General features: G+C 70.1%; 47 protein-coding genes and 6 pseudogenes (1 of these 53 only partly in view). 32 read left to right on the top strand and 21 right to left on the bottom strand.

What is annotated here, in order from left to right:
- Positions 1-838 carry the 3' portion of a DUF4037 domain-containing protein gene (locus tag OG607_RS09470; RefSeq protein WP_405721159.1) on the top strand. The gene continues 275 nt to the left of window position 1, outside the view, so only the last 838 of its 1,113 coding nucleotides appear in the window; its start codon lies off the left edge, out of view; the stop codon is at positions 836-838.
- A gap of 26 nt (positions 839-864) precedes the next feature.
- Here OG607_RS09470 and OG607_RS09465 read toward each other — a convergent pair whose 3' ends face one another.
- The 3 genes from OG607_RS09465 to OG607_RS09455 are packed head-to-tail and all read right to left on the bottom strand — an operon-like array spanning position 865 to position 3,027.
- Complete coding sequence (locus OG607_RS09465) at positions 865-1,719, bottom strand: ABC transporter permease (RefSeq protein WP_405721156.1); 855 nt, start codon at positions 1,717-1,719, stop codon at positions 865-867.
- Entirely contained in the window at positions 1,679-2,578 is a 900-nt protein-coding gene (locus tag OG607_RS09460) for an ABC transporter ATP-binding protein (protein WP_405721153.1), read from the bottom strand. Before OG607_RS09460 ends, OG607_RS09465 begins: the two co-directional genes overlap by 41 nt.
- On the bottom strand, positions 2,575-3,027 hold the full coding sequence (locus tag OG607_RS09455; RefSeq protein ID WP_405736655.1) for a MarR family winged helix-turn-helix transcriptional regulator: 453 nt from the start codon (positions 3,025-3,027) through the stop codon (positions 2,575-2,577). Before OG607_RS09455 ends, OG607_RS09460 begins: the two co-directional genes overlap by 4 nt.
- Before the next feature lie 164 nt (positions 3,028-3,191).
- Between OG607_RS09455 and OG607_RS09450 the strand changes: the two genes are divergently transcribed.
- The 5 genes from OG607_RS09450 to OG607_RS09430 all read left to right on the top strand — a co-directional run bounded on the left by OG607_RS09450 (position 3,192) and on the right by OG607_RS09430 (position 8,409).
- Positions 3,192-3,623, top strand: coding sequence for a ribonuclease (locus tag OG607_RS09450; RefSeq protein ID WP_405721151.1), 432 nt, complete (start codon positions 3,192-3,194; stop codon positions 3,621-3,623).
- Positions 3,624-3,827: 204 nt separating this feature from the next.
- Entirely contained in the window at positions 3,828-4,472 is a 645-nt protein-coding gene (locus OG607_RS09445; RefSeq protein ID WP_405721148.1) for a bifunctional 4-hydroxy-2-oxoglutarate aldolase/2-dehydro-3-deoxy-phosphogluconate aldolase, read from the top strand.
- Between the two features lie 34 nt (positions 4,473-4,506).
- Complete coding sequence (locus tag OG607_RS09440) at positions 4,507-5,718, top strand: cytochrome P450 (RefSeq protein ID WP_405721146.1); 1,212 nt, start codon at positions 4,507-4,509, stop codon at positions 5,716-5,718.
- Positions 5,719-5,783: 65 nt separating this feature from the next.
- A complete protein-coding gene (aroA, locus tag OG607_RS09435; RefSeq protein WP_405721144.1) occupies positions 5,784-7,022 on the top strand; it encodes a 3-phosphoshikimate 1-carboxyvinyltransferase in 1,239 nt (412 codons plus the stop codon).
- A gap of 187 nt (positions 7,023-7,209) precedes the next feature.
- Positions 7,210-8,409, top strand: coding sequence for a chitinase (locus OG607_RS09430; RefSeq protein WP_405736653.1), 1,200 nt, complete (start codon positions 7,210-7,212; stop codon positions 8,407-8,409).
- A 4-nt stretch (positions 8,410-8,413) separates the two neighbouring features.
- On the opposite strand, the gene OG607_RS09425 is transcribed toward OG607_RS09430, so the two are convergent.
- Entirely contained in the window at positions 8,414-9,151 is a 738-nt protein-coding gene (locus tag OG607_RS09425; protein WP_405721142.1) for a hypothetical protein, read from the bottom strand.
- Positions 9,152-9,252: 101 nt separating this feature from the next.
- Positions 9,253-9,777, bottom strand: coding sequence for a hypothetical protein (locus tag OG607_RS09420; protein ID WP_405721139.1), 525 nt, complete (start codon positions 9,775-9,777; stop codon positions 9,253-9,255).
- A gap of 413 nt (positions 9,778-10,190) precedes the next feature.
- Here OG607_RS09420 and OG607_RS09415 point away from each other — a divergent pair.
- Positions 10,191-10,619: pseudogene (locus tag OG607_RS09415) on the top strand (oxygenase MpaB family protein); the annotation flags it as partial.
- 17 nt (positions 10,620-10,636) lie between these two features.
- Here the strand turns inward: OG607_RS09415 and OG607_RS09410 are convergent.
- The 7 genes from OG607_RS09410 to OG607_RS09380 all read right to left on the bottom strand — a co-directional run bounded on the left by OG607_RS09410 (position 10,637) and on the right by OG607_RS09380 (position 17,815).
- Positions 10,637-11,515, bottom strand: coding sequence for a TIM barrel protein (locus OG607_RS09410; protein WP_405721138.1), 879 nt, complete (start codon positions 11,513-11,515; stop codon positions 10,637-10,639).
- Positions 11,512-12,561 (bottom strand): Gfo/Idh/MocA family oxidoreductase, encoded by a 1,050-nt coding sequence (locus OG607_RS09405; RefSeq protein ID WP_405721135.1) that lies wholly within the window; start codon positions 12,559-12,561, stop codon positions 11,512-11,514. The genes OG607_RS09410 and OG607_RS09405 overlap by 4 nt, the downstream gene beginning before the upstream one ends.
- Before the next feature lie 88 nt (positions 12,562-12,649).
- Positions 12,650-13,672, bottom strand: a complete 1,023-nt coding sequence (locus OG607_RS09400) for a Gfo/Idh/MocA family protein (protein WP_405721132.1) — start codon at positions 13,670-13,672, stop codon at positions 12,650-12,652.
- Between the two features lie 53 nt (positions 13,673-13,725).
- Positions 13,726-14,637 carry a sugar phosphate isomerase/epimerase family protein gene (locus OG607_RS09395; protein WP_405721129.1) on the bottom strand — a complete coding sequence of 304 codons (912 nt, stop codon included), beginning with the start codon at positions 14,635-14,637 and terminating at the stop codon, positions 13,726-13,728.
- 186 nt (positions 14,638-14,823) lie between these two features.
- Positions 14,824-15,720, bottom strand: a complete 897-nt coding sequence (locus tag OG607_RS09390) for an ATP-binding cassette domain-containing protein (RefSeq protein ID WP_405721127.1) — start codon at positions 15,718-15,720, stop codon at positions 14,824-14,826.
- A gap of 5 nt (positions 15,721-15,725) precedes the next feature.
- Complete coding sequence (locus OG607_RS09385; protein WP_405736650.1) at positions 15,726-16,802, bottom strand: ABC transporter permease; 1,077 nt, start codon at positions 16,800-16,802, stop codon at positions 15,726-15,728.
- Positions 16,802-17,815: a sugar ABC transporter substrate-binding protein gene (locus OG607_RS09380; protein WP_405721125.1), complete on the bottom strand. Its 1,014-nt coding sequence runs from the start codon at positions 17,813-17,815 to the stop codon at positions 16,802-16,804. The genes OG607_RS09385 and OG607_RS09380 overlap by 1 nt, the downstream gene beginning before the upstream one ends.
- A 264-nt stretch (positions 17,816-18,079) precedes the next feature.
- On the opposite strand from OG607_RS09380, the gene iolC reads away from it, so the two are divergent.
- From iolC to OG607_RS09345, 7 genes are all read left to right on the top strand, one after another.
- The gene (gene iolC / locus OG607_RS09375; RefSeq protein ID WP_405721123.1) at positions 18,080-19,024 is read left to right on the top strand and encodes a 5-dehydro-2-deoxygluconokinase; all 945 of its coding nucleotides are present in this window, start codon (positions 18,080-18,082) and stop codon (positions 19,022-19,024) included.
- A 51-nt stretch (positions 19,025-19,075) separates the two neighbouring features.
- Complete coding sequence (locus OG607_RS09370) at positions 19,076-19,954, top strand: deoxyribose-phosphate aldolase (RefSeq protein WP_405721120.1); 879 nt, start codon at positions 19,076-19,078, stop codon at positions 19,952-19,954.
- Positions 19,955-19,995: 41 nt separating this feature from the next.
- The gene (iolB, locus tag OG607_RS09365) at positions 19,996-20,892 is read left to right on the top strand and encodes a 5-deoxy-glucuronate isomerase (RefSeq protein ID WP_405721118.1); all 897 of its coding nucleotides are present in this window, start codon (positions 19,996-19,998) and stop codon (positions 20,890-20,892) included.
- Positions 20,889-22,763: a 3D-(3,5/4)-trihydroxycyclohexane-1,2-dione acylhydrolase (decyclizing) gene (gene iolD / locus OG607_RS09360; RefSeq protein WP_405721115.1), complete on the top strand. Its 1,875-nt coding sequence runs from the start codon at positions 20,889-20,891 to the stop codon at positions 22,761-22,763. Before iolB ends, iolD begins: the two co-directional genes overlap by 4 nt.
- Before the next feature lie 84 nt (positions 22,764-22,847).
- The gene (locus OG607_RS09355) at positions 22,848-23,648 is read left to right on the top strand and encodes a GntR family transcriptional regulator (protein ID WP_405721113.1); all 801 of its coding nucleotides are present in this window, start codon (positions 22,848-22,850) and stop codon (positions 23,646-23,648) included.
- Between the two features lie 118 nt (positions 23,649-23,766).
- Positions 23,767-24,891, top strand: coding sequence for an ROK family glucokinase (locus OG607_RS09350; RefSeq protein ID WP_405721110.1), 1,125 nt, complete (start codon positions 23,767-23,769; stop codon positions 24,889-24,891).
- Positions 24,888-25,409, top strand: coding sequence for a hypothetical protein (locus OG607_RS09345; RefSeq protein ID WP_405721108.1), 522 nt, complete (start codon positions 24,888-24,890; stop codon positions 25,407-25,409). The genes OG607_RS09350 and OG607_RS09345 overlap by 4 nt, the downstream gene beginning before the upstream one ends.
- Before the next feature lie 45 nt (positions 25,410-25,454).
- Here OG607_RS09345 and OG607_RS09340 read toward each other — a convergent pair whose 3' ends face one another.
- Positions 25,455-26,927, bottom strand: a complete 1,473-nt coding sequence (locus tag OG607_RS09340) for a purine-cytosine permease family protein (RefSeq protein ID WP_405721105.1) — start codon at positions 26,925-26,927, stop codon at positions 25,455-25,457.
- A gap of 92 nt (positions 26,928-27,019) precedes the next feature.
- Positions 27,020-27,973 (bottom strand): agmatinase, encoded by a 954-nt coding sequence (gene speB / locus OG607_RS09335; RefSeq protein WP_405721103.1) that lies wholly within the window; start codon positions 27,971-27,973, stop codon positions 27,020-27,022.
- A gap of 87 nt (positions 27,974-28,060) precedes the next feature.
- Between speB and OG607_RS09330 the strand changes: the two genes are divergently transcribed.
- The 10 genes and pseudogenes from OG607_RS09330 (at position 28,061) to OG607_RS09285 (ending at position 41,303) form a co-directional block, all read left to right on the top strand.
- A complete protein-coding gene (locus OG607_RS09330) occupies positions 28,061-29,518 on the top strand; it encodes a PucR family transcriptional regulator (RefSeq protein ID WP_405721101.1) in 1,458 nt (485 codons plus the stop codon).
- A gap of 347 nt (positions 29,519-29,865) precedes the next feature.
- Entirely contained in the window at positions 29,866-30,732 is an 867-nt protein-coding gene (locus OG607_RS09325; protein ID WP_405721099.1) for a hypothetical protein, read from the top strand.
- A gap of 87 nt (positions 30,733-30,819) precedes the next feature.
- Positions 30,820-30,936, top strand: a pseudogene (locus tag OG607_RS09320) (3-oxoadipate enol-lactone hydrolase); the annotation flags it as partial.
- A 455-nt stretch (positions 30,937-31,391) separates the two neighbouring features.
- Complete coding sequence (locus tag OG607_RS09315) at positions 31,392-31,538, top strand: hypothetical protein (protein ID WP_405721096.1); 147 nt, start codon at positions 31,392-31,394, stop codon at positions 31,536-31,538.
- Between the two features lie 954 nt (positions 31,539-32,492).
- Positions 32,493-33,701 carry a glycosyltransferase gene (locus tag OG607_RS09310; RefSeq protein WP_405736647.1) on the top strand — a complete coding sequence of 403 codons (1,209 nt, stop codon included), beginning with the start codon at positions 32,493-32,495 and terminating at the stop codon, positions 33,699-33,701.
- A complete protein-coding gene (locus tag OG607_RS09305; protein WP_405721094.1) occupies positions 33,698-35,320 on the top strand; it encodes an ArnT family glycosyltransferase in 1,623 nt (540 codons plus the stop codon). The genes OG607_RS09310 and OG607_RS09305 overlap by 4 nt, the downstream gene beginning before the upstream one ends.
- Positions 35,317-36,510 carry a glycosyltransferase gene (locus OG607_RS09300; RefSeq protein WP_405721091.1) on the top strand — a complete coding sequence of 398 codons (1,194 nt, stop codon included), beginning with the start codon at positions 35,317-35,319 and terminating at the stop codon, positions 36,508-36,510. Before OG607_RS09305 ends, OG607_RS09300 begins: the two co-directional genes overlap by 4 nt.
- Positions 36,511-36,542: 32 nt before the next feature.
- Positions 36,543-38,969 (top strand): galactose oxidase-like domain-containing protein, encoded by a 2,427-nt coding sequence (locus OG607_RS09295; RefSeq protein ID WP_405721089.1) that lies wholly within the window; start codon positions 36,543-36,545, stop codon positions 38,967-38,969.
- Positions 38,970-39,061: 92 nt separating this feature from the next.
- The gene (locus tag OG607_RS09290; RefSeq protein ID WP_405721087.1) at positions 39,062-39,832 is read left to right on the top strand and encodes an NDP-sugar synthase; all 771 of its coding nucleotides are present in this window, start codon (positions 39,062-39,064) and stop codon (positions 39,830-39,832) included.
- Positions 39,833-39,959: 127 nt separating this feature from the next.
- Positions 39,960-41,303 (top strand): phosphomannomutase/phosphoglucomutase, encoded by a 1,344-nt coding sequence (locus OG607_RS09285; RefSeq protein ID WP_405721085.1) that lies wholly within the window; start codon positions 39,960-39,962, stop codon positions 41,301-41,303.
- A gap of 681 nt (positions 41,304-41,984) precedes the next feature.
- Here the strand turns inward: OG607_RS09285 and OG607_RS09280 are convergent.
- Positions 41,985-43,703 carry a cellulase family glycosylhydrolase gene (locus tag OG607_RS09280; protein WP_405721083.1) on the bottom strand — a complete coding sequence of 573 codons (1,719 nt, stop codon included), beginning with the start codon at positions 43,701-43,703 and terminating at the stop codon, positions 41,985-41,987.
- 479 nt (positions 43,704-44,182) lie between these two features.
- Between OG607_RS09280 and OG607_RS09275 the strand changes: the two are divergent.
- The 3 genes and pseudogenes from OG607_RS09275 to OG607_RS09265 all read left to right on the top strand — a co-directional run bounded on the left by OG607_RS09275 (position 44,183) and on the right by OG607_RS09265 (position 50,453).
- Positions 44,183-44,945: pseudogene (locus tag OG607_RS09275) on the top strand (transporter).
- Between the two features lie 222 nt (positions 44,946-45,167).
- On the top strand, positions 45,168-46,460 hold the full coding sequence (locus OG607_RS09270) for a hypothetical protein (protein WP_405721080.1): 1,293 nt from the start codon (positions 45,168-45,170) through the stop codon (positions 46,458-46,460).
- Positions 46,461-46,598: 138 nt separating this feature from the next.
- Entirely contained in the window at positions 46,599-50,453 is a 3,855-nt protein-coding gene (locus tag OG607_RS09265; RefSeq protein WP_405721078.1) for a hypothetical protein, read from the top strand.
- 76 nt (positions 50,454-50,529) lie between these two features.
- Here the strand turns inward: OG607_RS09265 and OG607_RS09260 are convergent.
- A pseudogene (locus OG607_RS09260) lies at positions 50,530-50,742 on the bottom strand (hypothetical protein); the annotation flags it as partial.
- Here OG607_RS09260 and OG607_RS09255 point away from each other — a divergent pair.
- Positions 50,707-51,465 carry an ATP-dependent DNA ligase gene (locus tag OG607_RS09255; protein ID WP_405736644.1) on the top strand — a complete coding sequence of 253 codons (759 nt, stop codon included), beginning with the start codon at positions 50,707-50,709 and terminating at the stop codon, positions 51,463-51,465. The pseudogene OG607_RS09260 and the gene OG607_RS09255 sit on opposite strands and share 36 nt — an antisense overlap.
- 29 nt (positions 51,466-51,494) lie before the next feature.
- On the opposite strand, the pseudogene OG607_RS09250 reads toward OG607_RS09255, so the two are convergent.
- From OG607_RS09250 to OG607_RS09240, 3 genes and pseudogenes are all read right to left on the bottom strand, one after another.
- Positions 51,495-51,590: pseudogene (locus OG607_RS09250) on the bottom strand (ATP-binding protein); the annotation flags it as partial.
- A gap of 54 nt (positions 51,591-51,644) precedes the next feature.
- On the bottom strand, positions 51,645-52,253 hold the full coding sequence (locus OG607_RS09245) for a hypothetical protein (protein WP_405721076.1): 609 nt from the start codon (positions 52,251-52,253) through the stop codon (positions 51,645-51,647).
- Positions 52,250-52,819, bottom strand: a complete 570-nt coding sequence (locus tag OG607_RS09240; RefSeq protein ID WP_405736641.1) for an RNA polymerase sigma factor — start codon at positions 52,817-52,819, stop codon at positions 52,250-52,252. The genes OG607_RS09245 and OG607_RS09240 overlap by 4 nt, the downstream gene beginning before the upstream one ends.
- A gap of 412 nt (positions 52,820-53,231) precedes the next feature.
- Here OG607_RS09240 and OG607_RS09235 point away from each other — a divergent pair, with 412 nt between their 5' ends.
- From OG607_RS09235 to OG607_RS09220, 4 genes and pseudogenes are all read left to right on the top strand, one after another.
- Positions 53,232-53,801 (top strand): TetR/AcrR family transcriptional regulator, encoded by a 570-nt coding sequence (locus OG607_RS09235; RefSeq protein ID WP_405721074.1) that lies wholly within the window; start codon positions 53,232-53,234, stop codon positions 53,799-53,801.
- A 535-nt stretch (positions 53,802-54,336) separates the two neighbouring features.
- Entirely contained in the window at positions 54,337-55,215 is an 879-nt protein-coding gene (locus OG607_RS09230; RefSeq protein ID WP_405721071.1) for an alpha/beta fold hydrolase, read from the top strand.
- 141 nt (positions 55,216-55,356) lie between these two features.
- A complete protein-coding gene (locus OG607_RS09225; RefSeq protein WP_405721069.1) occupies positions 55,357-55,644 on the top strand; it encodes a CocE/NonD family hydrolase in 288 nt (95 codons plus the stop codon).
- A pseudogene (locus OG607_RS09220) lies at positions 55,641-56,843 on the top strand (CocE/NonD family hydrolase); the annotation flags it as partial. The gene OG607_RS09225 and the pseudogene OG607_RS09220, both read left to right, overlap by 4 nt.
- Before the next feature lie 93 nt (positions 56,844-56,936).
- Here the strand turns inward: OG607_RS09220 and OG607_RS09215 are convergent.
- Both OG607_RS09215 and OG607_RS09210 read right to left on the bottom strand, forming a co-directional pair.
- Positions 56,937-57,191: an NAD(P)-binding protein gene (locus tag OG607_RS09215; RefSeq protein WP_405721068.1), complete on the bottom strand. Its 255-nt coding sequence runs from the start codon at positions 57,189-57,191 to the stop codon at positions 56,937-56,939.
- Positions 57,188-57,580 carry a nuclear transport factor 2 family protein gene (locus OG607_RS09210; RefSeq protein ID WP_405721066.1) on the bottom strand — a complete coding sequence of 131 codons (393 nt, stop codon included), beginning with the start codon at positions 57,578-57,580 and terminating at the stop codon, positions 57,188-57,190. Before OG607_RS09210 ends, OG607_RS09215 begins: the two co-directional genes overlap by 4 nt.
- Positions 57,581-57,671: the final 91 nt, after the last annotated feature.

Genomic DNA, 57,671 nt, shown 5'->3' with positions numbered 1-57,671 from the left:
CTTCCACGGCTACCCCACCAACTTCGCCCCGGCCGGCGACGCCGACATCCGCGTCATGCGGGCCACCGACGGCCCCGTCCACCACCGCGTCGAAGTCACCCACCTCTCTGCCTGGTTCGCCGACGTACTCGGCTTCGACCCCTCCTCCGGCATCACCCGGGCGGACTGGCTCGCCACCCCCACCCAGCTCCTCGCCGAAGTCACCGGCGGCGCCGTCTTCCACGACGGCCTCGGCGAACTCGCCCCCTTACGCAAAGCCCTGCGCTGGTACCCGCACGACCTCTGGCTCCATGTCCTGGCCTGCCAGTGGCAGCGCTTATCCCAGGAGGAAGCCTTCGTCGGCCGCTGCGGGGAGGTCGGTGACGAGCTCGGATCCGCCGTGGTCGCCGCCCGCCTCGTACGCGACCTCATGCGCCTGTGTCTCCTGATGGACCGCCGCTATCCGCCCTACAGCAAGTGGCTCGGCAGCGCGTTCGCCCGCACCCCCTGGGGCCCGCGCCTCACTCCCGCCCTCACCGCCGCGCTGGCCGCCACCGACTGGCGCACCCGCGAGGAGCATCTTGCGCACGCGTACGAGACGGTCGCGGGCCTGCACAACCAGCTGGGCCTGACGGACCGCGTCGACCCCGCCACCCGCCCCTACCACTCCAGGCCCTTCCGGGTGCTGCGCGCCGACCGCTTCACCAAGGCCCTCACGGCCCGCATCACCGACTCGGTCCTGCGCGAGCTGCCGCCCGCCGGCTCCGTGGACCAGTTCCTCGACAGCGCGGACGTCCTGGGCCGCCCGGAACCGACCCGCGCGGTGAGCCGCGCCGTGCGAAAGTCCAGGCCGCAGTGACCTGACCAACGCCTGCGCGTGCGGGGTCAGCGGGCCAGGCGACCCAGCAGGGCCGAGGCCGCGGCGATGCCCAGGGCGGCGGCGACGGCAAGGACGGCGTAGTCGGTGCCGAGGTGGGACGGGCTGCGCAGGAGAAGTCCGCGCAGGGCGTCCACTTCGTAACTGAGGGGGTTGACCTTGCTGATCGCCTGGAGCCAGCCGGGCATCACGGCGACGGGGTAGAGCGCGTTGGAGCCGAAGAAGAGCGGCATGGTGATGGCCTGGCCGATGCCCATGAGGCGGTCGCGGGTGAGCACGATCCCGGCGATCGACATGGACAGGCAGGAGAAGAAGGCCGAGCCGAGGACGACGACGGCGACGACGCCGAGGAGTCTGAGCGGGTTCCAGGTCAGTGCGACGCCGAGCAGGGCGGCGATCACTATCACCACGACGGCCTGGATCACCGACTTGACCCCGGCGGCGAAGGCTTTGCCGGTGACCAGGGCTGCTCGCGGGGTCGGGGTGACCAGCAGCTTGGTGAGCACGCCGGAGTCGCGTTCCCAGATGATCATGATGCCGTAGAAGATGGCGATGAACATCGCGGACTGGGCGATGATGCCCGGCGCCAGGTAGTCGAGATAGGGGAGGCCGCCGGTCGGGATGGCCCGGATCCGGGTGAAGGTCTCGCCGAAGATCAGCAGCCACAGGGCGGGCTGTACGGCGCGGGTGTAGAGCTCGGTGCGGTCGTGGCGGAGCTTCTGCAGTTCCACCGCGCACATCGCGAGCACCCGGGCCGGGACGACCCGCCAGCCGGTACGCGGCCGGGGCGGCGTCAGCAGCAGCCGGAGCTTCAGCGTGGGCTCATCCGACACGGGATGCGGTGCGGCGGGTACGGCGGACATCGTCACCTCCGTCCTCGGTGGTGGTGCCGTGGCCTTCGAGGCCGCTGCCGGAGTAGTGGCGGAACACGTCCTCAAGGGTCACTGTCCTCCGGTCGCCGTCGCCGTTGCTGCCGTCGCTCGGGCGGCTCAGCCCGGCTTTCAGCTCCTGCGGTGTGCCGAGTGCCCGGATCCGGCCGTGGTGCATCAGGGCGACCCGGTCGCAGTACTGGTCGGCCTCGTCCATGTAGTGGGTGGTCACCAGGACGGTCATCCCGGTGGCCGCCCGTACCTGGGCGATGCATTCCCAGACGCTGGTGCGGGCGATCGGGTCCAGGCCGATCGTGGGCTCGTCCAGAATCAGCAGCCGGGGTGCGCTGACCAGGGCCTGCGCAAGCTCCAGGCGACGCACCATGCCACCGGAGTACGTCCCGGCGAGCCGGTCGGCGGCCTCGGTGAGGTCGACGGCGGCCAGGGCCTCGGCGACGCGTGCGGCCCGCTCACGGCGGGAGACGTCGAAGACGCGGGCGAAGAGGGCGACGTTCTCCCGGCCGGTCAGGCCGCTGTCCGCGGACAGTTGCTGGGGTACGTAGCCGAGCAGGCGGCGTACGGCCATCGGTTCCCGTGCGCAGTCGCGGCCGAAGACGTGGACCATGCCGGCCGGGACCGGCAGCAGCGTGGTGACGGCCCGGATCGCCGTGGTCTTCCCGGCGCCGTTGGGCCCCAGGAGCCCGAAGACCTCGCCAGGATGCACCTCGAGGTCCAGCCCGTCCACCGCGCGGGTGGCGCCGAAGGAGTACTCCAGCCCGTCACACCTGACGGCCTCCTCCGCTGCTCCACCTGTCGTCGGCGGTCCCGTGGATATCCGCGGCTCCGCGGTCATGTCGCCTCCCCTTCCTCCTGCAGGCCCTCGGCCAGGCGGCGCAGCGCCGGCAGCGCGGCGGTGATCGCGGCCCGCTCGTCCTCGCTCAGCCGGGCGACCTGCTCCCGGACCAGTGCGCTGCGCCGTACGTCCCAGGCCTCCAGCCGCGCGGAGCCCTCGGGCGTGGGGTGGAGCAGCGCGGCCCGGCGGTCCCGGGGGTCGCGTTCCCGGCGCAGCAGCCCGGCCTCGACCAGTTGATTGACCAGCGTCGAGACCGAATTCCCGGCCAGATACAGCTCTTTGGCTGCAGCCGAGACCCGTGTCCCCGGGTTGGCCGCGACCAGCCGCAGGAGCTCCACCTGCGCGCCGCTCAGCCGAGGCTCCGTCAGCCCCCGGCGCAGCCTGCGCCGCAGCAGTCGCTGGATGCCCACCAGCAACTCCGCGAGGTCCTCAGCGAGACTCCGGCTCATCACCCCCTGATTTTAGCTCTTAGTCAGAGGTATTTGTCGAGACAGCGATCCCCGGCTTCCGACCCGACGGCTGGCCGGAAAGCGCCCGTCTCGGGTTAACGGCAGGAAAACTTCCGCTCGTTGACATTGACATGCCATGGTCTACGCGCGTCATTGTTGATGCCATGAGAATCTCCCCACGGATTGCTCGCATCGGCGCCCTGAGCGCCCTCGCCTCTGCCCTCCTCATCGGCGGCCCGGCCGTCGCGGCGACCCCCACCGCCGCTCCGGTCGCGGTTTCGGCCTCCAGCACGGTGTCGGCCGCCGTCTCCTACGGCGACATCTGCTACTCCGACCTGCCGTCGCAGGCGTACACCACGCTCAACCTGATCGCCTCCGGCGGCCCCTTCCCGTACAGCCAGGACGGGACGGTCTTCCGGAACGCGGAGGGTCTGCTGCCGGCCCATGCCTCCGGCTACTACCACGAGTACACGGTCAAGACGCCGGGCTCGTCGACCCGCGGTGCGCGCCGCATCATCACCGGCCAGGCCACGGACGAGGACTACTACACCTCCGACCACTACGCGTCCTTCGACCTGATCGACTACGACTGCTGACCTGCTCGGCCTGCTTGACCTGCTGACACACACCCACCTTCTGCACTGCCGGCGCGGGCCGGCGGCCGGGCTCCCCACCGGCCGCCGGCCCGCGTTGGTCTGTTCGGCCGCCGCTTTGTCAGTGGCAGCCGATAGCGTTGGCCGTGCAATGACCGATCGGTCGGGCAATGGTGCCGAGCAACCTGGGAAGGACGGCGATCGGCCGTGTACCGCTGGGAGATCACCCGGGCCGCACTGGCCCAGCGGGTCTTCGCCATCGTCCGCAAGGAGAGCTACGACCAGGCCGCCGCAGCCGCCGACACGCTGCTGTCGGCAGGGCTCACCACCATCGAGATATCGCTCACCACCCCCTTCGCCCTCGAAGCCGTCACCACCCTCGTACGTGAGGTGGGCGATGACGCGATCATCGGCGCCGGCACCGTCCTGGACGGGGCCTCGGCACGGATGGCCGTCGACGCGGGGGCCCGCTTCCTGGCCTCCCCGGGCCTGGACGAGGAGGTCATCCGCACCGGCCACCGCTACGGTGTGCCGGTCTTCCCCGGCGTGTCCACACCCACCGAGGTCGTCCGCGCCCTGGAGCTGGGCGCCGACGCGCTCAGGCTCTTCCCCGCCTCGGGCTGCGCACCCGGCTGGATCAGGGACGTACGGGCAGACCTCCCGCAGGCAGCGCTGCTGCCGGCCGGCGGGATCTCCGTGGACACCGCCCCCGAGTGGATAGCCGCCGGCGCCGCCGCCTGCGGCATGGGCTCCGTGCTCACCGAGGGGGACCGCGACATCGTCGTCAAGCGGGTCACCGATCTCCTCGTCCGTCTGGAGGAGGCGGCTTCCGGCGATCGTCCGGAAGTCTGACGCGGCCGTCCCGCGCACCGGCTACGGTGCCGGAATGGAAGCCGAGACGGAATCCGAAACGGTCGATCTGACGGTCTACGGCGAGGAGTTCACCGCCGACCCCTACCCGGTGTATGCCAAGTTACGGGACCAGGGCCCCGTGCACCGGGTGCACACCGCCGACATCGGTGACGTGTGGCTGGTCGTCGGCCATGACGAGGTGCGGGCCGCGCTCACCGACCCCCGGCTGGTGAAGAACCCCCGGAACGCGGGCTGGACGTCGCTGGAGGAGCAGCTGATCGGCCCCCATCTGCTCAGCTCCGACCCGCCCCACCACACGAGGCTGCGCAAGCTCGTCACCCGCGAGTTCACCATGCGCCGGGTCGAGGCGCTGGCCCCGCGCGTCCAGCGGATCACCGACGAACTGGCCGACGCCATGATGGCCGCCCCGGACGGCCGGGCCGATCTCGTCGAGGCCTTCGCCTACCCGCTGCCGATCACCGTGATCTGCGAGCTGCTGGGCGTCCCCGACCTGGACCGGGCGGCCTTCCGTCACTGGTCCAACGAGGTCGTCGCACCCAGCAGTCCGGAGGTCGAGCGCACCGCCATCGAGGAACTCGCGGCCTATCTCGACGACCTGATCGAGGACAAGCGCTGCTCGCCCGGCGACGACCTGATGAGCGCGCTCATCCGCACCACCGCGGAGGACGGCGACCGGCTGTCGCAGCCCGAGCTGAAGGGCATGGCCTTCCTCCTTCTAGTGGCCGGCCACGAGACCACGGTCAACCTGGTCTCCAACGGTGTGCGCGCGCTGCTCGCGCACCCCGACCAGCTCGCCGACCTGCGCGCCGACCCCGGCCTCCTCGACGGGGCCGTCGAGGAAATGCTCCGCTACGACGGCCCCGTCGAGACCTCCACCTACCGCTTCACCACCGCGCCCGTCGACATCGCCGGCACCCTCATCCCCGCCCACGAGGGTGTCCTCGTCGCCACCGCCGCCGCCGACCGCGACCCCCGCCACTTCGAGGACCCCGACCGCTTCGACATCCGCCGCGACACCCGCGGTCACCTCGCCTTCGGCCACGGGCTGCACTACTGCCTCGGCGCGCCCCTGGCACGCCTGGAGGGCCGGATCGCCATCCGTACGCTCCTGGAACGCACCGTCACGCTCGAACTCGACACGGACCCGGCGCGGTTGAGCTGGCTGCCGGGACTGCTGATGCGCGGCACGCGGAGCCTCCCGGTGCGGTTCACGCCTGCGGCGTAGGTGCGGGCTCCGGGGGCGTGATTGGATTCCCCGGTACCCACACCCGCTCTGCCGGAGGCCAGCACATGACCGTCGTCGCCGTCCCGGGATCGAAGTCGATCACCAACCGGGCGCTCTTCCTCGCGGCCGCAGCCGAGGGGACGACCACGCTGCGGCGACCGCTGCTCTCCGACGACACCGAGGCCTTCGCCGAAGGACTGCTCGCGCTGGGCTACGACATCGAGCGCGGCCCGGAGGAGTGGCGGATCACCGGCCGCCCCGCGGGGCCCGGCGCGGCGGAGGCGGACGTCTACTGCCGGGACGGGGCGACGGTCGCCCGGTTCATGCCGGCCCTGGCGGCGGCAGGTCACGGCAGGTTCCGCTTCGACGCGTCGCCGCAGATGCGCCGCCGGCCGGTGGCCCCGCTGACCGAGGCGCTGCGCACGCTGGGCGTGGACATCGCGCACGAGGAGGCGGAGGGCCACCTGCCGCTCACCGTGGTCGCGGACGGGATCAAGGGCGGTGAGCTGGACCTCGACGCGAGCCTGTCCTCGCAGTTCCTCACGGCGTTGCTGCTCACCGGCCCGCTCACGGCGGAGGGCCTGCGGATCCGGGTGACCAGGCTGGTCTCGGCGCCGTATGTCGAGATCACCCTGGCGATGATGCGCCGGTTCGGGGTGGAGGCCGTAAGGGACGGCGACATCCTGGCGGTTCCGCCCGGCGGCTACCGGGCGACGGCGTACGGGATCGAGCCCGACGCGTCGACCGCGAGCTACTTCTTCGCCGCGGCGGCTCTGACGGGCCGCGAGATCACCGTCCCGGGCCTGGGGACGGACGCGCTCCAGGGCGACCTGCGCTTCGTGGACGTACTGGAGCGGATGGGCGCGCGGGTCGAGATCGGGGCCGGTGCGACGACGGTGCGCGGGACCGGGCGGCTGTCCGGGGTGACGGCCAATATGCGCGACATCTCCGACACGATGCCGACGCTGGCCGCCATCGCACCCTTCGCGGACGGCCCGGTGCGCATCGAGGACGTCTACAACACGCGGGTGAAGGAGTGCGACCGGCTGGAGGCGTGCGCGGAGAACCTCCGGAGGCAGGGCATCCGGGTCGAGACCGGTCATGACTGGATCGAGATCCACCCCGGAGTGCCGGCGCCGACGGAGATCGCCTGCCACGGTGACCACCGGATCGCGATGAGCTTCGCCGTGGCCGGGCTGCGGATCGCGGGCGGCGTCACCTTCGACGAGCCGGGCTGCGTCAAGAAGACCTTCCCCGGGTTCCACGAGGCTTTCGGGGAACTGCGGGCGGGCTGGGGGCTGTAGGGCCTGTAGGGCCTGTAGGGCGTCTGGGGCTCGCGATTGGTCCAGTCCAATCTCTTGACGGGGTCGCATCAAGCCGCCACCCTGTGTGGGGAATTGGTCTGTACCATCTCCGCCCCACTCGGAGGGCCCCGTGCAGCACAGAACCAAGCGCAGCCTCAACCTCAGTCTCGGTCTCGGCCTCAAGGCGCTGGCCGCCGCCGGATCGGCGGCGGCGCTCGCCGTCGCCGCCGTCACGGCCGTAGCCGCTACGAGCCACGCCGCCACCACCGCCACGCTCGGCAGCAACTGGTATGCCGCCGCGCCCTACCTGATGCCGCTGGACAACAACCCGCCCGACCCGGGGGCCGTCATGGATGCCACCGGGCTCAAGGCCTTCCAGCTGGCCTTCATCCTCGCGCCGAACGGCGGCGGGTGTTCCCCCACCTGGGACGGCACGTCCGCGGTGTCCTCGGACACCGCGGTGGCGGGTGTCATCTCCGCCATCCGTGCCAAGGGCGGCGACGTCTCCGTGTCGATCGGCGGCTACGGTGGCACCAAGCTCGGCCAGACCTGCGGCACCCCGGAGGCGACGGCGGCCGCGTATCAGCAGGTCATCAGCAAGTACAGCCTCAAGGCGATGGACTTCGACCTCGAGGAGCCGGAGTACGAGAACGCCACCGCCATCCACAACGAGATCGGCGCGGCGAAGATCCTGCAGCAGAACAACCCGGGGATCTACATCTCGGTGACCACCGCCGGGACGGCCGACGGCACCGGCTGGTTCGGCAAGCAGATGCTGAACGAGGCCAAGTCGCAGGGCTTCACGCCCAACAACTTCTCCATCATGCCGTTCGACGGGGGCTTCGGCAGCGCTTCGGCGCAGACCTCCGCCCTCACCAACTTCAACTCCGTCCTGCAGTCCACCTTCGGCTGGAGCTCCGCCACCGCCTACGCCCACGAGGGCTTCTCGGGCATGAACGGCCGCAGCGACACCGGCGAGTACTTCTACCAGGCCGACTTCCAGACCGTCCTGGACTACGCGACCTCCCACGGCATGGCCCGCTTCACCTTCTGGTCCGTCAACCGCGACCGCCAGTGCAGCCCGCCCGACAACAACGGCACGACGTCGGGCACCTGCAGCAGCGTCAGCCAGTCCGCGTACGACTTCACCAAGTACTCGGTGAAGTTCGCCGGTGCGACCCCGCCCACCACCACCCCGACCGCGACGCCGACGCCGACCAGCAGTGGCACCTGCACGGTCGCGCAGTGGAGCAGCACCGCCATCTACGTCAACGGCAACGAGGTCGCCCACAACGGCCACAAGTGGAAGGCCAAGTGGTGGACGCAGGGCGAGGAGCCCGGCACCACCGGTGAATGGGGGGTATGGCTGGACGAGGGCGCCTGCTGAGAGATCACCGCTTCACGGCCACCGGCGCCACCCGGCGCCGGTGGTCGCCCCGCATCACCAGGCCCGGCGATTCGTCGCCGTACGCCCCGCACCCCGTCGCCGACCAGATCGACCACTGCTGCGGCACCGCGTAGTACGGCACCAGCACCTGTGCCGTGTGCCGCCGCGAGGTCTTGACCGGCACCAGCGCGGGCAGCACATCGGGGGACTGGCCTGCCAGGATCGCCCGGCGGCAGTCCTCGCAGGCCGGCCGCCGGCTCGCCGCCGCCTCGCGCGGTCCGGTCCGGCGGGGCGAGCGCCTTGAGGCGCCGCCGGGCGGGGCCGACGCGCCGTGCAGCGGGTTGTAGAAGCACCTGGTCACGCCCTTCGGCGCCCGTCGGCCCCGGCTGCGCGCGTCCGCCGCCGCGAACCGCTCCACCGCGCGCTCGGCCAGCACCGCGGCCGCCGCCAGATCCGGCAGATCCGCCGCCTCGTCCAGGAGCTTGCCGGCCGCGTCGTACGCCTCCAGCGCCCATCCGTAGTCCCGCTGCGCGGAGTCCCCGGTGAGACGGAGTTCCGCCCCCGCCAGCACTTCCCCCGCGTCGGCCACCCGTGCCGCCGCGAAGCCGTACAGCCGCTCGCGCAGCACCGCCCACTCCCCGAGCACCAGTTCCTGCTGCTCCTTGGTCAATCCCCGCTTCGCAGGCCGGTGTTCGTCACCGCCGCCCCGCAGCAGATCCAGGAACCACCAGCGCCCGAACACCCGTTGCCCCTCCTCGGCCTCGCCCGCTCCCGCCCCGATTATCGCGGGACGGCCCCGCCGGTGCGGGCGGCGGGGCTGCGTGGTGGGGGGAAGCGGAGGCGTCAGCTGAGGCCGAGGTCCGACAGGGCGGTGGTCCAGTCGGTGACGATCGCGTCCTGGGCGTCGGAGAGGCTGACGTCGCCGGCGCAGACGGCCTTCTTGAGCTTGTTCTCGACGGTGTCCTTGTTGCCGGCGGTCTTGGTGCCGTACTCGGGTTCGGGCCAGAGGTTGAGGGCGCTCTTGGGGGATCCCCCGAGTTCCAGCGGGATGAAGTGGTCCTCCTCGTAGTCGGAGGTGCTGGTGTCGGTGTAGCCGTACTCGACGATCTGCTTCTTCTTCAGGGCGGTGGTGTACGAGCTGGAGGGCCGTACGGTCGCGGTCCAGCCGGAGACGCAGATCGTGCTGTCGATCGTGGACTGGGTGACGTCCGGGTTGAGCGCGCCGGGCTGGCAGCTGGGGTCGGGCAGCGGGAGGTAGCTCTGGCTGCAGGAGGCGGCGTGAGCGGTGCCGACGCCGAAGGTGAGGCCGATGGTGGCGAGGGCCATGGTGGGGATGGCCGTGAGGATGGTGCGGCGTATTCGGGACATGGTGGGGGACTCCCGGTGTGGTGCCCGGCAGGATTCCGGGCCGGTGTGGGCATGACAGCACCGGGGAGTTCTATGCGGGTAGAGCCTTTGCCGGGAACGGGCTCGGATTGGCCAAGGATTTGTTCGGGGCATGCCATGGTGATGTCAAGTCATGGCCAATGCTTGGTTGTTACTGTGGTGATGCGCAGCCGTCGTGCGAACACCCGACCGGGACATCAACTCCGCCGTCAACGTGAAAAAGACCGCCGGACTGGCGGTTACAGCCTGTGGAGCGCAGGTAAGACCAGGACCCGTCCCGGCACAGCGCGACGAAACAGGAAGCCACGGACTCCCGCCCGAACCCCGCGCCGCATAGCGGCACAGAACCCGGACGAGAAGGCCAGAATCCCCGGGCTTCAACCCGAGGAGCAAGTCAATGGAAGCACATGTGCGCGGAGGTGCTGGAGGACAACAAGGCCACCCGGGACGTGCTCGACATAGCCGGGATCGCGAGGCCGCCGTTTCTGCCGTGGCTGCCGCACGCGATATGGCGCCCGGTCGGCGCGCTGATCGGGCGCGGTTTCGTCTGGTTCACCATCGGGCTCTACGACCGGGAGGTCCGCGACCTGCTCGGCTTCACCTGGTCGCAGCGGGACGCCCGGCGGCACCGTGGGGCCTGCCGGGCGATCAACGCCGTGTTCAAGTTCGTCCCGCACGACCGCCGTTACCACCCGCGGGCACGGGCCGGCTGGCGCCGGGCCCGCGGTGAGGCGGCGGACGCCGAGCCGGTCGAGACCCCCCGGCGCAACCTGCCGCCGCTGTCCGAGCGCGGCAAACCGGAGCACTACGCGCCGGAGGGGTGACAGGCTCCGGACAGACCCTAGAGGGCCGACAGCCAGGCGAGCGACGCGCGTACGTCCGCGACCGGGCCGCCGTCGGCGTCGGGTTCGGCGCTGAGGACGGCGTCCTGCTCCATGACGTACCAGCCGCCGTAGCCGGCGGACTCCAGGGCGCCGACGAGCGCGGGGAGGTCGACGCCGCCCTGGCCGAGGGGGCGGTACATGCCGTCGGCGACGGCGCCGGTGTAGGTGGCGCGACCGGCGCGGACCTCGGCGGCGGCGTCCGGGTCGACGTCCTTGAGGTGGACGTGGACGACGCGGTCGGCGGCGCGGCGGGCCAGGGCGACCGGGTCGGTACCGCCGATGAGCAGGTGGCCGGTGTCGAGGCACAGGCCGATGCCGCTGCCTTCGAGGACCCGGTCGACCTCGCCGGGGCCCTCGATCATGGTGCCGACGTGCGGGTGCAGGGAGCCGGTGATGCCGACGGAGGCGGCCAGATCGGCGAGGCGGTCGAGGTTGGCCAGCAGGGTCTTCCAGCCGCTCTCGTCCAGCTCGGGCCGGGTGTTGTAGCCGTCCAGGCCGGTGGCGGCGGCCAGCACGAGGGTGCCGGCGCCGGCTGCCGTGAAGCCCTCCAGGGCGGTACGCACCCCGGGCAGCGGGTCGTGCGAGGGGTCGTGCAGGATCACCGGCACGAAACCGCCGACCGCCGTCATGCCGTGCGCGGCTAGGGTGGCGGCCTTGTCGGCGGGCGCGTCCGGCAGGAAGCCGTCGGGGCCGAACTCGGTCGCGGTCAGGCCGAGTTCGGCCATCTCGCGCAGCACCCGCGAGGGCGCCATCTGGTGGCCCCAGCCGGGGACCTCGCACACGCCCCACGAGATGGGGGCAGCGGCCACGCGGTCGGGCCCGAGGTTGAGGGTCATGCCGCGATCTCCGTTCCGCCGGCGAGCTTGCCGGCCTGTTCCGCGATGTCGGCGACCGCGACCGGCCGCCGTTCGTGCCGGGAGACCTCACAGGCCTCGGCGACGAGAAGGGCCGCGAGGGCGTCGCGCCCGTCGCAGGGATTGGCGAGCTCGCCGCGCACGACGCTCACGAAAGCGGCGAGTTCCGCCCGGTAGGCCGGCCCGAACCGCTCCAGGAAGCCGGTCCACGGCTTGGGCACGCCGGGCGCGGAGCCGGGCTCCAGCGACGTCACCGGGGTGCGGCAGTCCACGCCGACCGCGACGGTGTCCAGTGTCCCGCACAGCTCCAGGCGTACGTCGTGGCCGGCCCCGTTGTAGCGGGTCGAGGTGGCGGTGGCCAGCGCCCCGCCGTCCAGGGTGAGCAGTACGGCGGCGGTGTCCACGTCGCCCGCCTCGCCGAAGAAGGACGCGCCGCCGTTGGCGCCGATGGCGTAGACCTCGGTGATCTCGTGGCCGGTGACCCAGCGGATGATGTCGAAGTCGTGGACCAGGCAGTCCCGGTACAGCCCGCCGGACAGCGGGATGAACTCCGCCGGGGGAGGGGCCATGTCCGAGGTCAGCGCGCGGGCGGTGTGCAGCCTGCCGATCCGCCCGGCCCGTACGGCTTCGCGGGCGGCGCGGTAGCCCGCGTCGAAGCGGCGCTGGAAGCCCATCTGGAGGACGGTTCCGGCGTCTTCCACCTCGCGCAGGGCGGCCATCGTGCCGGGGAGGTCCAGCGCGACCGGCTTCTCGCAGAACGTGGGCAGGCCTGCGCGTGCGGCGCGGCGGATCAGGTCGGCGTGGGCGGCGGTGGCCGAGGTGATGACGACGGCGTCCACCGCGCCCGGAGCGAAGACCTCGTCCACGGATCCGAGGGCCCGTGCGCCCGCCCCGAGCCGGTCGGCCGCCGCCCTGGCCCGCGCCGGATCGGCGTCGGCTATCAGCAACTCGCCGACGTCGGCATGGTCGTGGAGCGCGGCGGCGTGAAAGGTGCCGATGCGGCCGACTCCGAGCTGTGCGATGCGCATGAGGGTGAACACCCTTCCGTGGATGCCGTGGGGGAAAGCGCGCGGGCGGGGAGCTGAGGGGAGGCAGCCCCCCGCCCGCGCCGTCGGATCAGGCTCGGTACAGCGCGGGGCGCTCGATCAGCTCGACCTCGACCCGGCGGCCCTCGGCCTGCGCCCGTACGCCCGCCTCGCAGACGGCGGCGGCCGCGTAGCCGTCCCAGACGCTCGGACCGGTGACCTCGCCGCGCCGGGTGGCGTCGACCCAGGCCTGCACCTCGCGGTCGTAGGCGTCCTCGAAGCGCTCGACGTAGTCCGGGGCGATGGTGCCGCCCCAGCGGCCGGCATGGTTGACCAGGATGTCGTGGACGTCGCCCATCCGGGCGGTGCCGTTCTCGCACACGGCCTCGGCCTGCACCTGGTAGCCGAACCGGCAGCGGACGTTGATCTCGACGTCGACCAGCACGCCGCCCTCGGTCTCGAAGATGACCAGCTGCGGGTCGTCCAGGCCCTCGGGCGCGTTCCCGGAAGGCCGGGGGCGCAGCACGGTGACAGCGGTGATCTCCTGGTCCAGCAGCCAGCGGGTGATGTCCATCTCGTGCACGACGGAGTCGTTGATGAGCATCTGGTTGGTGTAGCCGGGCGGCACCTCGGCGTTGCGGTGGCGGTTGTGCACCATCAGCGTGCGGCCCAGCTCGCCGCTGTCCAGCAGGGCCTTGAGCTTCATGTACTCCCGGTCGTAGCGGCGCATGAAGCCGACCTGCACCCGGCGGTGGCCCAGCTTCTGCTCCGCCTCCAGCACCCGCAGCGCCGAGGCGGCGTCCGGCGTGAGCGGCTTCTCGCACAGCACCGGCAGGTCCGCCTCGAACGCGGCCAGCAGCGCGGCCTCGTGCGCCGGGCCGGGCGAGGCGATGAGTACGGCGTTCACGCCCGGGTCGGCCATCGCCTGGGCCGGGTCGGTGTACGCGGCACAGCCCTCGATGCCGTCGGCGATCCCCTTGACGCGCTCGGCGTCGATGTCGACCACGGCGGCGACCCGCGCACCGCTTGTCACGTCCGTGAGGCGGCGAACGTGGTCGGCGCCCATGCGGCCGGTTCCGATGACGGCTACGCCGAGCGTTCCGTGGCTGGTCATGTGATTCCTCGTATCAGGTAGCTGAGGTCTGTCGGTCGGGCGCCGCAGGCGCCCTATGCCCCGCAGGAGCGGAGGAACTTGCGGGTGCGCTGCGCGATGGGCAGCGGCTGGTCCGGCGGGCAGGGGTACATGTCCTGCTCGACGATGGCGAAGAGGTCCACGCCCAGGTTCTGCGCGGCGGCCAGCACCGGCTCCAGCGCGGGCACGCCGCTCGGCGGCTCGCACATCACGCCGCGCTTGACGGCCGGTCCGAAGGGGATGCCGTTGGCGCGTACGTCGGCCAGGATCGCCGGGTCGACCTGCTTGAGGTGCAGATAGCCGATCCGCTCGCCGTAGGTCTCGATCAGCTGGACGCTGTCGCCGCCGCAGTAGGCGTAGTGGCCGGTGTCCAGGCAGAGGTTGACCAGGTCGGAGTCGGTCGCGTCGAGGAACTGCTCGACGTGCTCCTCGCTGTCGATGTGGGTGTCGGCGTGCGGGTGCACGACGATGTCCAGCCCGTATGTGTCCTTGACCTGGCGGCCGAGCTGCTCCATGCCGGTGGCCAGGTTGTGCCACTGCGCGGCGGACAGCTCGACGTCGTCGATGATCTCGGCGGTCTTGTCGTCCCGCCAGAAGGACGGGATGACGACCAGGTGCTTCGCGCCCATGGCCTGGGTGAGCGCGGCGACCTCGCTCACCTGCGCCCAGGTGGCGTCCCAGACCTGCTCGCCCTTGTGCAGGGCGGTGAAGACGGTGCCCGCGGAGACGGTCAGGCCGCGGCGGGAGGTCTCGTCCGTGAGCCGGGCGGGGTCGGTGGGCAGGTAGCCGTACGGGCCGAGCTCGATCCAGGAGTAACCGGAGCCGGCGACCTCGTCCAGGAAGCGCTGCCAGGGCACCTGCTGCGGGTCGTCGGGGAACCACACCCCCCATGAGTCGGGGGCTGAGCCGATCCGGATCCGGTCCAGAGCGGGGGAGGGGGCGGTCATGAGGAGGGCTCCTCTCGTCGGTCGTCGCTGACCGGGGCAATGGCGGATCACGGTGGGGCGAGGTGGGGCGCGGAAACGGGACGCCCGCCCGCGAAGCTCCGTCTGTTGAAGCTTCGCCGTCCGGCGGGCGGCCGTCAATACTTCGTCCTGACATTCGGACGTCATGTCAGCATGCTGTCGCTGCTGTCAGGACGCCTTGCTGTCGGCCTTGCCGCCGGCGGCGGACTTCCCGACGTCCTCCAGCTCCGGCAGCTCCTCCACATCCACCCCGCGCACCTGCGCCAGCTCGTGCTTGAGCGCGGCCAGCTCGGCGCCGCCCGCCATGTGGTTGGTCAGCTCCTCCAGGCTCACCTCGCTGCGGTCGGCGCTCAGTTCGAGGGTGCCGAGCCGCAGTACGGTGAAGTGGTCGCCGACCATGTAGGCGTGGTGCGGGTTGTGGGTGATGAAGATGACGCCGAGGCCCCGGTCGCGGGCGGCCGCGATGTACTTCAGCACGACGCCGGACTGCTTGACGCCGAGGGCGGCGGTGGGCTCGTCCAGGATCAGTACGCGGGCGCCGAAGTAGACGGCGCGGGCGATGGCCACCGACTGGCGCTGGCCGCCGGACAGGGTGCCGATGGGCTGCTCCAGGTCGTCCAGGACGATGCCCATGGCGCGCAGTTCCTCGTCGGCGGTCTTCTTCATCCCGGCGATGTCGAGGCGGCGCACCGGCCAGGGGCCCTTGGTCACCTCGGAGCCGAGGAAGAAGTTCCGCCAGACCGGCATCAGCGGCACGGTGGCCAGGTCCTGGTAGACGGTGGCGATGCCCTTGTCGAGGGCCTCGCGCGGGGTGCTGAGGTGTACGGACTCGCCGTCGATGAAGTACTCGCCCTCGGAGTGGTGGTGCAGCCCCGAGACGATCTTGATGAGGGTGGACTTGCCGGCGCCGTTGTCGCCCAGGACGCAGGTCACCCGGCCGGGCAGCACGTCCAGGTCCACCCCGTGCAGGGCGCGGACGTTGCCGTACGACTTGCCGACGGCCTTGAGGGAGACGATGGGCGCGTCGCTCTGCTTCGTATCGGTGTTCGTATCCGTGTCGGTCATGGCGTTCACCTCCTGGTCGCCTGCTGGCGGACCCACAGATTGATCAGGACGGCGCCGAGCAGCATCACGCCGAGGAAGGCCTTGAACCAGTCGGGGTTCCAGCCGGCGTAGACGATGCCCTGCTGCACCATGCCGAACATGAAGGCGCCGAAGACGGGGCCGATCGCGGAGCCGGCACCGCCGGTCAGCAGACAGCCGCCGATCACGGCCGCGGAGATGTAGATCAGCTCCTGGCCGACGCCCTCGCCCGACTGCACGGTGTTGAAGGAGAACAGCTGGTGCATGCCGATGAACCAGGCCCCGAAGCCGACCAGCATGAACAGGGAGATCTTGGTGAAGGTCACCGGGACACCGACGGCCCGAGCCGACTCCTTGTTGCCGCCGACGGCGAAGACCCAGTTGCCGTACTTGGTGCGGAGCAGGACCCAGGTGGCGATGGCCGCGAAGACCAGCCACCACACAATGGTGATCTTCACCTGGACGCCGCCGACATCGAAGGACGAGGCGAAGATCTTCTTGGCCTGGTCGAAGCCGTCCATGTCGCTGATGTCGTCGGTCGCCACGTTGCTGGTGACCAGCTTGGTGACCGCCAGGTTGACGCCCTGGAGGATCAGGAAGCTGCCCAGGGTGATCAGGAAGCTGGGCAGCCCGGTCTTGACCACCAGCCAGCCGTTCAGGAAGCCGATCGCCAGCGACACCAGGAGCGCGACGATCACGCCCACCCAGACGTTCATGCTCAGCTGGTAGCTGAGCATGGCCGCGGTGAGCGCCGAGGTGATCACCGCGACGCCGGCCGACAGGTCGAACTCGCCGCCGATCATCAGCAGCGCCACCGGCAGGGCCATGATCCCGATCGTCGACGACTGGTACAGGATGTTGGCCATGGAACTGGCGTCGCGGACCGGCGGGGCCGTGATGAGGAAGAAGACGTACACGGCCGCGGCGCCGAGGAAGACACCGAACTCGGGCCGGGCGACCAGCCGCAGCACCTGCCCGCGCTGCGTGGTCCGCCCGTCGGTCTCCTTCCGGCCGGGGGCCGGCGGTGTGGTCACCGCCGGCTCAGCCTGTTGGGACATGCCGATCACCGAGTGCCCTTCGCGGCGAAGGCGGCGACGGCGTCGACGTTGCTCTTGTCGACGAAGGCCGGGCCGGTCAGCACCGGCTGCTCGCCACCGCCCATGTAGTTGCCGTTGTTCTTGTAGAGCCACAGCGAGTCGATCGCCAGGTAGCCCTGCAGGTAGGGCTGCTGGTCGACGGCGAACTCGATGGTGCCCTTGCTGATGGCGCCGGTCAGGTCCTTGTTGAGGTCGAAGGTGGCGATCTTGGCCTTGCTGCCCGCGTCGGTCACCGCCCCCGCGGCGGTCAGCGCGATCGGGGCGCCGAGCGTGACCACGTGGTCGATGGCGCTGTTCTGCTTGAGCTTGGCGGTGATCGTCGACTTCACCGAGGGCATGTCGGTGCCGTTGACGTACAGGGTCTCCAGCGAGCCGCTGAACGTCTTCTTCACGCCGTCGCAGCGCTGGGTGAGGCCGATGTTGCCCTGCTCCTGGATGACGCAGACGGCCGTCTTGGAGCCGAGCGTGTTCAGCCTGTTGCCGAGCGCCTCGCCCGCCACGGTCTCGTCCTGGCCGAAGAACTCCATCAGGCCGAGCTTCTTCCAGTCGCTCACACCGGAGTTGAGACCGACCACCGGAATGCTGGCCGCCTTCGCCTTGCCCACCACGTCCTTCAGGGCGTCCGGCTTGGCCAGGGTGATCGCGATGCCGTCGACCTTCTGGTCGATCGCGTTCTGCACCAGGTTGGCCTGGTTGCCCGCGTTCGGGTCCGCGGAGTAGACGAGCTTGACGTTGTCCTTGGCCGCGGCGGCCTCGGCTCCCTTGCGGACGATGTCCCAGAAGGTGTCGCCGGGCGACTGGTGGGTGACCAGGGCGATCGTCATCCTGGGCGTGTTGGCCTTGCCGGCTGTGCCTCCGCTCGCGCTTGCCTCGGACTGCTTGCCGCCCGAGCTGCTGGAGCATCCCGCGGCGAGGATGAGGGTCGCCGCACAGGCGGCGGCGATCGCGGTGGTCTTGCGGGTTCTGGTCTTACGTTCCATCGGTCCTGACCTCGCTGCGTTGGGAGGGGGTGGAGATGAAGTGCGATGCCGGGCGTTAACGCGGCCGTTGCAGAACGGGAGCAAACTCCTTCGCCAAGCTCCTGTCAAGACTTTGTCAGGACATCCATTCATCTCGACGTAACGACACAGTAACGTCCCATGGCCCGGCGGCTCCGAACGTTCGATTGTAAGGACATACTGTTGACAGCGCTCTCCTCACAGGGCTAGACCAGAGGGCGACACGGACGACAAGGAGCGCAGCCCATGACCGAGCCGTACGACCTGATCACGATGGGCCGCATCGGAGTAGATGTCTACCCGTTGCAGACCGGAGTGCCCCTGCCTCAGGTGGAGACTTTCGGGAAGTTCCTCGGCGGGTCGGCCACCAATGTGGCAGTGGCCGCCGCCCGGCTCGGCCGCTCCACCGCGGTGATCAGCCGCACGGGCAACGATCCCTTCGGCGAGTACTGCCACCAGGCGCTCAAGGAGTTCGGCGTCGACGACCGCTGGGTCACCCCGGTCTCCGCCTACCCGACGCCGGTCACCTTCTGCGAGATCTTCCCGCCGGACGACTTCCCGCTCTACTTCTACCGGCTGCCCAAGGCTCCCGACCTGGAGATCCATCCGTCGGAGCTGGACCTGGACGCGATCCGTGCCGCCCGGATCTTCTGGATCACCGGCACCGGCCTGTGCGAGGAGCCCAGCCGTACGGCCACCCTCACGGCCCTGCGGGAACGGGCGAAGAGCGGCACGACGATCTTCGACCTCGACTGGCGCCCCATGTTCTGGAAGGACCCCTCCGAGGCCCGGCCCTTCTACGAGGAAGCGCTGAAGCATGTCACCGTCGCCGTCGGCAACCTCGACGAGTGCGAGGTGGCCACCGGCGTACGCGAGCCGCGCGCCTGCGCGGAGGCGCTGCTCGCGGCCGGGGTCGAGCTCGCCGTCGTCAAGCAGGGCCCCAAGGGCGTGCTCGCCGTGCACCGGGACGGCACCACCGCCGAGGTCCCGCCGGTGCCGGTCGAGGTGGTGAACGGCCTCGGCGCGGGCGACGCCTTCGGCGGCTCGCTCTGTCACGGCCTGCTGGCCGGCTGGGAGCCCGCGCGGATCATGCGCTACGCCAACGCCGCCGGCGCCCTGGTCGCGTCCCGTCTCGCGTGTTCCTCCGCGATGCCCACCGAGTCCGAGGTCGAGGACCTCCTCTCCACCTGACCTCCTCCTCGCTTGAAGCTTGAAAGCGCGTGAAGTGAAAGAGAGCATCCCTTGAGCCTCAGCATCTCCGACCTGGTGAAGGTCCGGACCCAGCACCCGGAGGCGATCGCCGAAGCGGCCGCCCGCCGCGTCCGCCGTCCCCTGATCGGCGACAGCGGCCGGCTGATGATCGTCGCCGCCGACCATCCGGCCCGCGGAGCGCTCGCCGTCGGCGACCGCAAGTTCGCCATGGCCAACCGCGCCGAACTGCTGGAACGGCTCTGCGTCGCGCTCTCGCGGCCCGGTGTCGACGGGGTGCTGGCCACCGCCGACATCCTTGAGGACCTGCTGCTGCTCGGCGCCCTCGAAGGCAAGGTCGTCATGGGCTCGATGAACCGCGGCGGCCTGTCCGGCGCGGCCTTCGAGCTCGACGACCGCTTCACCGGCCACCGCGCCCAGGACATAGCGCGCCTGAACTTCGACGCCGGCAAGCTCCTGCTGCGCATCGACTACCAGGACGCCGGCTCGCTGACCACCATGCTCTCCACCGCCCGCGCCATCGACGACATGGCCGAGCGCAGACTGCCGATCTTCGTCGAGCCTTTCATCTCCCGCCGCATCGACGGCAAGGTGGTCAACGACCTGAGCGCCGAGGCCGTCACCAAGTCCATCGCCATCGCCTCCGGCCTCGCCGGCACCTCCGCCTACACCTGGCTCAAGCTCCCGGTCACCGACGACGTCGACGAGATGGCCGGCGTCATGGAGACCTCGACCCTGCCCGCCGTCCTGCTCGGCGGCGAGGTCGGCAAGGAGCAGGACGCCGCGTACGAGAAGTGGCGCAAGGCCCTGAGTCTGCCCACCGTCCAGGGACTGGTCGTCGGCCGCTCGCTGCTCTACCCGGCCGAGGGCAGCGTCGAGACCGCCGTCGACACGGCCGTCGGGCTGCTGTGACGACCGCCGAGGAGAGCCAAGGAGAAGGGGAGGCCCTCATCGTGACCAGCACCGAATACCACCTGGCGGCCGGTAAGGCCGCCGTCGGCGCGTACACCGTCGACATCGACCCCGAGCGGGCCGGCTGGGGCTACTCGTCCCTGCGGATCCTCGAACTCCAGCCCGGCGGCTGGCACGACTTCGCCACCGGCGACAGCGAATGGATCGTCATCCCGCTCGCCGGCTCCTGCACGGTCGCCGTCGGCGGCGAGACCTTCCGGCTGGCCGGCCGCGAGAGCGTCTTCGCGGGCGTCAGCGACTTCGCGTACGTCCCCCGGGACGCGCACGTCTCCATCGCCAGCAAGGCCGGCGGCCGCTTCGCGCTGACCGGCGCCCGCTGCCGGCGGGCGCTGCCCGCCCGCTACGGCCCCGCCTCGTCGGTGCCGGTCGAGCTGCGCGGCAGCGGCAACTGCTCACGGCAGGTCAACAACTTCGGCGCGGCCGGGGTCTTCGAGTGCGACAAGCTCATCGCGGTCGAGGTGATCACCCCGGCCGGCAACTGGTCCTCCTTCCCGCCGCACAAGCACGACGAGGACCGGGAGGGCGAGTCGCGGCTCGAAGAGATCTACTACTTCGAGATCGCCTCCGCGCACGGCAAGGACGGCATCGGCTACCAGCGGGTCTCCCCGTCCGGCAACGGACGCAACACCGATGTGCTGGCCGAGGTCCGCGACGGCGACGTCGTCCTCATCCCCGACGGCTGGCACGGCCCGTCGATGGCCGTCCCGGGCCACGACATGTACTACCTCAACGTGATGGCGGGCCCGGGCGAGGAACGCGCCTGGCTGATCTGCGACCACCCCGACCACGCCTGGATCCGCGACACATGGCCCTCCCAGCCCGTCGACTCCCGGCTTCCCCTCTACACCGCCCCTTCCGCACCCGAGAGGTCCCGATGAGCCGCAACTCCACCCGCCGCCTCACCGTCGCCCAGGCGCTCGTGCGGTTCCTGTCCGCCCAGCACACCGAGCGGGACGGCGTACGCCACCGGCTGATCAGCGGCACCTGGGGCATCTTCGGCCACGGAAACGTCGCCGGGATCGGCCAGGCGCTCATCGAGGCGCAGGACGTCATGCCCTACCACCAGGGCCGCAACGAGCAGTCCATGGTGCACGCCGCCGTCGGCTACGCCCGCCAGCTCAACCGCCTGTCCGCGCAGGCCGTCACCACCTCCATCGGCCCCGGCGCCACCAACCTCGTCACCGGCGCCGCCCTCGCCACCGTCAACCGCATCCCCGTCCTGCTGCTGCCCGGCGACTCCTTCGCCACCCGCGTCGCCGACCCGGTGCTCCAGCAGCTGGAGCACCCCGTCTCCGGCGACATCTCGGTCAACGACGCGCTGCGGCCGGTCTCGCGGTACTTCGACCGCGTCGTACGCCCCGAGTCGCTGATCCCCGCCGCGCTGAACGCCATGCGCGTGCTCGCCGACCCCGCCGAGACCGGCGCTGTCACCCTCGCCATGCCGCAGGACGTCCAGGCGGAGGCGTACGACTGGCCCGAGGACTTCTTCGCCGAGCGGATCTGGCACGTACGCCGCCCGGCCGCCGACCCCGCCGCGCTCGCGGACGCGGCGGCAGCCGTACGGGCCGCGCGCCGGCCGCTGATCATCGCGGGTGGCGGCATCCACCACAGCGAGGCCGAGGACGCGCTGCGCGAACTGGCCGAGGCCACCGGTATCCCCGTCGCCTCCACCCAGGCCGGCAAGGGCTCGCTGCGCCACGACCACCCCGCCGACCTCGGCGGCATCGGCCACACCGGCACCGCCGTCTCCGACGATCTGGCCCGCACCGCCGACCTGGTCATCGGCGTCGGCACCCGCTACAGCGACTTCACCACCGCGTCCGCCACGCTCTTCCAGAACCCGGACGTGCGCTTCCTCAACCTCAACGTCACCTCATTCGACGCCCACAAGCTCGCCGCCCTCTCCCTGGTCGCCGACGCCCGCTCCGGCCTCGAAGCCCTCACCGCGGCCCTGGCCGGACACCGCGTCGACCCGGCGTACGAAGCCGAGTACGCCGAGGGCAAGCAGAGCTGGGAGCGGGTCGTCGAGGCCGCGTACACCGCCGCCGACGAGGACGCCCGGCCCACCCAGACCCAGCTGCTGGGCGCCCTGGACTCCGTCGTCGGCGAGGACGACGTGGTCATCAACGCCGCGGGCTCCCTCCCCGGCGACCTGCACAAGCTCTGGCGGGCCCGCGGTCCCCGCCAGTACCACCTGGAGTACGGCTACTCCTGCATGGGCTACGAGATCCCGGCCGGCATCGGCGTACGGATGGCCGCCCCGACCACGCCCGTCTGGTCGCTGGTCGGCGACGGCACCTATCTGATGATGCCGACCGAGATCGTCACCGCCGTCCAGGAGGGCATCAACGTCAACCTGATCCTCATCCAGAACCACGGCTACGCCTCCATCGGCGGCCTGTCGTCCGAGGTCGGCGGCGAACGCTTCGGCACCGCCTACCGCTACCGCGCCGCCGACGGCACCTTCACAGGAGACCCGCTCCCGGTGGACCTGGCCGCCAACGCCGCGAGCCTGGGCATGGACGTGATCCGCGCCGCGACCGTACGCGAGCTGCGCGAGGCGCTCGCCGCCGCCCGTGCCTCCGACCGCCCCACCTGCGTCTACGTCGAGACCGACCCCGCCGCCACCGCGCCCGGCGCCCAGGCCTGGTGGGACGTGCCGGTGGCCGAGGTCGCCTCCCGCGAGGCCGCGATCGAGGCCCGCAAGACGTACGAACGCCACGTCGCCGACCAGCGCCGCCACCTGTAGACCAGCCCGTCCGGCTCTTGAGGACACCGCGCCCGCAGGGCGTGGAACGCACCCAGAAAGGCTCGCGTATGTTCGGACAACGTGATGTCTGAGTTCCGTGGCGCGCGCGGGGGCGGCTACTCTCCCCCTGTGCCCAAGCCAGAGTCCGCTCTCATCGACCTCGCCGTGGACCGGTCCAGCCCGGTTCCGCTCTATTACCAGCTCGCCCAGCAGCTGGAGGGCGCGATCGAGCACGGCCGGCTCGCCCCGGGCAGTCTCCTCGGCAACGAGATCGAGCTGGCGGGCCGGCTCGGGCTGTCCCGGCCCACCGTCCGCCAGGCCATCCAGTCCCTGGTCGACAAGGGCCTTCTCGTACGCCGCCGAGGCGTCGGCACCCAGGTCGTGCACAGCCAGGTCAAGCGCCCCCTGGAACTGAGCAGCCTCTACGACGACCTCCAGGCGGCCGGCCAGAGCCCCGCCACCCACGTGCGGCGCAACGAGGTCCAGGCCGCCTCCGCCGAGGTCGCCGCCGCCCTCGGCATCGCCGAGGGCAGCGAGGTCGTACTCCTGGAACGCCTGCGCTCCACGTACGGCGAGCCCATGGCGTACATGTGCAACTACCTCCCCACCGACCTCCTCGACCTCGACACAGCCAAACTGGAGGCCACCGGCCTCTACCGGCTGCTGCGCGCCGCCGGCATCACCCTGCACAGCGCCCAGCAGGCGATAGGGGCCCGCAGCGCCACGCCCGAGGAGGGCGAACTGCTCGCCGAGGCGCCGGGCGCCGCCCTGCTGACCATGCGCCGGACGACGTACGACGACAAGGGCCGGGCCGTCGAGTACGGCAGCCACATATATCGCGCGTCGCGCTACGCCTTCGAGTTCCAGCTGCTGGTACGCCCCTGATCCCGGCCTCTCGGTCGCCGGGGGCGATGGGGCGGGCGGCATCCGACGCGCGGGTGAGGCAGAATCGCATGGGAGCAGCACCGCCCCGCCCGTACCCCACCCGGAGACGCCTGACCCGATGAGCACATACCGCAGCGCAGCCGCCACCCGCTCGTCGAGCAGCAGCACGCTGCTGAGCACGGTCGGCCGCCGGGAGCGGCGTTCCCACCTCACCGCGCCCAGGGTGCCGACCGTCGGGATCGACATCGGCGGGACGAAGGTGATGGCGGGCGTCGTGGACGCGGACGGGAACATCCTGGAGAAGCTGCTCACCGAGACCCCGGACAAGTCGAAGAGCCCGAAGGTGGTCGAGGACACGATCACCGAGCTGGTGCTCGACCTGTCCGAACGCCATGACGTGCACGCCGTCGGCATCGGAGCCGCGGGCTGGGTCGACGCGGACCGCTCGCGCGTGCTGTTCGCGCCGCACCTGTCCTGGCGGGACGAGCCGCTGAAGGACCGCCTCACCGAGCGGCTCCTCGTGCCGGTGATGGTGGACAACGACGCGAACACCGCCGCCTGGGCGGAGTGGCGGTTCGGCGCGGGCCGCGGCGAGAACGACCTGGTCATGATCACCCTCGGTACGGGCATCGGCGGCGCGATCCTGGAGGACGGCCACGTCAAGCGGGGCCGGTACGGGGTCGCGGGCGAGTTCGGCCACATGCAGGTCGTGCCGGGCGGCCACCGCTGCCCGTGCGGGAACCGCGGCTGCTGGGAGCAGTACAGCAGCGGCAACGCACTGGTCCGCGAGGCGCGGGAGCTGGCGGCGGCGGAGTCCCCGGTGGCGTACGGGATCATCGACCGCGTCGGCGGGAACATACGGGATATCACGGGGCCGTTGATCACAGAGCTTGCCCGTGAGGGCGACGCGATGTGCACCGAGCTGTTCCAGGACATCGGCCAATGGCTGGGCGTGGGCATCGCGAACCTCGCGGCGGCCCTGGACCCGTCGTGCTTCGTCATCGGCGGCGGCGTGAGCGCGGCCGACGAACTGCTGATCGGCCCCGCGCGCGACGCGTTCCGCAAGAACCTCACCGGGCGCGGCTACCGGCCGGAGGCCCGGATCGTCAAGGCGCAGCTCGGCCCCGAGGCCGGCATGGTCGGCGCCGCGGACCTGGCCAGGCTGGTGGCGCGCCGTTTCCGGCGGGCGAACCGCCGCCGGGTGGAGCGCTACGAGCGATATGCGGGAGTCTTCGGCAAGTGAGCACCCCCAGGAAGCCGCCCCGCTGGATCCAGTGGACCGTCATGCCGCTGCTCATACTGGTACCGATCGGCTATGTGCTCATCTCGGCGGCGCAGAGCCACGACGGCGGCGAGGTGAAGCGGCAGCAGGCCGCCGCGCACAGCGTGACGCGGCTCTGGCCGACCAAGGTGCAGCGGCGGATCTACGAGGTGCCGATCCCGTCCGGCTCGACGCAGGTCGGCTATCTGGAGACGAACTCCTGGGCGACCAGCTCGTTCTATGTGGAGTTCCGGACCTCCGCCGGCGGCCTGGACACCTTCCTGGCCCAGATCGGCACGAGCCGGGAGGCGTTGAAGGACGGCAGGATCCCGATCACGGGGAAGCAGCAGCGGCGCATGCACTGGATTTTCGGGCCGGGGCACGTGTGGGCGGGGGCGTCACTCACCCAGCACGGCGACAAGCCGGACCACCGCATCGTGGTGAGCCTCACCAACCCTGACCGGCCCAAGGTCTATGTCGTGTCCACGATGAATTTCTGAGCGCGGGATCGCCGGTTCGGCCAACCGGCGATCCCACGCTGTGTGTCAGCGTGCGGCCAGCTCCTGCTCACTGACGGTCGTCGCGGCCGTCTCCGTACCGCGGTCCAGTGAGCGTGAGACCACCAGGTAGGCCAGGGCGGACACGATCAGGCCGACGACCCAGGCGATGTCGGTGCCGGCCAGTTGCTGTGCGGCCGGTCCGGTGTAGTGCCGGCCGCCGAGGTCGGGGAGGACCATGAACGGGATCTCGGCGGCGAAGCCGATCGCGTAGGCGGTCAGGCCGCGCCAGGACCAGGCGCCGTAGACACCGGTGGGGGTGAACAGGTCGGTGATGGCGTAGTGCCCGCGGCGGACCACGAAGAAGTCCACCAGATTGGTCGCCGTCCACGGGACGAGCAGGTACAGCATGAGAGTGAGCGTGGTGAAGATCGTGGACACGGCGTTCGCCGTGATCAGCGAGGCGATGGTGTACCACAGCGCGGCCAGTCCCAGGATGGTGACGATGCGTGCCGTCCGGCCGGGCCTGATGCTGCGGATGGAGTCGACGCCGGTCAGCACCGTCAGCATGCCGCCGTAGGCGTTCATGCCCATGGTGGCGACCAGGCTGAGCGCGGAGAACACGGCGGCGGCCGCGCCCAGGCCGGGGATGAAGTGGTCGCCGGCGTCGCGCAGGCCGACGAGGCCGTCCGCGGCGCCGAGCCGGATGGCCAGCCAGGCGCCCAGGGCGATCAGCCAGGCCGCGGAGCCGGAGGCGCCGAAGAACACGGAGGCGATGAGCGCGCGGGCGGAGGTCGTGCGGGGCAGGTAGCGCGAGTAGTCCGAGACATAGGGCGCGTAGGTGATGTTGTACGCGGCTGCGGCGGAGAACTGGGCGAAGAACGCCGCCCAGGTGAAAGCCAGGTGCTGGCTGGGGGCGTGCCCGCCGGCCTGCCCGGTCAGCACACCCGCGGTCAGCAGCAGCATCAGGGGCAGCGAGATGTACAGCAGCCAGCGGAAGGCCCGGTGCAGCCAGTCGTGCCCGTAGACGGCGAGCAGGATCGCCAGCAGCGTGGTGCCGGCGGCCACCCAGCCGGGGCTCCAGCCGAATACGCCGCTCAGTCCCTCGGAGAGCAGCACCTGGTCGGCGACGTTGAAACCCAGGTAGGTGAACAGGGTGCCGATCAGGACCAGGATGACGCCGCGGTAGCCGAACTGGGCCCGGGACTGGATCATCTGGGGCAGCCCGAGGACCGGGCCCTGCGAGGCGTGGAAGGCCATGAACAGGGTTCCGACGACGATGCCGAGCACCCCCGCGAGGATGGTGTGGCCCAACGGCAGACCCAGTGAGGGGCCGACGAAGCCCAGCGCGATGGTGAAGTACTGGAAATTGCCCAGGAACCACAGCGGCCCCTGGTGCCACACCTTCCCGTGCCGCTCGGCGTCGGGAACCCAGTCGATGGACCGGGTCTCCACGCCCAGGGCTCCGCCGGGTCTGTCAGGCACTTCGGTCCGTGTTCCGGTCGTGGTCGTTTCCGCCATGTCGGCGCCTCCTCTGGATCAACGCGGTACCAGACGGGAGACGACGGTGTCTTCCGTTCGTGCGGGGGTGGTTCGCCCCCATGCGGGCCGGCTCATGCCTTCCCGCCCAGGGCCAGCAGGCTGACCAGGTCATAGGCCACGTGGGAGGCCGCCACGGAAGTTATCTCGGCGTGATCGTAGGCGGGGGCGACCTCGACGACATCCGCGCCGACCAGGTCGGCGCCGGCCAGACCGCGCAGGATCTCCAGCAACTCGCGGCTGGTCAGGCCGCCTGCCTCGGGGGTGCCCGTGCCGGGGGCGTGTGCCGGGTCCAGGACGTCGATGTCGATGGAGACGTAGAGGGGCCGGTCGCCGATCCGCTGGCGCAGCGCGTCGACGGTCTCGTCCACGCCGCGTCGCATCACATCGGCGGAGGTGATGATGCCGAAGCCGAGACGGCGGTCCTCCTCCAGGTCACGCTTGCCGTAGAGGGGGCCGCGGGTGCCCACGTGGCTGACCGCCTCGGTGTCGAGCAGGCCCTCCTCCACCGCGCGCCGGAACGGCGTGCCGTGCGTGTACTCGGCGCCGAAATAGGTGTCCCAGGTGTCCAGATGGGCGTCGAAGTGGAGCAGCGCGACCGGGCCGCGCCTGCGGGCGACGCTGCGCAGCAGCGGCAGCGCGATGGTGTGGTCGCCGCCGATGGTGACGAGCCTGGCTCCGGCGTCCTGGAGTTCCCCGGCCGCGTGCTCGATCGTCTCGACGGCCTCGCCGATGTCGAAGGGGTTGCAGGCGATGTCCCCGGCGTCGACGACCTGCTGCGCGGCGAACGGCGAGACGTCCAGCCCCGGGTTGTAGGGGCGCAGGAGTCTGCTCGCCTCACGTACCGCCGAGGGTCCGAAGCGTGCGCCGGGCCGGTAGGAGACCCCGCTGTCGAAGGGCACTCCGACCACGGCGACATCGCACCGGTCCACCTGGTCCAGGCGCGGCAGCCGCGCGAAGGTGGCGGGCCCGGCGAAACGCGGGACGCGCGAGGAATCCACGGGCCCCAAGGGCAAGGGCTCGGTCATCGCGGCTCTCCTTCCGGATTCGGTGTGTGCCCCAGTGTGTGGCCGCCGTAAAGGAGCCGACAATTGTCCCAGGAATGAAGTAATAGGATGTTTCTTGTGGCTGACCACAAACTGAGCGTCGAGGACCTGCTCTCCTTCCCCGCCCTGCAGCTGACCGTCCTGGCGGGCGAGAGCGGACTGCGGCGGTCGGTGTCCTGGGCCCATGTCAGCGAACTGGAGGACCCCACCCCCTGGCTGCTCGGCGCCGAGATGATCATGACCACCGGGCTGGCCGTGCCCCGCACGTCAGCCCGCCAGCGCGCCTACCTGGAGCGCCTCGACGACGCCGGCGTGTCCGTGCTGGCGCTCTCCGCCCAGCTCCACGTGCCGCCCCTGCACCCCGCCTTCTTCCGGGCGGCGGAGGAACGGGGGATGCCCGTCCTCGAAGTCCCGCTCTCCGTGCCCTTCATCGCCATCGCACAGGAGGTCGCGGCAGCCGTCCAGGAGATCCCCGGACAGCGTCTCGGCGCACAGCTGCAGGTCTTCGGCGCCCTGCGCTGGCTGGCGACCGAGCGACTGGAAACCGCCGTCCTGTTCCGCCGGCTGGAGCGGCTGTCCGGCTACCAGGTGTACCTGTGCACCCCGCAGGGGCGACCGCTGCTGCCCGGTGTGCCCGTCCCCGACCCAGACCTGCTTCCCGGCTCGGTGGATGCCCCGCCGACCATCCCCGGCGGCTTCGCCGTGCCCGTGCTCGCCCCCGGCGGCCCCGCCGGGTTCCTTGTCGCGCTGGAGCGCCGGGGCGCCCGCCCGGCGGGGCTCGCGGTGGTCCAGCACATTGCCACCGTCGCCGCCCTGCAGCTGGCCATGGTCCGCCAGGAACGCGAGACGCTGCGTCGCGAAGGCGCGGAGACCCTGGCCGAACTGCTGCAGGAGGTACTCGACCCCGCTGCCGCCAGGCGCCGCCTGCAGCGGCTGTCCATCGAGGGCGACATCACCCTCCTGGTGGTGCGCACCGTCAGCGAGGACGACCTGCTCCGCAACCTGGACGAACTCCCGCACCTGCTGCTCAACCGCGGCGAGGAGCGCTACCTTCTCGGCCCCCCTGAGCTGGGGGCGGCGGTTGCCGCGATCCCCGGCGTCGCGGCCGGCATGAGCCGCTCCTTCGCCCCCGGGGAATCCCTGAGAGTCGCCCAGCGCGAAGCCCTCTGGGCGGTGTCCCAGGCCGTCCAGTCGGGCAGACCCCTGGTCCGCTACGGCAACGACACCACCGGCCGCTGGCTCCCCGACGACCCGACGGTGCTGAGCGCACTGGTCGAGCACGTCCTCGGAGAAGCGCTGCGCTACGACGCCGCGCACGACGCCCACCTGCTCATCTCGGTACGCACCTGGATGGAACGCGACCGCCGCACCGATGCCGCGGCAGCCGCCCTGCACATCCACCCCAACACCCTGGCCTACCGCCTGCGCCGCTTCGCCGCCCTGTCCGGCCGCGACCTGTCCTCGACCGAAGCCTTCGCCGAGGTCTGGCTGGCCATTCGCGCGGCCGGCCAACTCGGACTGACCTGACGCGCGGCCGGGCTGCTGTGCAACCGCTGATGCCATCCGGCGTCGGCAACTGATATGCGGAACATGCCAGTTTGTGGGTCATCAGATCCGTGGCCTTCACGTGCGGAAGTTTGACGGATCCTGTGAATGCGATAAGAATCGGCCCGCTGCTCTCTGCGACCGGAGTGACCGGAGTGACAGGGCGGACGACCAACGACGTCCGCCGAGACCTCGCGCACCCTTCTGGGCGTCACCGCCCTTGGACGCCGGCAGCCGCATTCTGTCCCCACCAGAATCATCAAGAGGCCTCCTTGTTCCGTCAGTTCCGTCCCTCCCTCCGTGCGCCGCAGGCTCTGGCGGCTCTGCTGGTGTCCGCAGCGATACCGGTGGTCACCGCGACCCAGGCCCACGCCTCCGGCAGTGAGACCTGCCAGGCCGCCACCGTGCAGTACCGATTCGTCGACACCGATGGCAAGCCCACCGAGGACTGGAACTCGGCCGGCGGTTTCCGTAAATGGGCCGACGTCCCGCAGAGCGTCCAGGTCCGCCTCGCGCCCGGTACGCACACGGGCGAGAACTGCACCTACCCCGTCTCCCTCGCCGCCTACACCACCGAGGGCTCCGACTGGACCACCTCGGGCACGCAGAGCTACATCACCTCCAGCACCGTCTATCTCGGGACCGCCGACATCCCCAAGGACGGCTCCGAGGACCGGAACTGGCAGAAGCTCACAGTGCCCACGCCCGACTGCTACGGCCAGATCGACCTGTACGGCGACGACGTCAAGTACGACGGCCAGACCGGCGAAGGCCACGGACCTCTGCCCTACCAGCCGGGCAACATCGTGACCCCGTACCACCTCATCGCGGCCTGGAACGGCGGCGACAGTCCCTGCAAGACCTCGGAAACCCCTGGCACGCCCACGCCGACTCCGACGCCCACGCCCACACCGACGCCCTCCGGCGGCACCACGCCCCCCGCCACCCCCACCAGCCCGGCCACCGCCGGCACACCCCCCGTCACCCCCTCCACGACCCCCGAGGTGCCCGCCAAGTCCTCACCGCCGGCCAGCGCCACCCCCACGACGTCCTCACCCTCACCCAGCAGCCCCCCGCTGGCAGAGACCGGTGCCGGCGCCCCGCTCGGACTCATCACCGGCGGCGCCGCACTGACCCTGGGCATCGGAGCCGCGGTGCTCTACGCGGCACGCACCCGCCGCCCGCGCCGCCACTGAGCCACCGCACCACCGCACCACCGACGGCCCGCACCCCTCCCGGGGCGCGGGCCGTCGCCCGGACCCCCGCCCGTGGGAATTTGTGGGGTGTGGGAGCGTGAGCGGGTGAGCGAGACGACGGAAGAGACCCTGCCATACCGCTTTGACGGGCCGGAAGACGCACCGATCCTGGTCCTGGGCCCGGCTCTCGGCACCACATGGCACAGGTCATAGGCACTGTCCAGGGGCGTCCGGCCGGTCCAGGACGGGAGCTTAATGCCAGTTCAGGGCCTCATAGCGCGGGGGAGTCCGCACGGTCGGTGAGACCCGTGTGAGAGCACGTGAGACGAGAAGAAGCCCCGCCGGAATGCTCCGGTGGGGCTTCTGCGCGTGGCGGCGCCACGACAATGGGCGCTGCTGCCACGGGCTCGGGCTCGGGCTGCGGCCTGATGAACGGTCTGCCCGACCGTGGTGCCTCCCGAGCTCGTGAACATCCGGTGCCGCGGCGGACGGTTGGACAGTGACGTAACTTTGTCAGGTAATGATCACTTTAGTCGCATTCGATTGTGGCGCCTCGAAAAAGTGTCCGGTTTAGGACATGGCCGGTTTGGTCCGCTGATCATGGCTTGCGTCCCTCGTGATTGACGCCAACCGTGCCGGACGGTCATCACTGTGAGTGAGTGACCGATGTCGGCGTGATGCTCGGGCGCCAGGGTGGCGTTCATTGGATAGTCACAGATTTCTCCATCGCGAACTTGCGCTCGATGGATTGGTCGGCCCGCGCCGCCCATGCTCGGGTGGGCTGCCGTATTACCGCCGGTATCTGATGCCATGCCGCCTGTCGACTCCCGGGTCGTGGCATCGGGGCGGAGTGATGGCACTGCCACCCCCGGGGTGCGGTCGACCAGCGGGTGGGCCGATCTTCGGGAACGCGGCGCGATGGCCGACCGGCGCTGCGTGCATGAGGCATCGAATCGTGAAGACGCCTGATATTTACTGTGTGGATCCTGCGTAAGGAAAGAATGGGCACACAGCGAAATTCATCCAGGCTGAAAACCCTCCGGGGCTGGATGGCGCTGCATTCTGCCGACCATGGCAGATTGACGTGGACGCGACAAGCTCTCGACAAAACTCTTACAGCCCAACTGACTTGACGAACCGTCAGTGGTTGCCGAGGTGCCTGCCGGCCATCCTGCGTAAACATGCCCTTAACAAACTCTTTTGCACAAAAGGAAACCGCGCCCCTGTATAACTTCCTACTACTTCGACCTGGAGGGGGTTGGGTGCACGATGGCACTCACGGGTCAGAGGTTCGGTACCGCGAGGGGTGCGGCACCGTACCGACGACAACTTCCGACGCCGCATGCGTCGGGCCGGTGCCCGGTCCGGCCACGTACCCGCGACCAGCACAACCGGTGGAGCCTGGGCCGGGGGCAGTCTGACCCGCTGACCTGCCCTGTGCCACACCCTGCCGCCGGGCCGCCGAACCACGAGCCACGGCCGACAGGGTAGGCGTCTCGCAGATCGCCGTCGCCTGTCGCGCGTCACATCAATTCGCGGTAGCCGCCGTTCATTCCGGCATTCGCGCTGCCGGCAAGGGAATTCGCCATGCCCGGGGTCGGGTACTGCGTCGGCGTCCCGGCGCGAGGCGCCGGCCGATGAGCTCGACCGCTGCCAACTCCACGGGGATACGTCGGTAGCTGTGGCCGATCCACAGCACATCTGAGGGGGCTTTCTTGCTTTCGGTACTCATCGCTGCCACTTCGCTGGCGCTGTTCGGGATGGCGGGCTTGACGCTCTGGTGGCAGATGCACGCCTGGCGTACGCCCGAGACCCTGGCGGCGACCCGCTTCAAAAGTCCTGACGGCGACGTCGGCCTGTCCTTCTCCCTGCTGGTGCCCGCCCGGCATGAGCAGGAAGTGCTCGAACACACCGTTCACCGGCTCCTGCGGTCCAGCCATGGCGACTTCGAGATTCTCGTGGTCGTCGGTCACGACGATCCGGAGACCACCGAAGTCGCCGAGCGCGTGGCCGAGTTCGCTCCCGACCGGGTGCGCGTGGTCACGGACACGCACGAGGTCAAGAACAAGCCCAAGGCCCTCAACACCGCCCTTCCGCACTGTCGTGGCGACATCGTCGGGGTCTTCGACGCCGAGGACCAGGTGCATCCGGAACTTCTCACCCACGTCGATCACGCCTTTCTCTCGACCGGCGCCGATGTCGTGCAGGGCGGAGTCCAGCTGATCAACTTCCACTCCAACTGGTACAGCCTGCGCAACTGCCTGGAGTACTTCTTCTGGTTCCGCAGCAGGCTCCACCTGCACGCGCAGAAAGGTTTCATTCCACTCGGCGGCAACACCGTGTTCGTGCGCACCGATGTGCTCCGCGAGGCAGGCGGCTGGGACGAGAACTGCCTTGCCGAGGACTGCGACCTGGGCGTGCGGCTGTCCAGCAAGGGCAAGAAGGTCGTCGTCGCCTACGACTCGGAGATGGTCACCCGCGAGGAGACCCCCGGCACGCTCATGAGCCTGCTCAAGCAGCGCACCCGCTGGAACCAGGGATTCATGCAGGTCTACCGCAAGAAGGACTGGAGGCAGCTTCCCGGTCTGGGCCAGCGGATGCTCGCCCGCTACACCCTGATGACTCCGTTTCTGCAGGCCTTCTCCGGCGTGATCATTCCGCTCAATGTCGCAGTCGTGCTCTTCCTCGACGTCCCCGTCGGGATCGCTGTGATCACCTTCCTTCCGGCCCTGACCGCCACCGTCACCTTCGTCTTCGAGATCGTCGGGCTGCACGACTTCGGGCAGCAGTACGGCCTGCGAATCCGTCCCGTCCACTACCTCAAGCTCATAGCGGGCGGCCCCTTCTACCAACTCCTCCTGGCCGGTGCCGCGATCCGCGCGGTGTGGCGGGAGCAGCGGGGCCGCAGCGACTGGGAGCTGACCCGTCATGTCGGTGCTCATCTCGTCGTGGAGGAAGTCGCCAAATGACCACTACGCTGCCCATTGCGGCCCCGCCCTCGTCGACTCCGGTCGCCATCCCGGCAGGCCCCCCGGCGGTTGCCGCCCGACCCCGCGTCCGCCGCCCCGACCTGTGGCTCAGCGGAGCGGTGCTGTCCGTGATCCTGTTGGTCCAGGGCTGGAACATCACCCGGTTTCCGGCCCTCAGCGATGACGAAGGCACCTACCTCGCCCAGGCCTGGGCCGTTCAGCAGGGCCGGGGCCTGGCCCACTACACCTACTGGTACGACCATCCACCGCTCGGCTGGATCCAGATCGCCCTGGTGACCTGGCTGCCGGCGCACATCGCCCCCGGCTCCATGACGGTCGCGACGATGCGCTTCGCGATGCTGCTGGTGACTGCCGTGAGCGCGCTGCTGCTGTATGTGCTCGCCAGACGGCTCGGCCTGCCGCGCTGGGCTTCGGCCCTGGCCATGGCCCTGTTCGGGCTGTCCCCGCTCTCAGTGGTCCTGCAGCGCGAGATCTTCCTCGACAACATCGCGGTCATGTGGATACTGCTCGCGTTCTGCCTGGCGGCCTCGCCCAAACGCCATCTGTGGCACCACTTCGGGGCCGGTCTCGCCGCGGCCACGGCCGTTCTCACCAAGGAGACGGTGCTGGTCGTCCTGCCGGCGCTGCTGGTGACGATGTGGCGCCACGGCCACCGCGACACCCGCAAGTTCGCGGTGACGGGAGCGGTGACCGCCTGTGCCCTGATCGGCCTGGTGTATCCGCTCTACGCGTTGCTCAACAAGGAGTTGTTCTCCGGCCCGGGACACGTCTCGCTGGTCGGCGGCGTCGAATTCCAGATGACCCGGCCAGGTTCCGGCAACATCTTCGACGCCGCCTCCGGCTCGCACGCGGTCCTCACCTCATGGCTGTACTACGACCGGGTGCTGCCGCTGGCAGGCCTGGCGGGCGCCGTCCTGCTGCTTGTCACCTTCCGCTGGTCGCTGACGAGCCGCGCGCTGGCCGGACCCATGCTCGCCGTCGTCATCCTCGCGGCTGTCGCGATGCGGCCGTCCGGATACCTGCCCGCGATGTACATAGTCCAGGCGCTGCCCTTCCTCGCCCTCACCCTCGCCGGGGCCGCCGCCAGCGTCGCCCACACGGTGCTGCACAAGAGGCGCGGACCGTCGGAGGGCCCACGCCTGCGATACGCCCGCCGCACCACCGCCGTGGTGCTCGCCGTGGCAGCCACCGTCCTCGTCGTACCGCGTTGGTACGACGGCAACCACACGGCGCTGACCACGGACGCCAACGGCCCGTACCGGTCGGCCGCCGCCTGGATGCGCGACGAGGTGAAGGCCCCGGAGCGCACCCGGGTACTGGTCGACGACGCGCTCTGGCTCGATCTCGTGCACGACGGCTACCGACCGGGTACCGGCGTCATCTGGTTCTACAAGGCCGACCTCGACTCCGCCGTCGCCGACACCCTGCCGCACGGCTGGCGCGACATCGACTACGTGGTTGCCTCGCCCACCGTGCGCCGGGACGCCGTCGACCTGCCGACCGTCAGGGCCGCACTGAAGAACTCGACCTCCGTCGCCGTCTTCGGACACGGTGACGACCGGATAGAGATCCGCCGGATAGTGGGAGGAACCCGATGACCGTATCCAGCACCGGCGCCGGGGAACTGCGTGATCCCGATCTCCTGACCGCACCGGCCCGGACGGCCGCCACGGTCACCGTCATCGTCCCGACCTTCAACGAGGCCGGGAACATCGCCGAACTCCTGACCCGCCTCGGCGCATCCCTGCCGTCCGGGCTCGACTGCGAGGTCGTGTTCGTCGACGACAGCACTGACGACACGCCCGCGGTCGTCCACGAGGCCGCCCGCAGCTGCCCCTTCCCGGTCACCATGATCCATCGCGACACCCCGGTAGGCGGCTTGGGCGGCGCGGTCGTCGAGGGGCTCAAGGCCGCGCGCTCCGACTGGATCGTCGTCATGGACGCCGACCTCCAGCACCCGCCGTCGCTCGTCCCCGAACTCGTCGAGGCCGGGGTACGGACCGGGGCCGACCTCGTCGTCGCCAGCCGCTACACCAGCGGCGGCAGCCGCGCCGGACTCGCCGGCGGCTACCGCGTCGCCGTCTCACGCGTCTCGACGCTCCTCACCAAATCCCTCTTCCCCAGGGCGCTTCGTGGCATCAGCGACCCGATGAGCGGCTTCTTCGCGATCCGCCGCAGCGCCCTGCTCGCCCACGCGGGCGTGCTGCGTCCGCTGGGCTACAAGATCCTGCTGGAGCTGACCGTCCGCTGCCGCCCCGCCTCGGTCACCGAAGTGCCGTTCGCCTTCCAGGAGCGGTACTCGGGCGAGTCCAAGTCGTCCGCTCGCGAGGGGCTGCGCTTTCTGGCCCACCTGATCGGCCTGCGTACCGCGTCACCGGCGGCGCGGATGCTGCTCTTCGGCGGGATCGGGCTGTCCGGCTTCGTGCCCAATCTGGTCGGGCTGTACCTGCTGACCGCTGTGGGCCTGCACTATGTGCCGGCCGAGATCGTGGCGAACCAGTTCGGAGTGTTCTGGAACTTCCTGCTGATCGAGGTGCTGCTGTACCGCGACCGGCGCGGGCACCGGCACTGGGCGGACCGCCTGGGCCGCTTCGTACTGATCACCAACGCCGATCTCCTGTTGCGCATCCCGCTGATCGCCCTGCTTGTCACCCATTTCGGGATGTCGGTACTGCCGGCCACCGCGATGGCGCTGTTCGCCACCTTCCTGCTGCGTTTCGCCGGGACAGAGGCAATGGTCTACCTGCCGCGACGGAGCCGCAGGGTAGCTGAAGGCAAGGACGTGTGATGAAACGAACCCTACGCATCGTACGAAGACGTATGAGGACAGTGGCCGCAACGCTGCTGACCATGGCCTGTGCGGCCGCCCTGCTGATGTCGACCCCGGGGGCAGCCCAGGCAGGGGCGAACCTGATCGTCAACCCGGGCTTCGAGTCCGTACAGCCGGACGGGATGCCGACCTGCTGGGAGAAGTCCGGCTGGGGCGACAACGACTTCACCATCGGTGTGACCGGCACCGCGCACAGCGGCAGCAAGGCCATGTCCGTCACGCTCACCCGGCGCGTGGACGGCGACCGCAAGGCACTCATGCTGGAGGACACGTCCTGCGCCCCGGATGCGGCGCCGGGGCACCAGTACGACCTGTCCCTCTGGTACACCAGCACCACCCCTGACACCTCGGTGACGGTGTTCCGCCACGATGTGCAGGCGGGCTGGCAGTACTGGACCGACCTGATGGCCCTCCCGGTCGGTACGTCCTACCAGCAGGCCACGGTCCGTACGCCCGTGGTGCCCGCCGGAACCGACCAGATCACCTGGGGAGTCTCGGTCTACGGCAGGGGCACCCTCGTCACGGACGACTACGCCATGGAGGACGCGACCCAGCCGGCCACCGGCACTGCCTGCACAGCGGGCGCGGCCTGCACCGAGGGCCGCTGGGAGGTCATGCCGTTCACCAATCCGGTGCGCAGCATGCACGCGGTGGTCCTGCACAACGGCAAGGTGCTGCTGGTGGCGGGGTCCGGCAACAATCCGGCCATGTTCGCGGCCGGCACCTTCACCTCCGCTGTGTACGACCCGAAGACGGGCTCGTTCAAGACCATCCCCACCCCCGCCGACATGTTCTGCGCCGGCCATGTCCAGCTCTACGACGGCCGGGTGCTCATCATGAGCGGCAACAAGGCCTATCCAGCTGCCGACGGCAGTCACGGCTACGAGGGCTTCAAGGACTCGTACATCTTCGACCCGGACACCGAGACGTACACCAGGACCAATGACATGAACGACGGTCACTGGTACCCCTCCGCCACCGTGCTCGGCAACGGCGATGTGATCTCCTTCGGCGGGCTGCGCGAGGACTCCAGCGGCAGCGTCACGGCCGAGAAGTTCTCGGCGTCCCAGGCGAAGTGGCTGCCGCTCAACCAGGTCAATCAGACGTGGTCCTTCTGGGGCCTGTATCCATCGATGGTCCTGATGCAGGACGGCAGGCTCTTCTACACGGGCAGCCACGTCTTCGGCAACGGGACCCCGGGCACGGGTGCCTCGATCTACGACTACGACGCCAACACCATCACCGACGTACCGGGCCTGCAGTCCAAGGACGAGCGGGACCAGTCGATGAGTGTGCTGCTGCCTCCGGCCCAGGACCAGCGGGTGCTGACCATGGGCGGCGGGAACGTGGGAACCAACCCCGACGCCAACCGCTACACCGACATCATCGACCTCAAGCAGGCCAGTCCCCAGTACACGCACGGACCGCTGCTGGCACAGGGCACCGTCGACAAGGGCGCCGGCCCGGTCGCCGAGACCGGCGCACAGGGCAAGATGTACGTCTCCGCGGTGCTGTTGCCCGACGGCAAGGTGCTGGAGACCGGCGGTGGACTGCACGACCGGGCCGACCCGGTCTACGAGGCCTCGATCTTCAACCCGCAGACCAACACCTTCACGACCGGGGTCGCGGCCGACCCCATCCCGCGTACGTACCATTCGTCCGCTTTCCTGCTTCCCGACGGCCGTGTGATGGCCATCGGGGACAACCCGGGCAACGGCACCTTCGACAACCATGTGTCGATCTACACCCCGCCGTATCTCTTCAAGGGCGCCCGCCCGCAGATCACCTTCCAGGCAAACACCCAATGGACGTACGGGAGTTCACAGCAGATCACGGTCGACCGGCCGATCGTCAAGGCCGAACTGATCCGCCCGGCGGCCGTCACCCACTCCTCGGACCCCAACCAGCGTTTCGTCGACCTCCCCATGAGCGTCAACGGGAACACCATCGACCTCAATGTCACCAGCAACCCGAACCTGGCCCCGCCCGGCTGGTACATGCTCTTCGCGACCGACGCCAACGGCGTGCCCTCGGTGGCCCGCTGGGTGCACCTCGGCAGCGCCACGGCGGCGGCGACCAACTCCAGCCAGCCCTCGGCGATGGTCCAGGACTTCGCCAACGGAACCGACGGCATGGACGGCATGGACATGAACCCGAAGCCGTCGCTGAGCAAGCGGACCTCGCAGAAGGTGTCCGTTCAAATCGCGGGCTGCGACCGGCACTACGCCGCCGTCAACGTCTGCGTCCCGACCGTCTTCCCCAAGACCGTCGCCCACACCACAGCGGCCCGCTGCACCTATCTGAAGCAGCACGACTTCAAGCTGCCGCTGAAGGTCAACGGCCGCGTTGACCCACTGAAGCTCGACCCGAACAACAACGGCAAGAGCTGCGACACCAGCGACCGGAGAGTGAGGTAGCGGGGCTCTTCAGTGCACCGGACGGGCCGGCCCCTCCTGGCCCGTACGGTGCTTTCCCGCCCGCACCGCCCACACCGTCATCAGGAGGCATCATGACCACTACGCACGACGCCGCCCCGACCGCCGTGACCGCATGGGGCGGCCCGCTGGTCCGCCAGGCGGTCATCCTGGCCGGCGGGCAGGCCAGCCGCCTGCGCCCGTACACCGATCAGATCCCCAAGGCCCTGGTGGCGGTGGCCGGCCGCCCGATCTTCGAGCACCAGGCCACCTGGCTGGCCGCCGAGGGCATCGAGGAGGTCGTCATCTCCTGCGGCTACCGGGCCGCCGCCCTCCAGGAGTATGTGGACACCCACCCCCTTCCGCTGCGGGTACGGGTCGTCGTCGAGGACGAGCCCCTCGGGCGCGGCGGCGGCCTGAAGTACGCCGCCCGCCATCTGCCGCACCCGGACGAGCGCTGGGTGGGCCTCAACGGCGACATCCTCACCCGGTTCTCGCTGCGCGACCTCGCCCGCGCCCACGTAGAGCGGTCGGCGCTGGCCACCCTGGCGGTCACCCCGCTGAAGTCCCCTTACGGCATCGTCGAGCTGACCAGCGGCGACCGCATCAGCAGCTTCACCGAGGCCCCGGTGCTGCCGCACTGGATCAACGCGGGCGTCTATCTCTTCGAGCCCGCCGTCACCACCCTGCTGCCCGACCTCGGCGACCACGAGGACACCACCTTCCCCGCCCTCTGCGCCCAGGACCGCCTGTCCGCGTACCGCATCAACGGCTACTGGCGCGGCGTCGACAACGCCAAGGACCTCAAGGAGGCCTCCAAGGAGGTCACCGCCTTCGGCTGGGTCCGCTCCCTTTCGGCGGCCTAGGACATCGGGCCCCGCGTGCCCGGCGGGTACGGGAATCGACGGCGTGGGCCGTTCCCGTACCCGCCGGGCGCCGTGGAGGCAGGATCCGCCGTACCAAGAGACGACTACGCACCCCAGGAAGCAGGACATGCCCGACTACTCACGGCTGGTCAAGGCGTACGACATCCGCGGAGAGGTCCCCGCCCAGCTCAACCCAGGCATCGCCGAAAATGCCGGCACCCTGTTCATCCGGCTCACCGGCGCGGAGCGAATCGTCATCGCCCGCGACATGCGCGCCACCTCCCCGGGCCTCGCGCAGGCCTTCGCGGCCGGCGCCAACGCAGCCGGGGCCGACGTCATCGACGCAGGCCTCGGCTCCACGGACTACCTGTACTACGCCTCGGGCAGCCTCGGCCTGCCCGGCGTGATGATCACCGCCAGCCACAACCCGGCGAAGGACAACGGCATCAAGCTCTGCCGGGCCGGGGCCGCCCCGATCGGCGAGGAGACCGGCCTGGCCGAGATCCGCGGCTGGCTGGAGACCGACGACATCCCGGCCCCGGCCCCCCGTCGCGGCCGCGTGGTCCGGCAGGACCTGCTGCAGGACTACGCGGCGCACCTGGTGGGCCTGGTCGACCTCACCGGCAACCGCCCCCTGAAGGTCGTCGCCGACGCAGGCAACGGCATGGCCGGACACACCGTCCCGGCCGTCTTCGCGGGCCTGCCGATCGAACTGGTGCCCCTCTACTTCGAGCTGGACGGCACCTTCCCCCACCACGAGGCCAACCCTCTGGAACCGAAGAACCTCCTCGACCTCCAGGCCGAGGTCCGCCGCACCGGCGCCGACATCGGTCTGGCCTTCGACGGCGACGCCGACCGCTGCTTCTTCGTCGACGAGCGCGGTGAAGCCGTCTCCCCGTCCGCCATCGTCGGCCTTGTCGCCGCCCGGGAGCTGGCCGGACACCCCGGCTCGGCCATCGTGCACAACGTCATCACCTCGGCCGCGGCGGTGGAGATCATCCGCGAGCACGGCGGCACCCCCGTCCGCTCGCGCGTCGGCCACTCCTACATGAAGGCCCTCATGGCCGAGCACAACGCCGTCTTCGGCGGTGAGCACTCCGGGCACTACTACTTCCGGGACTTCTGGCGCGCCGACACCGGCATGCTCACCGCCCTGCACGTACTGGCCGCCCTCGCCGAACAGGACCGGCCCCTCTCCGAACTGGTCGCCGGCTACTCCCGCTACGCCGCCTCCGGCGAGATCAATTCCCAGGTCGCCGACGTCGCCGCCAAGCTCGACCACATCGAGACCGTATACCGGGACAGGGCCACCGTGGACCGCCTCGACGGGCTCACCGTAAACCTCGGCGACGGCCGCTGGTTCAACCTCCGCCCCTCCAACACCGAGCCACTTCTGCGCCTCAATGTCGAAGCCCCGGACCAGGCAGCCGTGGACGCGCTGCGTGACGACGTCCTCGCCCTGATCCGCTGATCCGCTGCCGTCGCTTAGACGACATCTCATTTGGGGTGCTTCGTGGCCACCTCGGGCTGCACTTGGAAGCAGGGCCACGCCCCAGGAGGACAGCGCCCCGGTCCAGTCGGTCTCCTTGGAGGGCGAGGAGCCCTGCCCGGTGGGGTCGGGCTGGCTGGTGGAGATGATCCAGTCGGCGTTGCCGGCGGTCTCGGCGTGGGCGTTGTCGAAGAGGACGCGGTGGGTGGTGGCCGCTGCGGCGGGGGTCGCGGCGTACGCCTGAAGGGTTGCGCCCGCGGTCAGCAGACCGAGGACGGTGAGGGCGGTGGTGAACCTGCGGGGGGGGTAGCGGTACCGAGGCCGAGCATCGCGTGAACCTCCGTGTGTGGGATGCGAGTTGGGAGTACGGAACACCGGTGCGGGGGCCGGTTCTTCGCGCGTAGAACAGTGAACGGATCATTGGCATGTCCACCGCTCAACACAGCCGGGACGCTACACAGAAGATCGCCGGGGTCTGCAGGGGCGCCGGTGGGTTCACGTAGATGTGTTACTCGCAGACACCCTCGCCGGGCCGGAGGTGAACGGTGTGACGGCCGATCCCTGGAGATCGGCCGTCACACCGCCGGGCACGTGCAGCGAAGCGCCCGTCACCAGCCAGTACTGAAGGTCTCACGGCTTCGCGACTTCCCGATGGGCCCGATTTCAGGCGGAGGTACCAGTGACCGCGGTGCCGGACCTGGTCAGTGTGTACGTCAGTCGCGTCCCGCTCCAGAAGTAGAAGGTGAGGGTCACGGCGGCGCCGTCGGTGACATCGCCGAAGAACGCGGTCGGCAAGGTGATCGTGCCCGCGGTGTAGTCCGGCGTGAAGGCCACGTTGAACTGCTTGTACGTCGTCCAGGACTGCGGACCGGCGGGGCTGCCGTCGGCATATACGGCTTCCATGGTCGCCAGCTTGTCCCCGTTGAACGCGGTGGGTATCACCAGCGAGGCCGTCGTACCCGTCGCGCTCGTCAGCACCGGCTTGTCATAGGTGATGACGTTGACGGCCCAAGGAGTTCCGTCCGTGAACCGGAGGGACAGGACGGCATTCGTGCCGTGCTCCTGCGACGCGGTCAGCCGGCCGAGCGTCGCCGCCGCGATCGTCAGTGTGCTGCCGCTTACGGTGTAGTCCACGCCCCGGATCAGATGACGGGTGCCGACATCGATCCTCGTCAGCCTGGTGCCGTTGAGGTTCAGCGTGATCGTCGCGTCCGCCGGGGTCCTGCCCTTGGGCACGAAGAGCTGATCGGTGGAGGCGGTGCCGGAGCGCCCGGTCCAGCTCGAACGTATCTGCGCATAGAGGCTCGGGTCGTTCCATTGCATGGTGCGGCGGTTGAAGCGACTGCCGTTGTCCCACAGCATCGTGGTCAAGCCCCGGTATCGCGCGTAGTGGCCGAGATACTCGAGGTACTTGAGCGTCTCTCCCTCTTCGACCGTGCCGGGGCCGGAGTCCCAGCCGAGCAGCCCGTACTCACCGACGACGGCCGGGATCCCGTTGGCCACGAAGGCCTTGTGGACCAGGTCGAACGTGTTGGTCAGGTCCTGCTGGGTGGCCGCGTTGAAGGTCGTGTAGCCGGCGAGGTTCACGCTGAAGGGCCAGAAACTGTAGTAGTGGACCGAGGCCACGAGATTCGGGTCGTCGAGCGCGGCGAAGGTGGCGAGCAGGCTGTCGATCTTGGCCTGATCCGGGGTGTCCCCCAAGGTCGGCATGACAAGCAGCCGGTCGGCATTGCCTCCGCCGGTCGCGCGCACAACGGAGTGGAAGGTCGTGTTGAGCTCGTTCATCAGAACGGCGTTCTGCTCGTCGCCTGAACTGCCGGTGAAGAAGGGCTCGTTGACGCTCTCGAAAAGCAGTCGGCGCGACTCGTCCCGGAAGGTGGCCGCGATCTGCTGCCAGGTTGCCGTGTACTGGGCCAGGACCGCGTCATGCTGGGCCGGCATGTTCAGCACCCACTGCCACGCGTCACCGTGCATGTTGATCAGAACGTGGAAACCATCGGCCAAGGCCCAGTCGACCACCTCCTTGATCCTGGCCAGGAACATCGGGTCGAGGGTGTAGGCCGGAGCCGGGCCCTCGTGCTGGCCCCAGGTCACCGGGATCCGGATGCTCCTGAAGCCCTGCGCCTTCAGCCTGCGGAAGAACGCCCGGGTCACCCGCGGGTTGCCCCACGCCGTCTCGTCGGCGCCGATGGCCTCGAAGGTGTTGCCCAGATTCCAGCCCGGCTGCATGTCTGCGACCACGTCCAGCGCGGACGCCGACGCGGCGGAACCAGCGGACCGGGCAGCGGCCTGGGCGGCCGATGGGGTGGACAACGCCGCGACGGCGAGGGCCGCGGAGGTCGTCATGGCCTGGCGGCGAGTGAAACCGGCTGAACTCGGCATAGAGCTCTCCATTGAGTCGAAAGGCCTGCCCTCATGTCGGCGGCGTCAACTCAACGTCGAAGCGCTTCGACACGATGCGGGAGCCTAGCGCAGCCTGGCGACGGAGAGAATGGGCTGATCCGCATGAAAACTGCATCGAGTTCGAAAGGCCTTGCGTCGAAGCGCTTTCCTGTAATAGGCGTCAGGCGCGGTGTCGCGCAGGCTCGTCGGGGTTCCCTGCTCATCTGCCGCCGACGCCGACGCCGACGCCGACGCCGACGCCGACGGGATCGGCGGTCGCCCGGCGGAGGATCTCACGCGGAGTGGGTCAGGCCGGGGGATCTCACGCCTCCACTGCACCCGGCCCGCGAGCAACGGACCGGAACGTCCCGGCAAGCCACGGGCCATCGAGACGCTCGGGCTCTGTTTGACGGCGAACAGCAACGGCCTGGCTTTGTTCACGAGAACCCGGCCCTCGTGAACATAGCCAAACGGCTCCGATTCCCTGTCACGGACATGTAGCCGATGAGTCGTCGCAGTTCAGAGCCGGTTCACGAGCTCCTGTGGTCGGTAAACTCGAGTACAAGCCCGGCACGGATGCTGGTGTCATCAATCAGGGCCTCTTCTATATGGCCTGGCTGATGAGCCACAAGGACGCCTTTCGGGGTCTGGTCCGCGACCGGCTCGGGGGGACGGCCGCGTCCCAGATCCTGTGGAGCGCACCGCGGCTGATCTGTGTGGCCGGCGACTTCACGCGCTGCGACGTGCACGCCGTACGTGAGCACCGGCGCTCGATCGACCTGGTGCGCTACCGGTACTTCGGCAGCGACCACTTCGGCCATGAGACGGTGGCCTCGGTTACGGGGGCACTCGGCTGAGGCCAAGCGGGTACGTCGCCGCGTGGCCCGGGCGTCGCCGGTTCGGCACCAGGGTGGTGCGATGGCCGAGCTGGCTGCCGCGGTCGACGAGGTCCTCGTCGGCCTCGGGGACGGTGTCACCCGGGTGCAGCGTAAGCAGTACCGGGCCCATCAGCCGCTGCGGAACTTCGCGTGCCTCATCCCGCCTCAGCAGACCAAGGTGCTGGTCTACCTGACCGCGGATCCGACGGCAGTGGATCCGGCGCCCGGCTTTACCCGGGACGTGACGGGTCTCGGCCACCATGGCACGGGAGACCTGGAGGTTCAGCTACGCACTGAGCGGGACTTGGAGCGCGCCCAGGACCTGTTCCGGCTGAGCTACCCCGCTGCGCGAAAGTGCATCTGACCTTTGAAGAGATCTCTAGGGCCGGTCGTTTGTAACAGGCCCTAGCCGCACGCGTTAACGCAGGTCACAGGGTTGTTTGCGGCCTGGCGAGGGGCTTGAGCAACAACTGTGGCAGCTCCAGGATCGGGTCACCCCAGTCCCTCCCCCGAGGGGCCGGAGCGCACCGGCGACACCCGCACCGCCGCGACCGCTCACCCACACATCCTCCCAAGGAGCTCATCAGTGCTGACCTGGTTCAGTGGGCACCCCTTCCAACGGGTGCCGATACGGACGCTACGGACGCTGCTCATCGCGGTGCTGGTCACCGCCGTGGCCGCCACGATCCTCGACGCGAGGGCACCGGCCCTCAGGGCCGCCCAGCCCAAGATCTCGGCCACGCAGTTCTGCGATGACTCGGTCAACGCGATCGAGGCCGCGTACGGCAAGCCGCCCCGCACGGTGACGACCGAGCCGGTCGTGACCGTGCAGGCCGCCTCGTACTCGCTCGACGCCCAGCAGACGAAGATCGTGACCGTCAAGGCGAAGGAGGCCGCCGCCGACTGCGTGAGCAAGCTGCACAAGGCGACGACGGCCGGCTGGTCCTATCTGACCGCACGGGCGGTCGAGATCGCCGTGGACGCGGTGGTCACGATCCTCGCCTCCACGTTGATCTGCTCGCTCACCGGACCGGTCGGCTGCAAGTGGGGCGTGCGTATCGCGTCGTTCACCGGCGGCTTCGTAGGCGCCCTGGCCTTCCAGTACCTGACCGACGGCTACCTCAACTGGAAGAGTGTCGGAGGCGCCTTCTTCGACGCCACGGTCTCCATGCTGGCCTTCTCCGGCCTCGACAAACTGGACGAGAAGTACGTCGGCCAGGGTGTCAGGGCCACGTTCAAGGAGATCGGCAACCTGCTCAAGACGGTGGGCAACCGCATCGGCAGTGCCGGACCGGCCATGGTCGGCGGCATCCAGAACGCGGTGAACTACATCATGGGCCACAACTTCGGTGCCTTCCCGATCGCCTACACCGGCGGCGGGTCCGTCGAGCCGGTCATCGCCGAGAAGCGGGGCCAGCCGATCGCCGACGGCCTGCAGTTCCGCATCCCCCACAACGCCTCCGGCTCCCCCGTGCCCGACAACCTCTGGTCGGGCGTACACACCCACCCGTACTACAACTGGGACGTCGCCGAGACGACGCACACCAACAAGGACGGCGCGGTGGGCTACCTGATCGGCCAGGGCAACAGCTGCCTCGGCTACACCGGCGGTTACGCGGTCCTCAAGACCTGCAACTACAACGACCACACCCAGTGGTGGTTCGTCGACGGCGACGAACTGATGGCGGACAACGGCAAGTGCATGGGCGAGGTGGAGAACGCCCAGTCGCGCCAGCTGGGCAGCTGTGACGGACTGAACGTCCGGGCGAACCCCCAGAACTTCGACGACCAGTTCATCGTGACCCCGCCCGGCGGCACCTACATCCCGGACTCGGTCTTCAACTGGAAGAGCCACATTTCCTACTACGAGCACGCGTGACAGCACCACGCCGCCGAGTGCGGTGAAGCACCAAGCCCGAGCCGGTGACCAAGGTCACCGGCTCGGGCGCTGTCCGATCCCGGTCGATTCCGCCATAGTCCAGAAGCACTGCCTTTTGCTGCTTTTGGGGAGCTTCGATTGGGTCGTCCCGAGCGCCCGGTTGACCCGGACGCCGGTCCGGTTCAGCGATTCGCCCATGAACTGCGGCTGCTGCGCCAGAAGGCCGGCAGTCCCTCGTACCGCGAGATGTCCCAGCGCACCGGCGTATCGGTGACGACGCTGTCCCGGGCCGCCGCAGGAGAGCGGCTCCCGTCGGCGGCGGTGGCGCAAGCCTACGTGCGTGCGTGCGACGCGGACCCGGGCGAGTGGGAAACGCGCTGGAAGGAAGCCGCGGAGGAGGCCGCCGGGGCACAGGCGGCGGCCCGCGACGGCGCCGGCATCGCCGAGGACGACGCGAAGTCGCCGTACCGGGGGCTGGCCCGCTTCGAGCCCGGTGACCGGGACCTGTTCTTCGGCCGTGACCGCCCGGTGGCCGAGCTGCTGGAGCTGATGCGGGAGCACCGGTTCGCCGCCGTGTTCGGGGCGTCGGGCAGCGGCAAGTCCTCGCTGCTGCGCGCCGGGCTGATCCCAGCCGTCCAGCAGACCACGCGCGGCCCGGGACGTCCGACGGCACTGCGGATCCTCACTCCGGGAGAGCGCCCGGCGACCACGTACGGCCATCTGTTGACGCCGAAGGACGGTGACCCCGAAACCTGGCTGATCATCGACCAGTTCGAGGAGGTGTTCACCCTCTGCCGGGACCGGGCCGAGCGCACCCGCTTCATCGACCTGCTGCTCACGGCCAAGGACCCGGACTCCCGGCTGCGTACGGTGATCGCGATGCGCGCCGACTTCTACGGGCGGTGCGCCGAGCACCCGGAACTCACCGACGCGCTGCGGCACTGCGGCCTCCTGGTGGGGCCGATGAGCCCGGCGGAACTGCGGGAGGCGGTCACCGGCCCGGCCACCGCGGCCGGACTCGTGATCGAACGCGAGCTGACCGCGCGTCTCGTCGAGGAGGTCGTCGACCAGCCCGGCGCGCTGCCGATGCTCTCGCACGCGCTGCTGGAGACCTGGCGCCGCCGCCGCGGCCGCATCCTCACCCTCGCCGCGTACGAGGCGGCGGGCGGCGTCCACGGCGCGATCGCGGCCACCGCGGAACGCGCGTACGGCACGTTGACGCCCGCCCAGGAGGGCGCCGCACGCCGCCTGCTGCTGCGGTTGATCGCCCCGGGCGAGGGCACCCCCGACACGCGCCGCTCGGCCACCCGCGCGGAACTGGACGAGTGGTCCGACCCCGAACTTCCGGTGGTCGTCGAGCGACTGGCCGCCGCCCGGCTGCTCACCCTCGACGGCGACACCGTGGAACTCGCCCACGAGGCGCTGATCAGCAGCTGGCCGCGGCTGAGCCGATGGATCGACGAGGACCGCGTCCGGTTGGTCGCCCACCGCAGGCTGGCCGAGGACGCCCGAGCCTGGCTGGAACTGGGCCGCGACCAGGGGGCCCTGTACCGGGGTGTACGCCTGGACCGCGCCGCGGAACTCTTCGCGCCGGGCGAGCGGTCGCCGGGCGAACGGTCCCCGGGCGAGCCACCGCCGTCTGAGCGGTCCCCGGGGGAGCCGTCGCCTGACGCCCGGCAGGAGCACCTCACCTCGGCCGAGCGCGCGTTCCTGATCGCGGCTCTCGCCGCACGTGACGCGGAGCGGCACGCCGTCGCCCGTACCAGGCGGCGGACCAGGCGCCTGGCCGCCACGCTCTCCGGCCTGCTCGCCGCGGCGCTGGTGATCAGCCTGGTCGCCTGGCAGCAGCACGGCACCGAGGTGCGGGACGACGAGGACACCGCCGCCCGGCGGGTCGCCGCGGTGTCCGACACCATGCGGACCACGGACCCGCGGACCGCGATGCTGCTGAGCCTGGCCGCCTGGCGGATCGCGCCCCTGCCGGAGACACGTGCGGCCCTTCTGGACGCCCTGGCCCAGCCCGAGCGGGACGCGTTCACCGATCCCGCGCAGAGTGACACGTCCGCCCGCTTCCTCGTCGGCTCCGGCCGCGTCCTGCTGAGCATCGACGGGCGGACCTGGCGAACCTGGAGCACCGTCACCCACCGGGCCCTCGCCTCCGGGCGGCTGCCGGCGGGAACCTCGGGAGCCTTCACGGCCGGCCGCGACGGCAGGCTCCTCGATCTCGACGGCGACTGGGGCGAGCGGCTGTGGGACCTCTCCTCGGGCCGCTGGGCCGGCCCGGCGCCGGTCTCGTCGCAGAACATGGTCTCCTTCGACGCCGACCCCCGGAGCTATCTCGTCAGCGCCATCGAGCAGCCGCGGCAGCAACTGCGTGCCGTCTCGGACGGTCGGCTGCTGTTCGAGGCCCGGGCGGACAGCGAGACGAACGTGGCCGCCACTGCGGACGGCCGGCTGGTGGCGGTCTGCCCCGTCAGCGGCCCCCTCCAGGTCCGTGACCTGGCCTCGCACCGCGACCTGGCGGGTGCCTGGACGAGCGCGGGCGCGAACACCTGCGGCGACGACAACTCCCGCGTGGAGTTCGATCCCGGCGGCCACCTGCTCGCGGTGGTCTCCGAGACGGACGTACACGTCTGGGACACGGCATCGGGAGAGCAGGTCGCGGACATCGCCTACCCGGACGCCGCGTCCGTGTCCTTCAGCGGGGACGGCGGTTTCCTGGCTGCCTCCGGCCCCGCCGAGCTCGCCGTATGGCGGCTCTCCGCGCCCGATGCTCCCGTCTTCCGCCACTCGCTCAACGACGAGCGGCCGAACGGCGCCGTCGCCTGGGACCCCGACCGGTCCGAGGTGCGGTACCTCGAAGGGGGCACGGTGCACACGCTCGCCGTGGGTCCGGCGACCACCTCCGCGTGGCGTGGCACCCCGCTGAGCGCCGCGCTGCTGAGCCCGGACGGCCGTACGCTCGCCACCGCCGAGCAGTCCGACAGCGGGTACGCGTTCCGGCTGCGGGACACGGGTGACGGCCGCCTGCTCCGTACGCTGCCCGCCGCCCCGCTCCCCGCCGCCGACCACCGAGCCGGGCCGGTGGCGGCGACGGAGGTCGTGCCGCTGCCGCTGATGGCCTTCAGCCCGGACGGCACGGCCTTCGCGTACGGCGTCTCCGCGTCGGGCGGGGGCGCCTCGGCGCAGTCGCTGGCCCTGTGGGACCTCGCGCGTGGTCGCCTGCGCAGGACGCTTGACCTGGTACCGTCACGGGCCGCAGCGGCGGAGTTCATCGCCCTCGGCCCCGGCGGACGGCTGCTGGTGGCCGTTCGCGACGAGTCCGCCCGCCAGATCGGCGAGACCTGGGACACCACGACCGGCCGCAGGACCGCCGTACTCGGCGACATGAACCCCGCAGCGCTGGCGCTGCGGCCGGACGGCCGCCTGCTCGTCGACGGCGACCGCCTCACCCCTCTGCCCTCCGGGGCCGGTACGACTCGAACCCTGGGCCTGGGCCTGGGAGAGGAGATCGTGGCGGTGGCCTTCAGCCCGGACGGCTCCCGGGCCGCGGTCGGTGACGCGTCGGGTCGGGTCGCCCTGTGGGACGGCAGCCTCACCCACCGGCTCGGCGTACTGCCCAGCGTCTTCCCCGTCCCCCCGGCGAACGGCTCCCCGGAAGCCGTCGGCACCCTCGCGTTCAGCCCGGACGGCGGCACCCTCGCCGTCGCCGGCGACTCCGGTTCGCTCCAGCTGTGGGACACCGCCGACCAGCAGCCCCTCGGCAGTGGCTTCACCACCCCCGGCGAGGGCATCACCTCGCTCGCCTTCACCCCGGACGGCGCCACCCTCCAGGCCACCAGCCTCCACGTCCCCCTCCAGCGCTACCCCGTCAGCCCCTCGTACGCGGCCGACCAGATCTGCGCCCGCGCCGGAACGACGCTGTCCCGGGCCCAGTGGCGCACCTACATCCCCGACGCCTCCTACCGAGGCGTGTGCCCGGCGAGCGGTTGAGCTCGACGAGCGGTTGAGCGCGGGCCCCAGTGACGGACCCCCGCCCGAACACGGGGGCTAGGTTCTGTCTCCTTGGTCAGCGTCCTGTCCAGATGAGGATGGCGGCGAGGTGGAGTGCGGCGTGGTAGGCGATGGCGAGTTTGTCGGTTCGTGTGGCCAGGCCGCGCCATTGTTTGAGGCGGTTGATGCACCGCTCGACGGTGTTGCGCTGCTTGTAGGCCTCTGCACCCGGTCGACCGCGGGCATCGGCAACGTGGCCCCGGTGTCCTTCTTCACCGTCGTCGGCCGCCTATTTGGTCCCCAGCCACGAAGTCGTAGGCCCGCCAGAGGTGACCCAGAATCTGAGATCCCGCCCGCTTTCGCGTTCGATCTGTTGCGGCTGTCCGGGACGGACACGACCTCTTGGCCGTATCGGCGGCGCAGGGCCGCGCGGGAGTCCGTGTTCGCCGCCCGTCGGCTGTCGGCGCCGCGGGTGTTGTGTCCGTCGACCACTGTGGTCGACGTCGTGCGCGAGTGGCTGACGTGGGCGTCGGTCGGGATGGAGGGGGTGGTCTTCAAGAGGCTGGACGACGCCTACCGCCCGTCGGTGAGGGGCTGGCAGAAATACAAGGTCCGCGAGACGAGCGAGGCGATCGTCGGCGCGATCACCGGCTCTCTGGCCGTTCCCCGCACGCTGCTGCTCGGCAGGTACGACGACGGAGGCCGCCTTCAGTACGTCGGCCACACCACCACCCTCGCCCAGGCGGCAGGTGCTGCGGTCGCCGGACTGCTCGCTGCGGGGCGGCGCGGTCATCCGTGGACAGGCTGGTCGTTCTCCGCCGGGTGGGGCAGCCGGAAGACGCTGAACGTCACGCTGGTGGAACCCGAACTGGTGGGGGAAGTCGGCGTCGACGTCGCCCGCGACGCCTCCGGCCGGTGGCTCCACCCCGCACGCCGGCACCGCGCCCGCCCCGACCTCTCCCACCGACATCGCCCCCCTGTAGCGCGCCGCTTCTCATCAGGCCGTCAGTGAAGGCGGGGGCCGAGGGCGAGCGCCGGCTGCTACTGGGGGCGGCGTCCGGTGACGTCCCCGCCCGGGTCGTCGGGCAGGGCGATGCGAGCGGTGACGCGTTTACCGACCGGCTCCCGCTGAACCTCGCAACGAGGCAACGGCAGACCTTGCGAGACGGAACAGCCGCCGAGCTTGTGCGCTCACTGCCCGAACGCTCGGTCGTAGAGGCTCCGCAGCTTCGGGGTGGCCTCGGCATCGCCGTAGCACACCGGGACCTTGCCGTCCTTGGCGTAGACGAGGTAGGTCTGGCCGACAGCGAACTCCTGGCCGAATGACTCCAGTTGTCCTTCGTGGGTGTTGTCGAGCCGGACGGTGGAGGCGTTTTCGCCGCGGTACCAGTGGTCCACTCGGAGAGTGATCTGGTCGCCGTCGATGGAGGTCGCGGTGCCCTCGAAGGCGGTCGTGTACTGGCGCAGGGTAGTGACGTCGAGCTCGGCGCACGCTGTGGCAGGGCCGCCGCCTGTGTCCTGCTGGACGGTCAGGACCAGCGGGGCGGCCACGGCCGGAGGAGTGTCGCGGGTCGCTGTGACTCCCCAGGTGATGCCGGCTCCCACCGTGAGCACAGCGGCGGCTGCTGCGGCCAGCAGCAGGGGGCGGCGGGGGCGGTCCGATGTGCGGGGGGAGGTGCGGACTGTGGTGTCGGCGGTCATGGTGGCCTCCAGGAGATGGTTGATGTCGGGCTGGGGAGCATCAGAGGTCCGCGCCGGGTCGATGGCCCTCATCCGGGCCAGCAGTTCTTCGTCGTTCACCGGTTGCTCCTTCCTTCACCCATCTCATGTCCGGCCTTGTCGTCATTCTTTCGGTCAAGCAGAGCGGCGAGTTTCTTCTTTGCCCTGTGCAGGCGGATGCTGACGGCGTTGGCGGTCAGTCCGGTCACTTCCGCTATCTCGCGCGGGGTCAGCCCCTCCCATGCCCAGAGCAGCACCACCTCACGGTCCAGGGCGCCCAGTGTGCCGAGTGCGGCCTGGAGTTCGGGGTGGTCGGCTTCCCCGGGCATTGGCGGCGGTGCGGTACGGGTCAGCCGCTCCACCAGCCGGAGCCGACGCCCGTCCGCCCGGCGGGCGTTGGACAGGCAGCCGCGTGCGACGCCGTAACACCAGGGCAGCACGCTGTCGGGGTCGGTCACGGGGCCCTTCCCGAGTCCGGGCACGTCCTCGAAGCGGCGCCAGAGCACGAGCATCGTCTCCGCGAGGATGTCATCTGCCGCGTCGGCGTCCGCCCGGCGCAGCAGATACCGGTGCAGCGGCTCCGCCACCGCGCGCGCCAGCGATTCGAAGCGGGCTTCTCGGGCCCGGGCAAATTCCTGCTCCAGCATGGATTCCACACCCCCACCTGTCCGGCCGGGGACTGTTCCTTTCATCGCCACGGGCACTGTACTTACCCGGCCCAAGGGAGGTCCGTCGCGCCGGCCGAGGCGACGGCCGCTTCCCGACTGTCCCGGCCTGCGAGGTCCGGCACGGGCAGGTCGGCCACGACCCTTCGCGCGCGTCCTCCCAGAGTTCGAAGCCGCTGCGGCAGAGATCCTCTGCAACGCCGCCCAGCGGGCGCGGGCCTGACCGGGGGCTGCACCGCGTCCCCGCCCGGACGAAGCCGAGAAGACCGCCGTCCCGGCGTAGCGGAACCTTACTCACGTGCCCGCTCGGTCCGTGGGGGGCGCGAGAGCGCTCCGGTAAGGCGCTGTAAACCGATCGGTTTTCATTTTCTCCACATCGAGTTAACCTCGCGATATGACCACCGAAGTGAAGCCAAGTACCAGAGAGCGGCTGCTGGAGGCGGCGGCCACGCTCACCTACCGAGACGGTGTCGGCATCGGCGTCGAGGCGCTGTGCAAGGCGGCGGGGGTGTCCAAGCGCTCCCTGTACCAGCTGTTCGAGAGCAAGGACGAACTGCTGGCGGCGAGCCTGGGGGAGCGCGCCTCTGCCTTCGCGGCCGGGCTCCTGCCGGCGGCGGACGACGGCCGTTCACCCCGCGAGCGGATCCTGCACGTCTTCGACCAGCTGGAGGAGCAGGCGGGTGCGCCCGACTTCCAAGGCTGTCGGTACCTGGCTGTGCAGATCGAACTCAAGGACCAGGGCCACCCCGCGAGCCGGGTGGCCCACCAGATCAAAGCGAACCTGACGGCCTTTTTCCGTTCCGAGGCCGAACGGGGTGGGGCGAGTAACCCCGACCTGCTGGCCCGGCAGCTCATTCTGGTCTTCGACGGCGCCAGCGCCCGCGCGGGGATCGGAGCCGATAATCTGACAGGGCTCGTCACGCCCACCGTGGCCACCCTGCTCGATGCGGCAGGCATGCACTGACGCATCCCCTTTCGAGCAGGAGCCGTGACCGTGCCTTCCCTAGGCCGATGGCTCCCGCCCCTGATTCCCCGCATTCGAGGGGAGCCCGGTGGCCGTAAGGGCGTTGACGGGCGTGCCGTGCGCCAGGAAGGCCGTCGTCTCGTCGACATCAGCGCCCAACAGCAGGTACGCGGTTTCCCAGGGCCTCATCCAGACGGCCCGGGCCACTTGGCCGCATCACCCTCGGCCTCGACGGCTGGCCACGGTGGCGTAGCCCTACACCTGCAGCTGGAGCGTTCGGGCGTGCCGTAGTAGCCCTTGAGCCCGGAATCGGCGACCGCTGTGCGGATGACAATCTCGCGTCTCTCCTGTGCGCTGACCCTATTGCTGCGGATGGCAACCTCAGTCTTGCACTTGGAAACCGATCGGTTTACGATGATGGAAACCGGTCGGTTTCTCAGTGAATCCAAGGCCTGGTCCCTGGTCACGCCCCCTTCGGGCGGGCCCTGTCCGAATTACCCGTCCGCAGCAGTTCGCACAAAGGGAAACTGACGAGATGCCCAGCTCAGAGCCACGTCCCACGATTCACATCCCGGGAACCACCAGCCACACCATCGCCCCGCGCGCAGGACACCGCAGCGACGAGGGGACCCTGCGCTACCTCAAGGCGGGCACCGGTGCTCCCGTGGTCCTGCTGCACACTGTGCGCACCCAGGCCGAGCACTTCCGCTCCCTCATCCCCCTGATCGCGGACCAGTACACCGTGTACGCCCTCGACCTGCCGGGGATGGGTTACTCCGAGATCGTGCCCGGTGCGTCGTACGACGAGCCGGCCATGCGCGCTGGCGTCAAGCGGCTCCTCACCGAACTCGACCTCCACGACGTGACCCTGGTCGGGGAGTCCATGGGGGCGGTGCTCGCCCTGACCACCGCCGCCGACCTGCCCGAGCGGGTACGGCGCGTCGTCGCGGTGAACACGTACGACTTCCGCGGCGGTATCGCCCGGTCCAGTCTTCTCGCCCGTGTGGTGGTCAGCGGTGTCCTCACTCCGGGGGTGGGCCCGGTGGTCGCCGGGGTGGAACCCAAGGCCGTCGTCCGCAGGATCCTGCAGGGCGGGCTGGGCGACAAGGGGGCGCTGCGGGAGGACTACCTGGACGAACTCCTCCAGGTGGGCCGCCGCCCCGGCTACTCGGCCGTCGCCAGGGCCGTGTACCAGAGCCTGCCCAGTCTCATCGCCGCCCGCTCGCGCTACTCCGAGGTCAAGGCACCCGTCCACCTCGTCTACGGGGAGAAGGACTGGTCACGGCCCTCGGACCGGCAGGCCGACAAGGAGCTGCTGCCGGCTGCCGATTTCACGCAGGTGCCGGGAGCAGGCCACTTCATCGCCTTGGAACGGCCCGACCTGCTGGCCGACCTGCTGAACGCGGTGGCGTGACGGCCCCGAGAGCGCCGTGGACCCCCTCGTTCGGGGGTAGTGCGTGAGGGGGCCAGCTTCGACCATGTCACGTGAGAGTGTCGTGGCGCGAAGGAGCAGTACACGGCGGAGATCCAGATCGAGTTCGATGTTCCGGCTCAGATGCGTGACGGTACCGTGCTGCGCGCGGATGTCTACCGGCCCGGCGGTACGGGACCGTGGCCGGTGCTGCTGAGCCGGCTGCCGTACGGCAAGCAGACGCCCATGGTCGGTGTCGTGCTCGATCAGCTGGCGGCGGCCCGGCGGGGCTTCATGGTGGTCGTCCAGGACACGCGTGGCCGGTTCGCATCGGAGGGGGAGTGGGAGCCGTGGACGTATGAGGAGAGCGACGGGTACGACACCGTGCGGTGGGCCGCTGCTCTGGCCCCGCGAGCGGCTCAGTCGGCATGATCGGCGCCAGCTATTTCGGCAACACGCACTGGATGGCGGCGTTGTCGAAGCCGCCGGAGCTGAAGGCGATCGCGCCGATGGTCACGTGGTCCGATCCGGACGACGGGCTGTGGACGCGCGGCGGTGTGATCGAGCTCGGGATCACCGCGCCCTGGACTCTCATATTGGGTGCCGACCCGCTGATGCGCCGGCACAGCACCGACCCCGCCGCACTCGTGGGCAGTCCCGGCAGGCTCGTGCAGGATCTCGGCGGTCCGGCAGACGGCGGCTACGGGGAACTGCCCGCTGGGCGGTTCCCCGCGTTCGCCCGGCACGACTTGCCTGAGCTGGGTTACGAGCGGTCCCGGCGGGAGCCCGGCTGGGCGACGTCCTGCCGGGTCGCAGGCCGGCACGACGAGGTGGACCTGCCCACCTTCCAGGTCAGCGGCTCGTACGACATCTTCGCCCAGGGCACGCTCGACAACTTCGCCGCCATGCGCAGCGCCGGCCGGTCCGCCACGCTGATCATGGGCCCGTGGAGCCACGCCAACCAGCAGCACGTGGTCGGCGACGTCAACTTCGGGTTCGCCGCGAACTCCGCCTTCATGGGCATGCGCGGACGCCTGCACGACCTGCAACTCGCCTGGTACCAGCGCACGATCGGCGATGGCGAGGCTCTGGAGCCGGACACCGGCAAGGTGCTGCTGTTCGTCATGGGCATCAACCAGTGGCGCGAGGAGACGGAATGGCCCCTGTCGCGGGCCGTGGACACCCACTTCCACCTGCGCGCGGACGGACGCCTGACCCCTGAGCCGCCGTCCACCGCCGAGCAGCCCGACGAGTTCACCTACGACCCCATGAACCCGGTACCCACCACCGGCGGAGCGCTCCTGCTGTCTGACGAGTTCCGTCCCGGGCCGCTCGACCAGACGGCCGTGGAGGCGCCCGAGGACGTGCTGGTCTTCACCACCGAACCGCTCACCGAGGACGTCGAGGTGACCGGCCGCGTCCGGGCTGTGCCCTTCGCCGCCACGGACGGTCCTTCGACCGACTGGGTGGCACGACTGTGCGACGTCGACGAGAACGGTGTCTCCCGCCATGTGGCCGACGGCATCGTGCGGGCGCGTGCGGCGACACCGGGCGAGGCGGTCGAGCATGTCGTGGACCTGTGGTCGACCAGCATCGTCTTCCGGTCGGGTCACCGGATTCGGGTCCAGGTCACCTCCAGCAACTTCCCCCGCTGGGACCGGCTGGGTCACATCGTGCATACCACGGCGCGGTACAGGTCGTGCTTGTGGGCGAACTACAGCGAGTCAGCGACGCCCAGCTTCTCGAACAGCCCGCGCAGCATGTGCTGCTGGCCCCTCCAGGCCGACTCCGGACAGCTGGTGCAGCGCTGTCTCGAACTCGAAGCGGCCTCGCCGGAAGGAGGTGGCGCAGCCGCCGGGGACGTTGTGGCGTTCGATCAGGAGGGTGCGCAGGCCCGCGCGTTGGAGGGTGGCGGCGGCGGCCAGTCCGGCGTTGCCCCGCGCCGATGACGACCGGGTCGAAGTGCGTCGTCCGGTCACTGTTCGGTGGCCTCTCGGGCGATCTGCTCGAACTGGGCACCCATGGCCTCGGCCAGCGCCTGGGCGCCGGAGAGCGGGCGCACCATCACCGTGAACTCGTCGATCTTCCCGTCGTCGTCGAAGTGCAGGAAGTCGCATCCCTGGAGTTGCTTGCCGGCGACGGTGGCGGTGAAGACGAAGGCGTGATCGCGGCCGTCGGGGTTGGCGATCTCACGGACGTAGGTGAAGTCCTCGAAGACCCGGAGCACGCCGCGCAGGATCGCCGCGGTGATGGCCTTGCCCGGGTACGGCTTGAAGGTGACGGGGCTGGTGAAGACGACGTCGTCGGCCAGCAGAGCGGCCACGGCGTCCAGGTCGCGGCTCTCGACGGCCTTGCGGAAGGGATGCATGAGCCCACCTCTGATACACAAAAATGTGAATAGGTGTGGTAGAGAATAGAGGGCTTGTTAGGGCTTGTCCACAGGGGAGGGGTGGACTATT

This window comes from Streptomyces sp. NBC_01537 (genome assembly GCF_045040445.1).
Classification (GTDB): Bacteria; Actinomycetota; Actinomycetes; order Streptomycetales; family Streptomycetaceae; genus Actinacidiphila.
The sequence above is the reverse complement of the archived record's forward strand: the minus strand, read 5'-3'. Positions and strand labels throughout refer to the sequence as shown.

Excerpts from the sequence above, each read along its gene's own strand:
- OG607_RS09455 (WP_405736655.1), bottom strand. The coding sequence starts at position 3,027 with ATGAGCCGGAGTCTCGCTGAGGACCTCGCGGAGTTGCTGGTGGGCATC.
- OG607_RS09285 (WP_405721085.1), top strand. The coding sequence starts at position 39,960 with ATGCCCGACTACTCACGGCTGGTCAAGGCGTACGACATCCGCGGAGAG.
- OG607_RS09305 (WP_405721094.1), top strand. The coding sequence starts at position 33,698 with ATGACCACTACGCTGCCCATTGCGGCCCCGCCCTCGTCGACTCCGGTC.
- OG607_RS09395 (WP_405721129.1), bottom strand. The coding sequence starts at position 14,637 with ATGACCGCCCCCTCCCCCGCTCTGGACCGGATCCGGATCGGCTCAGCC.
- OG607_RS09235 (WP_405721074.1), top strand. The coding sequence starts at position 53,232 with ATGACCACCGAAGTGAAGCCAAGTACCAGAGAGCGGCTGCTGGAGGCG.
- OG607_RS09405 (WP_405721135.1), bottom strand. The coding sequence starts at position 12,561 with ATGCGCATCGCACAGCTCGGAGTCGGCCGCATCGGCACCTTTCACGCC.
- OG607_RS09355 (WP_405721113.1), top strand. The coding sequence starts at position 22,848 with ATGTCTGAGTTCCGTGGCGCGCGCGGGGGCGGCTACTCTCCCCCTGTG.
- OG607_RS09240 (WP_405736641.1), bottom strand. The coding sequence starts at position 52,819 with ATGCTGGAGCAGGAATTTGCCCGGGCCCGAGAAGCCCGCTTCGAATCG.
- iolC (WP_405721123.1), top strand. The coding sequence starts at position 18,080 with ATGACCGAGCCGTACGACCTGATCACGATGGGCCGCATCGGAGTAGAT.
- iolD (WP_405721115.1), top strand. The coding sequence starts at position 20,889 with ATGAGCCGCAACTCCACCCGCCGCCTCACCGTCGCCCAGGCGCTCGTG.
- OG607_RS09410 (WP_405721138.1), bottom strand. The coding sequence starts at position 11,515 with ATGACCCTCAACCTCGGGCCCGACCGCGTGGCCGCTGCCCCCATCTCG.
- OG607_RS09450 (WP_405721151.1), top strand. The coding sequence starts at position 3,192 with ATGAGAATCTCCCCACGGATTGCTCGCATCGGCGCCCTGAGCGCCCTC.
- OG607_RS09210 (WP_405721066.1), bottom strand. The coding sequence starts at position 57,580 with ATGCATCCCTTCCGCAAGGCCGTCGAGAGCCGCGACCTGGACGCCGTG.
- OG607_RS09230 (WP_405721071.1), top strand. The coding sequence starts at position 54,337 with ATGCCCAGCTCAGAGCCACGTCCCACGATTCACATCCCGGGAACCACC.
- aroA (WP_405721144.1), top strand. The coding sequence starts at position 5,784 with ATGACCGTCGTCGCCGTCCCGGGATCGAAGTCGATCACCAACCGGGCG.
- speB (WP_405721103.1), bottom strand. The coding sequence starts at position 27,973 with ATGACCGAGCCCTTGCCCTTGGGGCCCGTGGATTCCTCGCGCGTCCCG.
- OG607_RS09340 (WP_405721105.1), bottom strand. The coding sequence starts at position 26,927 with ATGGCGGAAACGACCACGACCGGAACACGGACCGAAGTGCCTGACAGA.
- OG607_RS09290 (WP_405721087.1), top strand. The coding sequence starts at position 39,062 with ATGACCACTACGCACGACGCCGCCCCGACCGCCGTGACCGCATGGGGC.
- OG607_RS09350 (WP_405721110.1), top strand. The coding sequence starts at position 23,767 with ATGAGCACATACCGCAGCGCAGCCGCCACCCGCTCGTCGAGCAGCAGC.
- OG607_RS09400 (WP_405721132.1), bottom strand. The coding sequence starts at position 13,672 with ATGACCAGCCACGGAACGCTCGGCGTAGCCGTCATCGGAACCGGCCGC.
- OG607_RS09390 (WP_405721127.1), bottom strand. The coding sequence starts at position 15,720 with ATGACCGACACGGATACGAACACCGATACGAAGCAGAGCGACGCGCCC.
- OG607_RS09225 (WP_405721069.1), top strand. The coding sequence starts at position 55,357 with ATGCGTGACGGTACCGTGCTGCGCGCGGATGTCTACCGGCCCGGCGGT.
- OG607_RS09300 (WP_405721091.1), top strand. The coding sequence starts at position 35,317 with ATGACCGTATCCAGCACCGGCGCCGGGGAACTGCGTGATCCCGATCTC.
- OG607_RS09280 (WP_405721083.1), bottom strand. The coding sequence starts at position 43,703 with ATGCCGAGTTCAGCCGGTTTCACTCGCCGCCAGGCCATGACGACCTCC.
- OG607_RS09330 (WP_405721101.1), top strand. The coding sequence starts at position 28,061 with ATGTTTCTTGTGGCTGACCACAAACTGAGCGTCGAGGACCTGCTCTCC.
- OG607_RS09420 (WP_405721139.1), bottom strand. The coding sequence starts at position 9,777 with ATGTCCCGAATACGCCGCACCATCCTCACGGCCATCCCCACCATGGCC.
- OG607_RS09465 (WP_405721156.1), bottom strand. The coding sequence starts at position 1,719 with ATGTCCGCCGTACCCGCCGCACCGCATCCCGTGTCGGATGAGCCCACG.
- OG607_RS09460 (WP_405721153.1), bottom strand. The coding sequence starts at position 2,578 with ATGACCGCGGAGCCGCGGATATCCACGGGACCGCCGACGACAGGTGGA.
- OG607_RS09295 (WP_405721089.1), top strand. The coding sequence starts at position 36,543 with ATGAGGACAGTGGCCGCAACGCTGCTGACCATGGCCTGTGCGGCCGCC.
- OG607_RS09310 (WP_405736647.1), top strand. The coding sequence starts at position 32,493 with ATGGCGGGCTTGACGCTCTGGTGGCAGATGCACGCCTGGCGTACGCCC.
- OG607_RS09440 (WP_405721146.1), top strand. The coding sequence starts at position 4,507 with ATGGAAGCCGAGACGGAATCCGAAACGGTCGATCTGACGGTCTACGGC.
- OG607_RS09380 (WP_405721125.1), bottom strand. The coding sequence starts at position 17,815 with ATGGAACGTAAGACCAGAACCCGCAAGACCACCGCGATCGCCGCCGCC.